At 36.1% G+C, this 49,720-nt stretch carries 43 protein-coding genes and 1 pseudogene; 25 read left to right on the top strand and 19 right to left on the bottom strand.

Going from position 1 to position 49,720, the window contains the following annotated elements:
- Positions 1-354: 354 nt before the first annotated feature.
- Positions 355-1,236 (bottom strand): 50S ribosomal protein L11 methyltransferase, encoded by an 882-nt coding sequence (gene prmA / locus KO502_RS08065; protein WP_216022072.1) that lies wholly within the window; start codon positions 1,234-1,236, stop codon positions 355-357.
- Positions 1,237-1,464: 228 nt separating this feature from the next.
- Here prmA and KO502_RS08060 point away from each other — a divergent pair, with 228 nt between their 5' ends.
- Positions 1,465-2,430, top strand: coding sequence for an NAD(P)-dependent oxidoreductase (locus tag KO502_RS08060; protein WP_216022069.1), 966 nt, complete (start codon positions 1,465-1,467; stop codon positions 2,428-2,430).
- 23 nt (positions 2,431-2,453) lie between these two features.
- Complete coding sequence (locus KO502_RS08055) at positions 2,454-4,238, top strand: RluA family pseudouridine synthase (protein ID WP_216022068.1); 1,785 nt, start codon at positions 2,454-2,456, stop codon at positions 4,236-4,238.
- A 349-nt stretch (positions 4,239-4,587) separates the two neighbouring features.
- Here KO502_RS08055 and KO502_RS08050 read toward each other — a convergent pair whose 3' ends face one another.
- A complete protein-coding gene (locus tag KO502_RS08050) occupies positions 4,588-5,088 on the bottom strand; it encodes a lactoylglutathione lyase family protein (RefSeq protein WP_216022067.1) in 501 nt (166 codons plus the stop codon).
- Between the two features lie 117 nt (positions 5,089-5,205).
- Here KO502_RS08050 and KO502_RS08045 point away from each other — a divergent pair, with 117 nt between their 5' ends.
- From KO502_RS08045 to KO502_RS08025, 5 genes are all read left to right on the top strand, one after another.
- Complete coding sequence (locus KO502_RS08045) at positions 5,206-6,087, top strand: LysR family transcriptional regulator (protein ID WP_216022066.1); 882 nt, start codon at positions 5,206-5,208, stop codon at positions 6,085-6,087.
- A gap of 253 nt (positions 6,088-6,340) precedes the next feature.
- Positions 6,341-7,234 (top strand): kinase, encoded by an 894-nt coding sequence (locus KO502_RS08040; protein ID WP_216022065.1) that lies wholly within the window; start codon positions 6,341-6,343, stop codon positions 7,232-7,234.
- Positions 7,231-8,097: an HAD-IIB family hydrolase gene (locus KO502_RS08035; protein WP_216022064.1), complete on the top strand. Its 867-nt coding sequence runs from the start codon at positions 7,231-7,233 to the stop codon at positions 8,095-8,097. The genes KO502_RS08040 and KO502_RS08035 overlap by 4 nt, the downstream gene beginning before the upstream one ends.
- A gap of 91 nt (positions 8,098-8,188) precedes the next feature.
- Complete coding sequence (locus tag KO502_RS08030; protein WP_216022063.1) at positions 8,189-9,415, top strand: glycosyl transferase; 1,227 nt, start codon at positions 8,189-8,191, stop codon at positions 9,413-9,415.
- A gap of 160 nt (positions 9,416-9,575) precedes the next feature.
- Positions 9,576-11,345 (top strand): sugar phosphorylase, encoded by a 1,770-nt coding sequence (locus tag KO502_RS08025; protein ID WP_216022062.1) that lies wholly within the window; start codon positions 9,576-9,578, stop codon positions 11,343-11,345.
- 76 nt (positions 11,346-11,421) lie between these two features.
- Here KO502_RS08025 and KO502_RS08020 read toward each other — a convergent pair whose 3' ends face one another.
- Positions 11,422-13,629, bottom strand: coding sequence for an ABC transporter substrate-binding protein (locus KO502_RS08020; RefSeq protein WP_289846782.1), 2,208 nt, complete (start codon positions 13,627-13,629; stop codon positions 11,422-11,424).
- A 463-nt stretch (positions 13,630-14,092) separates the two neighbouring features.
- Here KO502_RS08020 and KO502_RS08015 point away from each other — a divergent pair, with 463 nt between their 5' ends.
- The 3 genes from KO502_RS08015 to KO502_RS08005 all read left to right on the top strand — a co-directional run bounded on the left by KO502_RS08015 (position 14,093) and on the right by KO502_RS08005 (position 17,873).
- Entirely contained in the window at positions 14,093-14,341 is a 249-nt protein-coding gene (locus KO502_RS08015) for a DUF3297 family protein (RefSeq protein ID WP_216022060.1), read from the top strand.
- Positions 14,342-14,690: 349 nt separating this feature from the next.
- Positions 14,691-15,893 (top strand): Bcr/CflA family efflux MFS transporter, encoded by a 1,203-nt coding sequence (locus KO502_RS08010; RefSeq protein WP_216022059.1) that lies wholly within the window; start codon positions 14,691-14,693, stop codon positions 15,891-15,893.
- A gap of 60 nt (positions 15,894-15,953) precedes the next feature.
- Positions 15,954-17,873: an EAL domain-containing protein gene (locus KO502_RS08005; RefSeq protein ID WP_252730634.1), complete on the top strand. Its 1,920-nt coding sequence runs from the start codon at positions 15,954-15,956 to the stop codon at positions 17,871-17,873.
- An 88-nt stretch (positions 17,874-17,961) separates the two neighbouring features.
- Here KO502_RS08005 and KO502_RS08000 read toward each other — a convergent pair whose 3' ends face one another.
- Positions 17,962-18,882: a LysR family transcriptional regulator gene (locus tag KO502_RS08000; protein WP_216022058.1), complete on the bottom strand. Its 921-nt coding sequence runs from the start codon at positions 18,880-18,882 to the stop codon at positions 17,962-17,964.
- Between the two features lie 206 nt (positions 18,883-19,088).
- Between KO502_RS08000 and KO502_RS07995 the strand changes: the two genes are divergently transcribed.
- Both KO502_RS07995 and KO502_RS07990 read left to right on the top strand, forming a co-directional pair.
- Positions 19,089-20,240 carry an MFS transporter gene (locus KO502_RS07995; RefSeq protein WP_216022057.1) on the top strand — a complete coding sequence of 384 codons (1,152 nt, stop codon included), beginning with the start codon at positions 19,089-19,091 and terminating at the stop codon, positions 20,238-20,240.
- A gap of 29 nt (positions 20,241-20,269) precedes the next feature.
- Positions 20,270-20,929 (top strand): peroxiredoxin-like family protein, encoded by a 660-nt coding sequence (locus tag KO502_RS07990; protein ID WP_216022056.1) that lies wholly within the window; start codon positions 20,270-20,272, stop codon positions 20,927-20,929.
- Between the two features lie 31 nt (positions 20,930-20,960).
- Here KO502_RS07990 and KO502_RS07985 read toward each other — a convergent pair whose 3' ends face one another.
- Entirely contained in the window at positions 20,961-21,872 is a 912-nt protein-coding gene (locus KO502_RS07985) for a LysR substrate-binding domain-containing protein (RefSeq protein ID WP_216022055.1), read from the bottom strand.
- A gap of 232 nt (positions 21,873-22,104) precedes the next feature.
- On the opposite strand from KO502_RS07985, the gene KO502_RS07980 reads away from it, so the two are divergent.
- From KO502_RS07980 to KO502_RS07970, 3 genes are all read left to right on the top strand, one after another.
- The gene (locus tag KO502_RS07980; protein WP_216022054.1) at positions 22,105-22,554 is read left to right on the top strand and encodes a DoxX family protein; all 450 of its coding nucleotides are present in this window, start codon (positions 22,105-22,107) and stop codon (positions 22,552-22,554) included.
- Positions 22,555-22,606: 52 nt separating this feature from the next.
- Positions 22,607-23,590: a glutathione S-transferase family protein gene (locus KO502_RS07975; protein WP_216022053.1), complete on the top strand. Its 984-nt coding sequence runs from the start codon at positions 22,607-22,609 to the stop codon at positions 23,588-23,590.
- Between the two features lie 100 nt (positions 23,591-23,690).
- The gene (locus tag KO502_RS07970) at positions 23,691-24,407 is read left to right on the top strand and encodes a pirin-like bicupin family protein (RefSeq protein ID WP_216022052.1); all 717 of its coding nucleotides are present in this window, start codon (positions 23,691-23,693) and stop codon (positions 24,405-24,407) included.
- Here KO502_RS07970 and KO502_RS17090 read toward each other — a convergent pair.
- A pseudogene (locus tag KO502_RS17090) lies at positions 24,388-24,492 on the bottom strand (MmcQ/YjbR family DNA-binding protein); the annotation flags it as partial. The gene KO502_RS07970 and the pseudogene KO502_RS17090 overlap by 20 nt on opposite strands.
- Positions 24,493-24,631: 139 nt before the next feature.
- Between KO502_RS17090 and KO502_RS07965 the strand changes: the two are divergent.
- A complete protein-coding gene (locus KO502_RS07965; RefSeq protein WP_216022051.1) occupies positions 24,632-24,865 on the top strand; it encodes a type II toxin-antitoxin system ParD family antitoxin in 234 nt (77 codons plus the stop codon).
- A gap of 101 nt (positions 24,866-24,966) precedes the next feature.
- Entirely contained in the window at positions 24,967-25,149 is a 183-nt protein-coding gene (locus tag KO502_RS17320; protein WP_354668312.1) for a type II toxin-antitoxin system RelE/ParE family toxin, read from the top strand.
- Positions 25,150-25,157: 8 nt separating this feature from the next.
- Here KO502_RS17320 and KO502_RS07955 read toward each other — a convergent pair whose 3' ends face one another.
- A complete protein-coding gene (locus KO502_RS07955; RefSeq protein WP_216022049.1) occupies positions 25,158-25,562 on the bottom strand; it encodes an MmcQ/YjbR family DNA-binding protein in 405 nt (134 codons plus the stop codon).
- 36 nt (positions 25,563-25,598) lie between these two features.
- Positions 25,599-26,564 carry a penicillin-binding transpeptidase domain-containing protein gene (locus KO502_RS07950; RefSeq protein ID WP_216022048.1) on the bottom strand — a complete coding sequence of 322 codons (966 nt, stop codon included), beginning with the start codon at positions 26,562-26,564 and terminating at the stop codon, positions 25,599-25,601.
- A gap of 168 nt (positions 26,565-26,732) precedes the next feature.
- Between KO502_RS07950 and KO502_RS07945 the strand changes: the two genes are divergently transcribed.
- Positions 26,733-28,028 (top strand): serine protease, encoded by a 1,296-nt coding sequence (locus KO502_RS07945; RefSeq protein ID WP_216022047.1) that lies wholly within the window; start codon positions 26,733-26,735, stop codon positions 28,026-28,028.
- The gene (locus KO502_RS07940; protein WP_216022046.1) at positions 28,019-29,116 is read left to right on the top strand and encodes an FHA domain-containing protein; all 1,098 of its coding nucleotides are present in this window, start codon (positions 28,019-28,021) and stop codon (positions 29,114-29,116) included. Before KO502_RS07945 ends, KO502_RS07940 begins: the two co-directional genes overlap by 10 nt.
- 159 nt (positions 29,117-29,275) lie before the next feature.
- Here KO502_RS07940 and trpS read toward each other — a convergent pair whose 3' ends face one another.
- Both trpS and rpe read right to left on the bottom strand, forming a co-directional pair.
- Complete coding sequence (gene trpS, locus KO502_RS07935; protein WP_216022045.1) at positions 29,276-30,283, bottom strand: tryptophan--tRNA ligase; 1,008 nt, start codon at positions 30,281-30,283, stop codon at positions 29,276-29,278.
- Between the two features lie 109 nt (positions 30,284-30,392).
- Positions 30,393-31,061 (bottom strand): ribulose-phosphate 3-epimerase, encoded by a 669-nt coding sequence (rpe, locus tag KO502_RS07930; RefSeq protein ID WP_216022044.1) that lies wholly within the window; start codon positions 31,059-31,061, stop codon positions 30,393-30,395.
- Between the two features lie 324 nt (positions 31,062-31,385).
- On the opposite strand from rpe, the gene KO502_RS07925 reads away from it, so the two are divergent.
- On the top strand, positions 31,386-32,054 hold the full coding sequence (locus KO502_RS07925; RefSeq protein WP_216022043.1) for a TorF family putative porin: 669 nt from the start codon (positions 31,386-31,388) through the stop codon (positions 32,052-32,054).
- Positions 32,055-32,199: 145 nt separating this feature from the next.
- Complete coding sequence (locus KO502_RS07920) at positions 32,200-32,382, top strand: DUF2970 domain-containing protein (protein ID WP_216022042.1); 183 nt, start codon at positions 32,200-32,202, stop codon at positions 32,380-32,382.
- Between the two features lie 33 nt (positions 32,383-32,415).
- Here the strand turns inward: KO502_RS07920 and KO502_RS07915 are convergent, their stop codons facing one another.
- The 9 genes from KO502_RS07915 to KO502_RS07875 all read right to left on the bottom strand — a co-directional run bounded on the left by KO502_RS07915 (position 32,416) and on the right by KO502_RS07875 (position 41,574).
- Entirely contained in the window at positions 32,416-33,234 is an 819-nt protein-coding gene (locus KO502_RS07915; RefSeq protein WP_216022041.1) for a Dam family site-specific DNA-(adenine-N6)-methyltransferase, read from the bottom strand.
- A gap of 57 nt (positions 33,235-33,291) precedes the next feature.
- Entirely contained in the window at positions 33,292-34,707 is a 1,416-nt protein-coding gene (locus KO502_RS07910; protein WP_216022040.1) for an SPOR domain-containing protein, read from the bottom strand.
- Between the two features lie 60 nt (positions 34,708-34,767).
- The gene (gene aroB, locus KO502_RS07905; RefSeq protein WP_216022039.1) at positions 34,768-35,832 is read right to left on the bottom strand and encodes a 3-dehydroquinate synthase; all 1,065 of its coding nucleotides are present in this window, start codon (positions 35,830-35,832) and stop codon (positions 34,768-34,770) included.
- An 88-nt stretch (positions 35,833-35,920) separates the two neighbouring features.
- Entirely contained in the window at positions 35,921-36,439 is a 519-nt protein-coding gene (gene aroK, locus KO502_RS07900) for a shikimate kinase AroK (RefSeq protein WP_216022038.1), read from the bottom strand.
- Between the two features lie 240 nt (positions 36,440-36,679).
- Complete coding sequence (locus KO502_RS07895; RefSeq protein ID WP_216022037.1) at positions 36,680-38,779, bottom strand: type IV pilus secretin PilQ family protein; 2,100 nt, start codon at positions 38,777-38,779, stop codon at positions 36,680-36,682.
- Positions 38,780-38,790: 11 nt separating this feature from the next.
- Positions 38,791-39,348: a pilus assembly protein PilP gene (locus KO502_RS07890; RefSeq protein ID WP_252730632.1), complete on the bottom strand. Its 558-nt coding sequence runs from the start codon at positions 39,346-39,348 to the stop codon at positions 38,791-38,793.
- The gene (locus tag KO502_RS07885) at positions 39,345-39,941 is read right to left on the bottom strand and encodes a type 4a pilus biogenesis protein PilO (protein WP_216022036.1); all 597 of its coding nucleotides are present in this window, start codon (positions 39,939-39,941) and stop codon (positions 39,345-39,347) included. The genes KO502_RS07890 and KO502_RS07885 overlap by 4 nt, the downstream gene beginning before the upstream one ends.
- Entirely contained in the window at positions 39,941-40,507 is a 567-nt protein-coding gene (locus KO502_RS07880; RefSeq protein WP_216022035.1) for a PilN domain-containing protein, read from the bottom strand. Before KO502_RS07880 ends, KO502_RS07885 begins: the two co-directional genes overlap by 1 nt.
- Positions 40,495-41,574: a pilus assembly protein PilM gene (locus KO502_RS07875; RefSeq protein WP_216022034.1), complete on the bottom strand. Its 1,080-nt coding sequence runs from the start codon at positions 41,572-41,574 to the stop codon at positions 40,495-40,497. Before KO502_RS07875 ends, KO502_RS07880 begins: the two co-directional genes overlap by 13 nt.
- Positions 41,575-41,784: 210 nt before the next feature.
- Between KO502_RS07875 and KO502_RS07870 the strand changes: the two genes are divergently transcribed.
- From KO502_RS07870 to KO502_RS07855, 4 genes are all read left to right on the top strand, one after another.
- A complete protein-coding gene (locus KO502_RS07870) occupies positions 41,785-44,283 on the top strand; it encodes a penicillin-binding protein 1A (protein WP_252730630.1) in 2,499 nt (832 codons plus the stop codon).
- Positions 44,284-44,618: 335 nt separating this feature from the next.
- Complete coding sequence (locus tag KO502_RS07865) at positions 44,619-45,770, top strand: S8 family serine peptidase (protein WP_216022032.1); 1,152 nt, start codon at positions 44,619-44,621, stop codon at positions 45,768-45,770.
- Positions 45,760-46,926: a TIGR03032 family protein gene (locus tag KO502_RS07860; RefSeq protein ID WP_216022031.1), complete on the top strand. Its 1,167-nt coding sequence runs from the start codon at positions 45,760-45,762 to the stop codon at positions 46,924-46,926. Before KO502_RS07865 ends, KO502_RS07860 begins: the two co-directional genes overlap by 11 nt.
- Positions 46,923-49,720: VCBS domain-containing protein (locus tag KO502_RS07855; RefSeq protein ID WP_216022030.1), on the top strand; the 2,798-nt coding region annotated here is incomplete at its 3' end. The genes KO502_RS07860 and KO502_RS07855, both read left to right, overlap by 4 nt.

Here is a 49,720-nt window from a genome sequence, read left to right as displayed (position 1 = left end):
GCATTGATTGAAGAAAATGGTTATTCAGGAGAATAAGCTCCTGCATTCTCTTAGTAAGCTACATCCATGTAGCGTCCTTGTCAAAATCAATAACGCAGCATGTAAACCTTTTAAATTCGCCCTTTGGGAGCTTGCTCGATGCACACTAACATCGTTAAATTTATTTGATTTAGAATGACTAGACCTAAACAAATTCGCCTTGTTATTGCACATCGAACATAGCTCTGAGTTGGGAAGAAATTTAATCAAATTGGTATAAGTAAAGTGATGAGAAATGGATCCCCGACAAGAAACTTCGGGGATGACATCTATCTTTGATTGAGGAAGTTGACTAATAAGTGAGTAATTAAAAAGTTACTTACGTTGTCCGTTTAATCGTACCCACTCTTCTTGTACGCTTACTGGCTCCATATCACACCACTGGCCATAAATTTCTTGTAACGTTTCTGCTTGTTCTTCTAATACTCCAGACAATGCTAATAGCCCTTTGTCACCAACATACTCTATGATCACAGGCGCTAATTCACGTAATGGACCCGCTAAAATATTAGCAACAACAACATCGGCTTTAAATTCTGGTTGGTCTTTTGGTAAAAACAGCTCAAGTCTGTCAGCTACATTGTTTCGCTCGGCGTTAGCTAAACTTGCTTGTAATGCTTGTGGGTCAATATCAATACCAATCACTTTTTTAGCGCCAAGTTTAAGTGCGGCTAATGATAAAATGCCTGAGCCACAGCCAAAATCGACCACGGTTTTGTCTTGTAAATCTAAACCGTCTAACCAGGTTAAACACAAGGCTGTTGTTGGGTGAGTACCAGTACCAAAAGCAAGCCCAGGGTCTAGCATAACATTAACCGCATCTGGCTCTGGTACATCACGCCAGCTTGGACAAACCCAAAGACGTTCGCCAAACTTCATCGGGTGGAAGTTATCCATCCATTCACGTTCCCAATCTTTATCTTCTAATTGCTCTAGCTTGTATTGCATTTCATCTTTATCTGGATGAATACTTTTTAAGTAGCTAATCACTTTATCCATATCGTGACTGGCTTCAAATAACCCCATAACAACGGTATTTGACCAATAAATAACTTCATCACCTGGTAAAGGCTCATAAATAGGAGTGTCTTTTGCGTCAATAAAAGTCACCGCCTGTGAGCCACAAGCGACAAGCCAATCACTATATTTTTCGGCGTTATCTTCATTAGCACTTAATCTAAGTTGTATCCAAGGCATCTGCTGTTCTCTCTGCTCTTTGTTTCTTTTCATTTCTACCATTAGAAATAAAGGGGTTGTTTTTACTACGTGCCGCTAGTTTATCATTCATTATGCCTAGGTAGGAAAAATAACTGCTCTGAGTTACGCTTTCACTAAAGTTTTTTAGTTGTTGCTATGGTAATCTGAGCTCATACACAGGCGCACATTCCCCCTAGCGCTCGATACATTAATTAAGCAGATTGAATAATGAAATATTTTCCCGTTTTTCTTGATGGCAGTAAAATTAATGCCATGGTTATTGGTGGTGGCGATGTTGCTGCCCGTAAAATTGAATTGTTATTGAAAACCACAACCAATATTACAATTATGGCGGCAAGCGTTACCGAAGGTGTTGAACGCTTAATTAACGAGAATAACTTAACTTGGTTAGTGCATAATTATAAAGCAGGTTTATTAACTAATATTACCTTAGTAATAGCTGCCACTGACGATACAGCCGTTAATGAGTCGGTTTACCACGAAGCCGTGCCACTGAATATTTTAGCTAATGTTGTTGACCAACCAGCCCTTTGTACTTATATCACGCCAGCGATTATTGACAGAGCGCCAATGATTATTGCCCTTTCAAGCTCTGGCAGTGCACCTATTTTAATTCGTATGTTGCGTGAACAAATTGAAAAAATATTACCGCAAGGCTACGGTCGTTTAGCAGATTTCTCCTTAAAATTTCGTGATCATGTTAAAGCGCGTATTAAAGGGATTCGTAATCGTCGTACTTTTTGGGAAAACACCTTACGCGGTTCAATTGGCCAGGCATTACTTGATGGTAAGCAACAAGAAGCTGAACAACAGTTAATCGCCAGTTTAAAAGAAGAAGTAGCGCCGCCACAAGGTGAAATTATTTTTATTCAAACCCTTGAGGGTAACCCTGATAATTTAACTTTAAGCGCTCACCGCGCTTTACAGTTTGCCGATGCGGTTTTTTATGATGATGCGGTTAATATTGAGCTAATTGAATATGTTCGCCGTGACGCTGAGAAGTATCCGCAAAGTATTAGCTCAACCATTATGCTTAATTATCAACATGCGCTAGAGCTTGCCCAAGAGGGACAACAGGTAATTTACTTGTTGGCAGGTAATGAAGAGTTACCAACAAATGCGGCGCTAAATGCTAGTGGTATCAGCACTAAAATAATTATCAGTGGAAGTTAGGCTTACGCCAGCAATTATTAATTATGCCGACAACTACTCAACCTCTTTATTGGACTGACTTTATTGCTGACGTTAGTCACTTAACATTGCCTGATAAATTCACGTATCCTTTTTATTACCAAGCGCACCCTCTGGCAGTGATCGCCAGTGAAGAATTACAGCAAAAATTAACAGACTTTCACCCTCATACTTTTGATGTAGCCACTGATAATGATTCAGCTATTATTTCGGTTACTGATACCGAAAATAAAGTCGAACAGCAAGGCCGTATGTATGGCGTATTAATTGTTAAAGATGTTGATGGCAAGTTAGGTTATTTATCCGCACTTTCTGGCAATGCTAGTGAATCGGTAAATAATACCAGCATTAATTTTGTCCCTACTATTTACCAAGCCTACAGCGAAAGTGAATACGAACAAAACATGCAAGTTGTCATCAATGATATTAATGCGCAAATAACTGAATTGTCTTCAGCGGAAGAATTGAAGCAATTAACACAGTCATTAACTATTGAAGAAGCAAGTTTTGCTCAAGCTTTACAGCATCAACAAGCGCTAATGCGAGAAAACAAAAAAGCCCGTAAAGAAAAGCGCGCTTGGTTAGATTTACAGCTTGGCTCACAAAAAAATGACTCAGCCTTGTCAGAAGCTGAATACAAAGAGATTAGTATTGGTCTTTCTCGCGCCAGCGTTACCGATAAAAAAGCGTTGCAGGCATTAAAACTACAGCATCAAGATTGTATTAATGCAATCACAGCTAAGCTAACGGTGCTTACCGATGAAATAGCGTTTTTAAAAAAACGTCGCAAGCAACTATCAGCAAAATTACAAAAGCACTTTTTCAAGCAGTATCAAATGCTCAACATTAAAGGTGAACGTAAAGATTTAGTCGAGTTATTTGCTGAAACCATTGTAAAAAAACCACCTTCGGGATCCGGTGATTGTGCTGCGCCTAAATTACTACAATATGCGTTTGAGCATAACTTAACGCCAGTTTGCATGGCTGAGTTTTGGTGGGGCGCACAACCAAAATCAGAAATTCGTAAACACAAACACTTTTACCCTGCTTGCCAAAGTAAGTGCCTGCCAATATTAACGCACATGTTAAATGGTATGACTGTTGATGAAAATCCGTTATTAACGAACCCTGCAGAAAACATTGATTTAGAAATAGTATTTCAAGACGATGATATTGTAGTGGTAAACAAACCAGCAGGTTTATTGTCTGTGCCCGGTAAGTCGATAAAAGATTCTGTTTACACTCGCATTCAAGAAAAGTTTCCACACGCAACAGGTGGTTTAATTGTTCATCGCTTAGATATGGCAACGTCAGGTTTATTAATGTTAGCGTTAAATGAGCGTGCGCATAAGCATTTGCAGCAACAGTTTATTAATAAGGAAGTAAATAAGCGCTATGTCGCGACAATTGGTACAGCTTTAACTAAAAGAGCAACTGAGAATATAATCGAAACAACAAAGTCTGGTGATATTTGCTTACCACTGCGCGTTAATTTAGATGACAGACCTAAACAAATGGTTTGTTATGAACACGGTAAGTATGCAAAAACCCATTGGCAAGTAATAAGTAAAACAGTTAATACGACTAAGTTGTTTTTATACCCTATCACAGGTAGAACACACCAGCTGCGTATGCATTGCGCACATCCTGATGGACTTAACTCACCAATTATTGGTGATACTTTATATGGTACACCGGCGAACAGACTACATTTACATGCACAGCGGTTGAGTTTTACTCATCCTATTACCAAAGAGAAACTTACCTTTGAAGTGGATGAAGATTTTTAATCGAAATATCCCAAAAAGTATTGTATTACAAGATAAACACTGCATCCTCAAAAAACACCCAGTCTGCTTGGCTCAAGTGCCGGAGTGAAAGACAATATTCACTTATTTCCATCATGGATGATGGAAAAAGTAATGTTGCACATGGATGTGCCTTCATTACTGTTAAGTCGAAAATATTGACTTGAATGTAGGATAACACTTGAGCAGCAGCTCCGAGGGAGTCAAGAGGGATGCCGGAGGCAGCATCCCTCTTGGTGTCGTCGCCACCGCGACAAAATAGAAATTAATAATGCAAGTAAAGATATAAGTCACCAAAAATTTCAAAATTTGTATCCAATCTAGAAGTTAATTAATAAGCACCTGCTGCATAAGTTAATTCATAACTATGGCTGTATATTTCTAAGATATTACCAAACGGGTCTTCCATGTAAATCATACGGTAAGGTTTTTCACCTGGATAATAATAACGTGGCTCTGCCATACGTTTTTTACCGCCTGCGGCAACAATTTTCTCAACTAGTTCTTCTAAGTTTGGATCTTGCACACAAAAATGAAACACGCCTGTTTTCCAATATTCAAAGTTATCTTCTGGGTTTTCTTGATTAGCAAATTCAAAAATCTCCACACCTATTCTATCGCCCGTAGACATGTGAGCAATTTTAAATTTACCCCAGTTAGCACCAAATACGTCAGTACACATTTCACCAATAGGGCTGTCATCTTCTTCGATAATGGTTGGTTTCATAATTTCATACCAACCTAACACTTCGGTATAAAATTTTAAGGCGGCGTCTACATCTGGTACTGAAATACCAATGTGTGAAAATGCTCTTGGATATGCTTTGCTCATAATTACTTCCTCTTTATCATTTAATGATTATCGATAATCCTCTTAGTAAGGAAAGTTTACGCCTGCCTATTAATTACGTACAATTATTATAAATCATAATTATAAGTACATTTTGTAATGATAAATCTTGTTTGGTTAAAAACCTTTTGTAGCCTTGTTGATATTAATCACTTTACTAAAACCGCTGATAAGCTATTTATGACGCAATCAGGGGTGAGTCAGCAGATCAAAAAATTAGAACAATCGTTAGATACACAGTTATTAATCCGTGAAGGTAAGTCATTTTCCTTAACGGATGCTGGTATGAAGCTTTATCAACAAGGACAAAGCTTACTTAAAAGCTCTGAGGAGATAACAACATTAATTAAACAAGATGATCCACTAATAGGCACAGTAAAAATAATGACCCCAGGTAGTGTCGGCTTAAAACTCTATCCACAGTTATTAGATATTCAAATGCAACATCCCAAGTTAATCATTGATTACCGCTTTGCACCTAATGCAAGTATTGAACAGGATTTACTCGACAGAAAAGTAGATATAGCACTGGTAACAGAGCAACCTAAAAATGCCTCATTAACTAGCATTGGTGTAGGTATAGAGCCTTTAGTATTAATCACTTCGCACCAAATTAAAGCAATAAACTGGCAAACATTAATAGACCTTGGCTTTGTTAACCACCCTGATGGTGAATATCATACACAGCAGTTACTTAATAAAAACTTCCCTGAATTTGAACATATTAATCAATTTAAACAGGCTGGATTTTCTAATCAAATCAGCTTAATACTTGAACCGATAAGTAGAGGTCTAGGTTTTACCGTACTGCCGCTACACGCAGCTAACGCCTTTAATAAACAAAACCAAATTAATATTCATTATTTATCTAAAGAAGTAAATGAAACGCTTTATCTTTGTCAAAACCGCCTTTCTTTAGAAACAAGTCGCACAAGCTTTATTAAATCACGCATACTTAATCTAATTAGATTATCTAGATAATTTCACATTAAGGTTATATAGCTATAACTATGAGGTTCTAATAAATAGCATTTAATTGCACCATTATTAAGCAATCTAATCAAATTACTGCACTACACTGTATAGTTAAAATACTTTCACACGACTAAAAAATTAAAAAAACTTTAAATAAGCATTAATTAACAACAAGTTAACCTAAAAACTTATTTCAAAGAAAAAATGGCATAAGAGTTGATACAGTTAATAGTACTTAGTAATTATCCATGGTGAAAAAATGCTTTCAGATTTTATTAAACAACACAAGTTGCCTGAAAATTTTCGGTTAACGGTAAAGGATTATTACAAACCTCTTGCCGATCGAATATTTAATCAATCCAAGCAAGCTGACAATGCTTATTTTGTTGGTATAAATGGTTGCCAAGGCAGTGGTAAGTCAACACTTACTGACTTTATAGCAAGCTACTTAATTGCTGAGTATCAGTTAAATGTAGTTGTTATGTCTTTAGATGATTTTTACCTAACCAGTCAAAAACGACAGCAATTAGCGACTGATATACACCCACTACTTGCCACTAGAGGTGTACCAGGCACTCATGACATCACTGCGCTTAAAGAGACTTTATCGAAATTAGCAGCACACGAAACCGGCTTCTCTATCCCTCGTTTTAATAAAGCGACTGATGAGCCGTTTCCTGAAAGCGAATGGACTTTAATTGACAAGCCTGTAGATATTATTTTATTAGAAGGTTGGTGTTGGGGTGTACAGCCACAAACTGACGAACAGTTAAAATCGCCTATTAATGAACTTGAATTACAACACGACCTTACCGGTGAATGGCGTAATTATGTTAACCAACAGCTTAAAGACTTTTATGAGCCTTTGTACCATAAAATGGACTTTTGGTTAGCACTACAAGCCCCGTCTTTTGATTGTGTATATCAATGGCGTTTAGAGCAAGAAGAAAAGTTAAAAGCACGAAATATTGGTCTATGTGACTCTAAAATTATGTCTCCGGCGCAAATACTAAACTTTACTCAGTATTTTCAACGCTTAAGTGTGCAAGGCTGTAACACTATTTCAAATTCTGCCGACGCTATTTTTCATTTAGGCTATGATCGTAAAATAACTGATATTCCGTTAACCGACGTTACAACAGGAAGCCTATGAGTCAAATAAAGCGAATTATATTCAGTGATTTAGACGGTACGCTGCTTGACCATTATACTTATCAATCGATTGCGGCAAGTGAAACGTTAGCACAACTAAAGAGTGCTGACATTCCCGTTATTTTAAATACCAGTAAAACATACGCTGAATTAGAAACAATTATTCAGGATTTACAGTTAGATACACCTTTTATTATCGAAAATGGTGCTGCTGTTTATATTCCAATAGGTACTTTTGCTTCGCAACCCGATGATACAAAAGTTGTAGGTAAGTACTGGGTTAAGTCTTTTTGTTTACCTGTTGCGCATTGGTTATCCTTGCTGTCTACAGAAGGCAAAAAATTCAGCGGAAACTTCCAAGGATTTTCTGCCATGTCTGAATCTGAATTAGCTTTATTAACAGGTTTAAGCATTGAAGATGCCGAACGCGCTAAACAACGTCAATATGGCGAGCCGATTCAATGGTTAGGTGATGAAGAAACTAAAGACGTCTTTATAAATCATATGATTGATTTGGGTGCTAATGTTGTACAAGGGGGGCGTTTTCTTCATCTTGGAGGTTATTGCGATAAAGGCCAAGCAATGTTGTGGCTAGCCGAGCAATATTTAGAGCATTACATAGCGTGTAGCTCTGCGGCTAACCAATCGCACGTGGTTACACCTTCATTATGTACTATTGCCCTTGGTGATGGAGAAAATGACACGGCAATGTTAGAAGCTGCAGATATTGCCGTACAAATAAAATCCCCTGTGCATGACTTTCCTTCACTGCATCGTCAAAAAATGACTACGCAAACAAGTTTATATGGTCCAGAAGGTTGGGCTGAAGCAATTCAAAGCTTGTTAGTTGAGCAATTAACTTAATAATCACTCACTGAATAATAAACACGTAACTCAAACAATACACTAAGAAATATAACTATATAAATAAATACAATAACTTAAGAGGTAAATCATGGCTGATTTCTATCAAAACGGTACCGTAACAACTCTACATAATTTAGCACAGCGAGATCCTAAGGATATGGCCGCTGAACTATTATCGTTTTCTAAAACACGTCCTTTAGGTCTCATTCTACCATCTTTATTTTCCGAGTTAGAAGGTAAAGCTTTACCTGACATTATTAGTAAACTTAAAGGTGTTGAATATTTATCTGAAATTGTCATTGGTTTAGATCGCGCCGATTTAGCACAATATAAACATGCCTTGTCATTTTTTGGTGAACTGCCACAACATCACCGCGTTTTATGGAATGACGGTCCTCGCTTACAAGCAATTGATGCAAAATTACAAGCTTTAGGGTTAGCACCAAAAGAGCTAGGAAAAGGCCGTAATGTTTGGTATTGCATGGGCTACATTTTAGCGTCGGGCAAGGCTGAGTCAGTTGCCTTACATGATTGTGACATACTCACTTACGAGCGTGATTTATTAGACCGTTTACTTTACCCTGTTGCAAACCCACTGTTTAATTATGAATTTTCAAAAGGTTATTATGCCCGTGTTGCCAACGGCAAAATTAATGGTCGAGTATCACGTTTATTGGTAACACCATTAATTAAAGCCTTGAAAAAAACCGTAGGTCATTGTGATTACCTTGAATATATGGACAGCTTTTTATACCCATTAGCTGGTGAGTTTTCATTTCGCAGAGATGTACTGAGCGATATTCGTATTCCTAGCGATTGGGGATTAGAAATTGGCGTGTTATCAGAGATGTATCGTAATTATTCATCGAACAGAATATGCCAAGTAGATATTGCCCCAACCTATGATCATAAACATCAAGATATGTCGTTAGGCAATGATCAAGGTGGTTTATCAAAAATGTCTGTCGACATCAGTAAATCATTTATTCGTAAATTAGCCACTCAAGGTGAAACCTTTACTGCTGAAAAGTTTAGAACACTGAAAGCCACTTATTATCGTATTGCTTTAGATTACGTCGAAACTTACCGTAATGACGCCATGATGAATGGTTTAACTCTGGATATTCATAGCGAAGAAGAAGCGGTAGAAATGTTTGCACAAAACATCATTACCGCTGGTAGCACCTTTTTAGAGCAACCAATGGATACACCATTTATTCCATCGTGGAACCGAGTGATCAGCGCTATTCCTGATATTTTAACGCAATTAAAAGAAGCGGTTGAGTTAGATAACGAAGAGTTTAATCAAGCGTAAAAATAACTAAATTAACTATATGTGAGCGCATGCATGTGCTCACGGTTAAATAACACCAAGCCATTAAATTTATATTTTATGGCTTTTATCGTTTTATACAAATCATCAAATAAACAAGCAACAACCCTTTTAAACCACTCTTAAACAATGAGGTGAAATAATGACTACACCGACCAATCCACTAGAGCATGCATTAAGAGACAAGCTAACCCAACAGCTTGCCACTATTTATCAAGGGATTGAACTTGAGCAATCGCATGAAGACATCGCTCAGTCACTGTTAGACATTATGGAGCTGTCTAACACTAGCGAGATCCAAAAGCCTTATAAAAATCATTGGTCTGAAAAAGATATTATTTTGATCACCTATGGCGACAGTGTTATTAAAGAGGCAGAAGCACCGTTACACACACTAAAAACCTTTTTAGATGCAACCATTAAAGACACGATTAACAGTGTACATATTTTACCTTTTTTTCCGTATAGCTCTGACGATGGCTTTGCCGTTATCGACTATTCATCGGTAAATGAATCACTGGGAACTTGGAACGACATTGAAGATATTAGCCAAAATTATCACCTAATGTCAGATTTAGTTATCAATCATTGTTCAAGTCGTAGCGCTTGGTTCGACAACTTTGTAAAAGGCGAAGGACAAGGGAGCGACTATTTCTTTACCGCCCTACCCGACGATGACTTGTCAGAAGTTGTTCGCCCACGTACTTCACCGCTATTAAAAGAAGTAGAAACAGGCAACGGCAAAAAATTTGTCTGGTGTACCTTTAGTCACGACCAAGTTGATTTTGACTTTAGAAACCCCGAAGTTTTAAAAGCCTTTACCACTATTATCAAACAATACCTTGATGCCGGCGTTAAAATATTCCGCCTTGATGCGATTGCCTTTTTATGGAAAATACCCGGCACCACCAGCATTAACTTAGCGCAAACCCATGAAGCGGTACGCTTATTAAGAACCCTCATTGAATCGGTAGAAGAACACGCCATTATCATTACCGAAACGAATATCCCCAATACGCAAAACTTAACCTATTTCGGTAATGCTAACGAAGCACACGGTATTTATAATTTTTCATTACCACCATTATTACTAAACACCCTACTAACAGGAAGTTGTTTGTATTTAAAGCGCTGGTTAATGTGTATGCCGCCATCACAAGACGGCACTATGTATTTTAACTTTTTAGCTTCCCACGACGGTATTGGTTTACGCCCTGCTGAAGGGTTATTGCATGATGATGAAATAGAGAAGCTGGTACAAACAGTACAAGATTTTGGCGGCAAAATATCTTGGCGTACTTCAGACGCTGGCGAACAAAAAGCCTATGAAATGAATATTTCACTTTATGATGCTATGCAAGGCACTATTGACGGTAAAGATGAATGGAATTTTGAACGTTTTATTTGTGCTCATGCCATCATGTTTGCTCTTGAAGGTATACCAGGGGTTTATATTCATAGTTTGTTAGGCACCCAAAATGATTATCAAAAATTAGCGAATACCCATCATAACCGTTCTATTAATAGGCATCGTTGGGATGAAGATGAATTAGCTGCTGCACTTGCTGATAATTCACTACATCATGCCAAAGTACTTAGTACATTAAAATCTTTATTAAATATTAGAATAAACCAGCCTGCTTTTCACCCTAATGCAACGCAATTTACATTACATTTAGGCTTACAACTGTTTGGCTTTTGGCGACAAAGTAGAGATAGAAAACAAAGTATTTTTTGTGTAAGTAATATAACTAATCAACCATTGCAATTGCCTTTAGCTGAGTTAAACCTAATTATTACGGAATCTTGGCTTGAGTTGATAAGCAACACTGTTATTACCGAATTAACAGAAGAAATAACCTTAGCGCCATATCAAACGGTATGGATAGCAAACAACCCGATAACAAGCTAAAAGCTGCAGTAACAGCACGTTTATGTTATTAACGTGCTGTTACTTCAAAATTGTTCAGCTTCAAAATTGCTCAGCTTCAAAGTTGCTCAGCTAGCACTTTATATAGACTCTCTAATTCGACTGGTTTACCTATATGACCATCAAAACCAGACTCTAGGTAATGTGAAATATCTTTAGTCATAACATTCGCCGTAAGCGCAATAATAGGAGGGCAACTAGGTGTCGACTTAAGTGCTTTACACGCGGTAATTCCGTCCATTACCGGCATTTGTATGTCCATTAAAATCAAATCAATAGATAATTTTTTATCTATTTCATTTTCTTCACTTAAACTTTTAAAAGTCTCTACGGCCAGCAAACCATTTTCAACAACTATCAATTTTGCATTCGTATTGCTCAGCATTTTTTTGATAATTACTTGATTAATTTTATTATCTTCGGCAATCAAGATTGTTTTACCTGTTAAATCGAGGTTTGTGTGGCGTGATTTATTTCCATTATTTTGCTTAACATCTTCAATATTTGCTCGACTTAATGGAAGAGTGATAATAAAGCGACTGCCTTTGCCTTCCTTACTTTCAACGTTAATAGTTCCTTTCATAAGGTCGATAAGTGATTTACTAATAGCTAGCCCTAATCCTGTACCTCCATATTTACGAGTAGTTGAAGCATCGGCTTGTTCAAAGCGCTGAAATAACTTATTTAACATTTCTTCATTCATGCCAATACCTGAATCAGAAATTTCAATAATAACTTTATTATCGCCTTGGCTATTTATGGTTACATTAACAGTACCTCTTTTCGTAAATTTAATTGAGTTACCTAAAATGTTTAGTAAAATTTGCCTTATACGAACAGGATCACCAAACCATGCTTGTGTTTTATGTTCTCCTTGTAATCGTATTTGAGTACCTTGCTCAACACTCGCTTGTGTTAAATCATAAATAACGGAGTTAGTGAGTTCAGTTAAATCAAAAGGAGATATTTCAACGGATAATTTCCCTTCTTCCATTTTGGAAATGTCCAGAATGTCATTAATAACGGTCAATAAACATCTTGAAGAAAAAAGTGCCTGCTCAATAAGCATTTTATCTTCACCTACATTCATTTTTTGACTCAGAACTTGTAAGCTACCGTATATGCCATTCATTGGTGTTCTTATTTCATGACTCATATTAGCCAGAAAAAATGATTTTACTTGGTTCGCATTGTCAGCTTCTAATTTCGCAATCTCTAACTGGCTATTTTTTTGATTAATTTCTTCTATATTGTTAGCCAATTCGGTATTACTTAACGATAATGCATTCGTTTTTTCTAAAACTAGCCTGTTTAATTTGGCGTTAAAAATAATAACGATGACCAAGACCAGAATTAATAAAGCAACCACTGTAAATATTATAATAAGTGTTTGCGTACTAAGCTGATTAGTTTGCTTTTCATAACTAGTTAAAGTCAGTCCCTCTAGAGTACTAGATTTATCAACTAGACCTAAATCTTTATAAATACTAGCAATACGATTAAAACGTTGTTCATGCATAGTACCTAAAGGCACATAATTTAACTTAATACTATTTTTAGTACCTGCGGCTTCGAGTAGCAACTGTTTTCTATCCGATTGCGGATTATATTTTTTAAGAATTAAATCTACCGTTTCTTCTGGATGATCTAATGCATACTGCCAGCCTTTTAAGCTTGCTCTTACAAAGGCTTTTACTCGTTCAGGCTGTTTTTTTACATTAGTTTCCGTAGTAAAAATTAAATCACCATAAAAATCAATACCGTAACTACTTGGATCGAGTACATTAAGAGCTATATTTAATTCTTTATATTTGAGCACTTGATTGGTTTTATAAGCTGAAACCACGTCCACATTTTGTTGCTCGACTGCTCTATCGTCAAAACTATGCGGAATCAGGGTGTATTGAGTTTCATCTATTCCTGCGAGCATTATCATTGCTATTAAAGCTGCGTCATCAGAACTGCGTTGAAACATAATTCGCTTACTTGCTAAATCATAAACACTAGTAATATTTTTCTCTTTTAACGATATGAAAACCAATGGGCTTTCTTGAAATACCGTAGAAGCAATGACAATGGGGCTTCCTTTTAACCGTTCTAAAACAACACTCGAGTCGGCAATACCATAATCCGCATTACCAGAGTTTACATCATCAAAGGGCAATGTTTTGGGGTTGCGTTCTCTAATCTCAACATCAAACCCTTCATCCGTATAAAAACCTTTCTCTTTTGCCATGTAATATCCGGAAAATTGAAATTGATGCATCCATTTTAATTGTAACGAGACTTTTTCAAGCGCTATTGAAGGAAGAGAAATTAATAATAAGAATGTCACACAAATATATTTAAGTGGCAGACTACAATGAAATGACAAAATAAAAACCTTACACGTGATTTCAAATTATTGGGAGTTTATAGATTACCTTTAATAAATAGATAAATATACCCGTTACCATTCAAGATGCATGTTTCAGAGTGCTTGAGCGATTTACATCTCAAGTTGCAATGAGGAGGCGCGGTGATGAAAGAATAGTTATTAATTAACTCTACGTTCACATTTTATACGTTAGTTAAAAGCCTCGCCTTACTACCAAGAGTTATTAGTTAAATACCTACTCAATTTTTAATTGTCAGCTTAAATAAGCGATTAATTTTATCCGTATAACTATTGAGCGGTATCATTATATTGCCTACAATAGCGCACTTTCTATTTATAATAGGTCACTAACATGAATGACACTAAAACTCGTCCTGAATTGCCAGATCGCCTTTCAGGTAATTCTCGTAGCCCACACCATGTGGCAGAAATTTTTGAACATGAAATTGGTATTATATTCAATGGCAAAGAACGCTTTGACGTGGAAGAGTATTGCATCAGTGAAGGTTGGATTATGGTTCCAGCAGGTAAAGCATTAGACCGTCGTGGCCAACCACTTCTTATGAAAAGAAAAGGCACTGTTGAAGCTTTTTACCGTTAAGCCTTCTTGATAACCTTTTATAACAGATCTTATTTTATTGTGTTTTGTTATGTTTAGGCTTTCTTTAGCCCCAGAATATTAATGAGTGTTAACGCTATATTCTTTTATTCTGGGCGCTTCGATTAGAAATCATATTTAAAACCTCTTTAACGTCTTCCTATATTTTGATTGTCTGATAAAGACTTTATCGCAGCCGATCTATTAAAAATAAAGCTATAGATTAAACGTACGGCTATCTACTATTCTGCTAATATAGCGCCCTAAACACCACTTTACTTACACACAAGTACAAAAAACAACGTTATCTTCAAAGTCAATCGCTAATACAACATTAGTTCGGAGTTTTAACTTGAAAGTTGAACAACCTATTCTCGGTAAAATGGGCACATTAATATTTTTAGTGGTGATCAGCGCCTTTCCTCCTTTAACCACTGATATTTACCTAGCGGCCTTACCGACCATGGTTAATATACTTAACACCAATGAAACTATGGTTAATTTAACCCTGAGTTTATATTTTATTGTGTATGCCATTACACTACTTTTTTGGGGGCCATTAAGTGAAAAGTTTGGTCGCAAGCCTATTTTATTAACCGGCTTAGGTATTTATGTAACCGCCAGTACCTTATGTGCCCTTGCTAATAACGTTGAAATGCTTATAGCAGCCCGTGCAATACAAGCTTTCGGCGGTAGTGCCGTAACCGTAGTAGCCACAGCCATAGTTAAAGACTTGTATGATGGCAGGCAGCGAGAAAAAATAATGGCTACTATCATGTCACTCGTCATTATTGCCCCTATGATCGCTCCTATACTGGGAGCATTTTTACTGAAAATAAGCTCTTGGCACATGATGTTTATCGCATTAGCCAGTTTTGGTGGGATTGCCATAATATTTTCGTGCTTTTATAAAGAAACTTTAGAAAATAAGTATAGCGGCTCGGTTTTACATTCATGGGGTCGTTTAGGCGTTGTTATTAAAAATCGTGAATTTCTATCTTTGTTAGCCATTTTTACTATTCCGCCGATGGCATTAATGTCATTTTTAGCTGCAGGATCATTTATTTATATTGATGGTTTTGGTTTATCTGAGCAAATGTTTAGTTATGCATTTTCTTTTAATGCTTTTTTTGCTTCTTTTGGCCCTAGTATTTATATACGGCTTTCAAAATATATTGCGGTCGATAAAATAATAACCATGTGTTTTACCTTATTAATGTTATGCGGCATATTAACTTATAATCTAGGTAGTTTATCACCTATTATTTTTGCCTGTATCATCGCTCCTGCAACAGTTATGATAATTATGGTGCGTGTACCCGGTATAAATTTAATGTTAAACCAGCAAGAAAATGACACCGGCTCTGCAGTCGCTATTATTCAATTTTTTTCTATGATGGCTGGGTCATTAGGTATGGTACTTGTGATGCTTAACCCAGAAACATTAATAGAAAACTTAGGTCTCATTCAATTAATTATTGGTATAATAGCCTGCTTATTATGGTTAGCGGTCAGAAAAAAAACCTATGTTTCTGATAATATGACTAAACTTTAATAGCATAATGTTCACTCCGTAAAAATAGAGTCATGATAAATTCAAATAAAGAGGTGTTTTTTGGCTAGCATTACCCGAGAATTAAATGAGCATATGCAGCGTGATACAGCAGTTTTGCTGTATAGTAATGCTATTTCAGGCATTACTATTAGTGCTATTGCTTCCACTTTATTAGTATTTTCTTTTGATGATCCGGTTACAAACTTTTTTCAAGTAAGCTGGTGGTGTGTAATGATCACGCTACTAGGCCTAAGAATGTTTGATGCTATCTGGTGGAAAAAAAAGTTACAACATACACAGTTTGACGGTAAAAAGGCCATTAAGCATTTTGTTCTAGGTGTTAATCCTACAGGAGTCATGTGGGCTATTTATCTAGTCTATATGTCAAATAATAATATCGGCATAGAGCTAACCACAACAGTAATTGCCGTTGCTTCCTTAGCCGGAGGCGCCACTTCAATTTTAGCTGCTCATAAACCAACGGCTATTTTTTATTCCTTTATATTACTTGCTCCTGGCTCTATATCATTACTTATGTCAGGTGCTTTTGAGTTTGAATTACTCGGTGTTCTCGGCCTTTCATTCTGTATTGTTATGATATTGATTTCGAGTAAAGCAGCTAACTTTACCCGTCAAACTTTATTTTTAAAGAATGAAAATGTAACCCTAGTGCAGCAAATGGAAGAAAAGGTTAAACAGCGTACGCAAAAAATCTATGAATTATCAAACTTGGATCCTCTCACTGGTTTATATAATCGTGCAGCCTTTTTGAGCCACCTAAAATCAACAATAGAAACCTCGAATGAAAAATTTGCTTTGTTGTTTATTGATTTAGATGAATTTAAAAAAATCAATGATACCATTGGCCATAAAGCAGGCGATCAAATATTAAAAGAGTCTGCAGGTCGTCTTAATCAAAACGATAAAGACTCCCAATTAGTATGTCGTTGGGGTGGAGATGAATTTTTAATTGCGCTTAGAAATGCAGATGAGAAAACGGCTGTTGAAAAGTCCTTACAATTAATTGAGCAACTATCAACACCACATAATTTTGAAAATAGTCTATTAACAGTTGGGGCTACAATAGGTATAGCTTTATACCCAGAGCATGCTGAAACAGAAGAAAGCCTTATTCAAGCTGCAGATATGGCAATGTATTTTCAAAAGAAACAAGCTCGATCTACAGTAGGTGTATTTTCAGAGACAATGGAAAAGCTCTACTCACATGAACTACATTTAAAAAATGGCTTAACCAAAGCCAGTGAAAATCAACAACTACGCATAGTATTTCAACCGCTTGTTTCAGCTGACAGCTATAAACCGGTAGCATTTGAAGCCTTATTACGCTGGAAAATAAATGGAGAAGAAATAACTCCTGATGAATTTATTAGCATTGCGGAACAATACGGGTTAATTCATGAAATTGGATCTTGGGTGCTTAAAAATGCTTGTCTTGAAGCCAGTACATGGGGCAGAAAAATACAATTACCTGTTTGTGTAAATGTTTCCGTGATCCAATTTATCGAAGATGACTTTATCAATATTATCGAGGATGCACTTTCTACTAGTAATTTACCTGCAAGTTTATTGCATATTGAAATAACAGAGTCTGTGTTTTCTGCCGATACAGCAACGATATTAAAACAAGTTAAATGTCTGCAAACTAGAGGGGTTAAAGTATCTATCGATGATTTTGGTACTGGTTATTCTTCATTATCTGCAATGCAAGACTTAGGCGTTAATATGGTAAAAATAGACCGCTCATTTGTACAAAATATACATGGTAATGGTCGGGCAATTATTTCTGCGGTGATGGATATCGCTTCATCGTTAGACTTTTTAGTTGTTGCTGAAGGAGTCGAAAATGAACATCAAGCCAAAGAACTTGCTAAATTAGGGGTAGATTTTCTGCAAGGTTATTACTTCTCTAAGCCGCTTGAAGTAGAAGATATTGCACATTTTATAAAACAGCATCAATAAAACTAACTCAATTGTCTAATTGTTTTAGTTTTAGTTTTAGTTTTAGTTTTAGTTTTATCACTAATTTGATTACCTTTTTGGCGAATTATCAGTTTTTATCGTGCAGCATACTCTGTTGAATACTAGTTTTCGCGGCTAAAACAATATTTACAAAATTATTTACAATAGAGTTATTATTGGATTTTTTATACTGTACCTCTAAAGGTATCTGCGTATCGACATTTTCTAATCTTATAAAATGACAATCTTCACTATATTGTTTTCGTACACAATATGGCGCTATTGCTACACCTAATCCTGCTGCAACTTCGGTGAGTAATGTTTGCATATGCAAAGGTTGACTTACAATATTAGGTGAAAAACAGGCGCGTTTACACATCATAATAACTTCATCAAAAAGCTCTACCGCTTCTTCTCTATTAAAAAGAATAAACGACTCTGCTTTTAACTCAGTCAGGTTGATTACTTCTTTGCTTGCTAGATAATGATTGGAATGAACTATGGCTACTAACTTATCAAAATAAACATTGTGATGAATAAACTCATCTTCAATTGAGTTAGGTAGCGGTCTTGTAAACGCAATATCTATACGGTCACTTTTCAATGCTTCAATTTGCTCTGTCACCGTCATTTCAAATAAAGTGACATGTACCTGTGGAAACTCCAATTTATAAGTACGAACAAGCTTTGCCATAAAACTTAAACACGCTGAACTTAAGTATGCAATATTGAGCGCACCTACTTGCCCATTGTGAGCTCGCTTAACTTGTGTTTTAGCTTGTTTGGTAAGTGCTAAAATAGTGTTAGCATCTTTTAATAATTGCTCTCCGGCTAAAGTAATGACTACATCACGAGAGCTTCTATGAAACAAATTAACACCAAGCTCTGCTTCTAATGTTGAAATATGTCGACTAATAGCTGGCTGTACTGTATGTAACTCCCGCGCAGCTTCAGAAAAACTTTTATACTTTGCAACGGCTATAAAGCTTTTTAATATTTTTAATTCCACTCTTCACCTTACAGTTAAGCTCAGTCAGGTCTTTACATGCTATGTATATAGTGATTACTGCATATTAACCATACACCAGCTATACAGATTTCGTATTGATTCTATAATATCATGTTATTTTTGTTATATACAATTAACCCGTATCATACAGCTATCTTAATAAATTAATAAATAAACTATTTTCCTAGTAGTTGGTTGGGCTGAATATGAATAACTTAAAAGCAACCGGTCGTTATACTTTACTCTGTATTGCCTGCTTAATTATTATGGTTGGTGCATTGGTAGCTCCAGGGTTAGTGACTATTTCATCTGCACTTGGGGTCGCTGATAATGCTATTTTGTTAGTCACATTACCTGCTTTTGGTGCTGTTATTTTTGCTCCTATTGCAGGTAAGCTAATCGATAAATACGGAGCATATAAATCACTGCTCGTCGGTTTATTTTTATACGGTTTTCTAGGATCGAGTGTTTATTGGTTATACGGCCCTACACTCGTTTTTGCTAACCGCATTTTACTCGGTGGGGTTACCTCTATAATAATGGCAAGTAGCACGCTTTTAATTTCGCAATGGTATTTTGGGGAAGATCGTTTAAAGATGATTGCACAACAAGGTATGGCTATAGAGCTTGGTGGAGTGATTTTTTTATTTTTCGGTGGCTTTTTTGCTGTGCAACATTGGGCGTTGCCTTTATCACTTTATTTAATTGCTTGGCTGTTTTTACTTATGTTACTTCTTTTTGTTCCCCGTAATTCACCTATAAAACAGCAAGAAAGCATAAGTAATGAAACTAACGGAGTAGATAATGGTTTTACGCTTAAAAGTGTATATATGATTGCTGTGCTTTCCATGACAGCCTTTTTTAGTACTTTTGTTTTGTTACCAACAACAATGCATAAGCAAGCTTATAGCGAAGATAATATAGGGTTATTGTTAGCTTTCATATCATTAATAGCAGTAGTTGCGGCGAATTTTATGCCGAAGGTCATTAAGCTATTTGGCGAACAAAAGGTACTCGCTATCGCATTTACTAGTTACGCTATTTCGTCTGTTTTTTTCTTACAAGCAGGAACATCTTTTTTAGTTATAGGTGCTATTTTTTGCGGGGTTGGTTTTGGTTTTAGTATTCCACTGTTAAACCATATGACTGTTGAAAGAAGTAACGAAAAAGTACGCGGCCGTAATTTATCGTATTTTACGATGGCTGTTTTTTCTGGACAATTTTTAACATCATTTATTGAACATATACCTGGTGATGAAGAGAACGTATTTATACTTTGTATCGCTTGTTGTTTACTCATTACGATGGCCTTACTTATCAAACACCTTAACTCACACAAAACACTCACGCAAAAATAATTCACGCAAAATCAAAATAGAGAATATAAATGAAAAGCTTAAAAGAACAAACAAATGCAAAAATTGAGGCAGGTCGAAAAGCTAACCCTGGCTTTATGAAAAACGTTGACGAAATCATTGCTCAAGCCAAAGAGTTTAAGCAAGGTGATGCAGCAATTAAAGTCACAGAAAAAGCGCCGTCATTTATATTACCAAACCAACAAGATATTCTGGTTTCGCTGGCGGAATTATTAAAAAATGGCCCTGTCGTATTAACGTTTTATCGAGGTAGTTGGTGTCCATATTGCAATTTACAGCTTCGTGCTTTACAAGGGAAATTAACTGAAATACAAGCCCTTGGCGCTCAATTAGTAGCTATAAGTCCACAAGTGCCCGATGATTCATTGACTACAAATGAAATAAGCGAAATAGACTTTATTGTATTATCAGATCAAGATGCCAAGGTGGCAGCACAGTTTGGTGTAGCATGGGAAGTACCAGAATACCTTCTTGAACATATGCGTGTAGATAGAGAATTAGATCTGGAAGCAATAAATAATGGCAATGGTAGTATTCTCCCTATTCCTGCAACTTTTATTATAGACACTAATGGTGAAGTTACTTGGCGCTATATCGATGTAGACTATCGAACACGCTCAGAGCCAGATGATATTATAAAGGCATTACAAAGCTTATTGAATAATACTTAATTATTCATAAATAAGCCTCGAAATATAGTGTTTATGTTTGTAATAAAATATCTTTTAACTTACTTAACCCTTTACCTTTATTAGTTATTTTCCAGGCCATAAAGAGCTCTTGGGTTACTTTATTCTCTGTTAATGGTATTTCAGTTAACTGTCCTGAAGCTATATATTTTTGAGCGATAAATACGGGTAAATAACCAATGCCAATACCGGCAATTATCGCTTCTATTTTCTGACTAACAGTACTGACATAAAAATGTTGGCTTCCATCAATAACATTGACCGACCATGGAATTTCATTTTTTGCAGAATCGTGCACCACAACACTTCGATATTTAGACAGTTTATTGGGGTCAATCAAAACTTTATCTTTTGGTAGTTTTTTAGCTAATTGCTTTGATAATTGATGAGCTTTACTGACCACTAAAACGCTGTCGAATACGGCCATCTTTATTGCTCTAATACCTTTATTTAATGGCACTGGCGCTGGCGCTCCGATGACTAAATCAACCTTATCTTCAATTAGAGCTTCCCATGTGCCATTCATTACCTCTTCTTGTAGATCAATTTCAATATTTTCATGTTCACTTAAAAAGCGCTGAATACAAGTTAATACTGGCTTAATATCAATAATTGAATCGCAAGCAATACGAATTTTTGGTTCCCAGCCGTTAGCAATCGTTTTTGTCTGCTCGGACAGCACATTAAGTGCAGCTAAGACTTTACGTCCCTCAATCAATAAATGCTTACCTGCAGGCGTAAGTACTGAACGCCGTCCTTGTCTGACAAATATCGTTACTTTTAACTGCTCCTCTAGTTTTTGCACAATATAAGAAAGCGCTGAAGGAACTTTATTTAATTGCTCTGCTGCTGCCGCAAAACTGCCACGATGTTCAATAGCGTCTAATACTAATAAGGCTTCAATACTCAGAGGATGTGTATTCATAGTGTTATCTCATTGTTACTTAACTTGAACTCAAATTACTTGGATTTTAAGCCAGTAAAATCATTCAAATATTTTGAACATATCAAACAAATACTATGGGTTATTCATTCAAAACTCAAGTTATACAATAGCTACAGATTTGAAAACAGACTCATTTAAAACATAACTTAAATATTATTTTAATTAAAAATTTAAATTACTTGTTAAATTACAGCATAACAAAGGCGAAACAATGAACATTAAAAAGATTACAAAAACCATCACTAAAACTGAAAAATCATTATCCGCACTACCATTACGACTTATTGCAGGACTTATTTTTACAGCACATGGTGCACAAAAACTTTTCGCTTGGTTTGGTGGTTACGGTTTAACGGGTACAGGTCAATGGATGGAGTCTATCGGACTTGCTCCAGGGTATTTAATGGCATTAATGGCTGGCAGTGCAGAGTTTTTCGGCGGTTTACTTTTAATAATTGGTTTTCTAACAAGACCAACAAGTTTTGTTTTAGCGGTAACTATGATTATTGCCATATTTAGTGTTCATATTAGCAACGGTTTATTCATGAGTAATAATGGCTATGAATTCGCCCTTACGTTGTTTGCGATGTCAATTTCATTAATGTTTAGCGGCGCAGGTAAACTGTCGGTAGATAATTTAATCGCAAAGCGTTTAAGCTAGTAAATAATAAACCAACAACCAATTAATCTATTTAAACAATAAGGTAACAACCATGGCAACTGTCAAAAATAGTTGGAACAGCAGCATTAAAAACGGTGAATATCAGCGTAAAGAATCACAGTTTAGAAACTGGATCACCGCTGATGGTAGCGCCGGCATAAGTGGGCATGATGGTTTTAAAGCAGAAGCGGGACGTTATCATTTATATGTATCACTAGCTTGCCCTTGGGCACACCGCACTTTAGTTTTTCGTCAATTAAAAGGTTTAGAAGATCTCATTACCGTCAGTGTTGTGCATCCAGATATGCATGACAAAGGTTGGAGTTTTAACCATGATAAAGAGTCGGCCAAGCTTTATGGTACAACGGGTGATGATTTATATGGTGGTGGTTATATTAGTGAAAAATATCTCGTTCAAGATCCGAATTATAGTGGCGTAAATAGTGTGCCTATTTTATGGGACAAAAAGAATAAAGTAATCGTGAATAACGAGTCGTCAGAGATTATTCGCATATTTAATAGTGCTTTTAATCATATTACCGGTAATACACGCGACTTTTACCCTGAAACATTACGAGAAAAGATTGATCTCGAAAATGAATTTATTTATCACAACATTAACAATGGTGTTTATAAAACAGGTTTTGCAACCTCACAAGAAGTCTATGACAAACATGTTGTTAAGTTATTTTCAGCACTCGATCAAGTTGAGCATAAGTTATCTAAGCAACGTTACTTAACAGGGGATGAATTAACAGAAGCTGATTGGCGATTATGGGTTACATTAGTACGTTTCGATTCTGTTTATCACACACACTTTAAGTGTAATTTAAAACTCATTGAGCAATACCCTAATATTTATCACTTTATGTTAGAGCTATACCAAATGCCAAATATCGCTAAAACGGTCAACGAAGCGCATATAAAACGGCATTATTACGCAAGCCATTTAGCGTTAAACCCATACGGCATTGTACCCATTAGTCACCAGCAAGACTGGACTAAACCGCATAATAGAGAGCGACAGTTTAACTAAAAAATTAGCTATGAACTTACTCTTTATATGGTATTAAATTACACAACTAATTATACACTGAAGTAAAAATAGGCTGAAATTATCAGCCTAAGGAAGTTTTATGATCAAACATTATCCTTATAAAAATTTAGGTTATGCTAACCATGGTTGGCTTAAAGCTAAACATCATTTTAGTTTTGCTAATTATTATAACCCTACGCGTATGAGCTTCGGTAAGTTACGAGTGATCAACGATGATTGGATAGCGCCAGGTAAAGGTTTTCCTGCACACCCTCATCAAAATATGGAGATCATCAGCTTTATTCGCTCAGGCTCTGTTACTCATCAAGACAATGTTGGTAATAAAGGGGTAACTAAAGCAGGTGAAGTACAGGTAATGAGCGCAGGTACAGGTATTGTACACGCAGAATATAATCTTTCTGCTGAGCCGTTAACGCTTTATCAAATATGGATTGAAACCAATAAAAAAAATGTACAACCACGCTGGGAAACTAAAACATTTCGCAAGCAAGCAGAAAATAAACTGACTCTTTTAGCTTCGGGCTATATAGAAGATAAAAACCAAGCTCTTTTTATTAACCAAGAAGCACGTATATTTGGTGGTAAGTTAGCTAAAGGTACTATCGTAGAACATAACATTACGCACCAAGCCTATATATTGGCATCTAATGGAATGTTTAAAATTGAAGAATGCACAGGTAGTAGCAAAAGTGTAACTATGAATAAAGGAGATGGGTTGGAAGTAACGCTGTCTAACTCAATCGTAATAAGCGCCGCAACTGATTGTGAAGTTATTATTATTGATACCGTAGCTTAAATGAATTATCTATCATACGTTCAATTTCACCTAGTGGAATTAAGTCATCGAGGATTATTGTGTTCCATAGCTTTTTATTCATGTATGTCAATACCCGCAATCAAGAGGAAATAATATATAAATAGTTTAATTTTTTTCGTGATTATCAATCGCCCACTCAATAGCAAACATTGCCAATATATGCCACAATATTTTTAATTTAGTTAAAAAATATGGGAGTAATCATGGCAACACTTAATATATCTATTCCAAATGAAATGCGGCATTGGATTGATCAACAAGTGACTAGTGGTCATTTTGCCAATGCGAGTGATTATATTAGAGATCTCATTCGCCATAATCAAAGTGAAAAAGAAGCAATTCGGATGGCGTTAATTGAAGGTGAAATGAGCGGAGAAAGTACTTTAACTGTTGCAGATATTATTAGTCAGCAAAGAAAAAAGATAGAAAATGACTAAAGATATTCTCTCCAACAAAGCCTCTACAGATTTAGCAAATATTTTTCAATATACCTATAAAAACTTCAATGTTATCCAAGCTGAATCTTATTTATTAGTACTTGAAGAATGTTTTGTTATCAAACGAACCTGACTTGGCTCATAGAGTTGAGGATATAAGAAAAGGTTACTTTCGATATTTGTTTAGGAAGCACGCCGTTTATTTTCAAGTACGCCAGCGTGAAATTTTTATTATTCGAGTATTACACCAACAGATGAAATACGAGCTTCATTTAACAAGCTAAGCACTTGCTTATAAAGATATTAAAATTGACTGCTGATCTTTCTTGGTCATATTATTTACCACTAACATAAATGAATTATCCATCATTCGTTCAAGTTCCCCCTGTGGAATTGAACCATCTAAAATAATAGTGTTCCAAAGCTTTTTATTCATGTGATAACCGGCAATTACCGACGGAAAGATATCGCGCAGCATAATTGCCTCTTCAGGGTCGCACTTCAGATTCATCCAGTAATCTACGTCTCCTGTAGCAGAGCTATCGTCACCCTTGCCCATTTTCCCTAACGATAATGTAGCGTACATTTTATTTTTAACTTTAAATACTTTGGTCTCTTCACCAAAAGGAAAATCTAATTGGGCTTCAGGCTTACTTAACAAATAAGCTTCTGCTTGTTCAGGGGTTAGGCTAGTCATTAGTTTACCTTTAATTATGATTGCTTGAACTTAGTATTAAATAACGCCTGCTTTTTTTAAGTGGTTTTTAACAATATTAATTCTTTCCGTATTCATATTTTCATAGCTATCTCGAGTAAAGTTAAACGCAAAATAATGTACTCCTTCTGCATTTTCGACAAAGCCAACATACCAACCTAGTTTTGCTGTACTTGTATGCTTAGTGTTTTCTGTATTATTAGCCTGTGTTATCTCACTAGCATCCTCAACAGGAATAGTATTAATAGTACCTGTTCCTGTTTTTGCATAGAATAAATAACTATCGGTGCTTTCGGTTAACATAATTTCTTTAAGCGTATTAATGCTTTGCTGGCTAACACCTATTTGAGCATGATTTAGCTTTTGTAAAAATTCGACTTGCTCAATCGCTGAAATTTGTAAACTACCATTTAGCCAAAAATCATCTATACCTGATGAAATATCAGTATTGCCATAAGCAAAATTAGTAATATAGCTTTGCATTGTTTCCTGACCAATCTCATTGGCGATTTGTCGGTAAATAGGAACAATAGAAAACTTAAATGCTGAGGCAAGATTATAGTCTGACAACAACCAGGTCGACGGCCACCATGATTCTGTGGGGTACTTTTCTTTGTCATAAAATAGTTTTTGTTTTGCATTAGCTATCAACTCACTATCGAGCGCTATCAAACTATTAGGAATTTTAAAGGTAGAGAATGGAGAGAAACGATAGCGAGCTCTTTTATCATTAACAATGAGTAGCACTTCATTTTTTTCGCTATACGATGAAGCTTGAGTGACTTTATTTCGAGTAGTGGAGCTATTTACTCCTTCCTCGATAACTTCATCAATAACCTCATTAACTCTTTCACTGACTTTTTCACTCAATAAAACGAAAGTACAGTCGCTTTGATTTGCCAAGCAGAGTTGAGCATTCGCCCACACAGAATGAGAAAAACAATTTAGAATAAGTATACTGGTAAGACTTATAAATTTTTTCACGTGGTTCTCTTTAACGTTAATTACTGATAGAAACCATTTTATATATAAAAGCTATAGATTCCATTACATAAACAATAGCACAATTGCTGTATTATTTATGTGATTGTTTAGGTGACAAATTAAATTTTACTGTCACAATGCAATGATAAGCTATCAATAGGAAGATGAATGAAAGTTTTTTTTACCTTAATTTTTATACTATTAAGTTATAACGCTTTTGCTGATGAGCAAGCCGAAGCAATATTTGCTCAACTTACCCCTTCTCTCTACCAAATCAAATTAATTGATAAAGCCAGCGGTGAAAAGTCGTCTATCGGCTCAGGCTTTCAAATAAGTGAAGACGGTATTATTGCTACCAATTATCATGTTATTTCAAGTTATGCCCGCCACCCTGAAAAATATCGAATTGAATATTTAGATCACCAAGGTAATACCGATGAGATGGACTTGGTTAGTGTTGATGTTATTAATGATCTAGCATTAGTCAAACGTACTGTGACTAACGCTATGCCTTACTTTCAAATTTCTGATGAAAAACCGATTAAAGGAGAGCAGTTATTTGCCTTAGGTAACCCTCATGATTTAGGTATGATTGTTGTACCCGGCACTTATAACGGCTTAAAAAAGGAATCTTTTAACGAGCGTATCCATTTTACAGGTTCAATAAACTCAGGCATGAGCGGCGGTCCTGTGGTTAATAACAAAGAAAAAGTGGTAGGTATTAATGTTGCAACGTCAGGTAATCAAATTGGTTTTTTAGTTCCGCACGATAAATTAGTAACCTTGTTTAATATTTATAAAAAGCAATCTGAAAACGTCTCTACGCTTGTTACTCATGATCTTATAAAACAACAAATATCATCGCAGCTAATCGCTAATCAAAATAAATTAATGGACGCTTTACTCAATAATACTTGGCAAAGTAAAGAGCTTGCGGGAAAAGCCATTATTCCTATTATTGATGTGCCTTTTATTCGTTGTTGGGGTGATTCTAATGCTGATAAAAGTGATGCTATTATTGAAGCCGTTGTAGCAAATTGTACGTTAGATGAAAATACTTTTATTGCTGCACACTTTTTTACCGGCAATATCGAAATCGAATTCAGTTATATGCGAGCAAAAGATTTAAGCGATAATAAATTTTACCATTTATATCAAAAACAAATATCTCACGCTGGTGCTGGTAATGTTGCCAGTAAAGACGATGTAACTGAATACCAATGCCGCCATGATTTAATTACTCCTGAAAGTAGTGCAAATACCACGAAGGCGATGAACAATAAAAGTATACTTTGCACAAGAGCCTATAAAGACTACGTTGGTTTATTTGATGTTTTATATTTAAGCGCAAGCATTGATAAAAATCAGCAAGGCTTAGTTAGCCACTTTACTTTGGCGGGAGTTAATCAAAAAAATGCTTTAGCGTTTACTAGCAAGTTTATGGAGGCGATTTCATGGAAGTAATAAATAAGAGCCAAGCCTTCGACACTAGCTCAGAAACGTCGATTGACAGTTTAATAGAAGACAATACCACTTCACTTGCTGACAATAATACGCCTACTATACCCGGTGAAATAATTATTGAAGAGATCAGCCGTAATCATAAATTATTGCATCGTCATTGTTTACAACAAAACAATATCAACATTGGCCGAGACTATCATAATGATATCATTCTAACGGATCCGTATATCTGTCCTAAACATTTGTCATTTACTTTTGCAGACGGTGTTTGGCATGTTAAGGATAATGACTCTGTAAATGGCTCTTTAATAGAACATATTAAGAGCAAAAAAGTTAAGCATGAGCTGCAAGCCAAACCACAAGTCATTAATAATGGTGATGTGATCAGTCTAGGTAAAAGCCAATTACGCATTTTATTCAAAAATCATCAAGTTGCCGATACTATTCCATACAGTCCTTTTGAATATTTAATTGATTTAATACGCAACCCTGTTGCTGTAGTGATGAGTATTGCGCTATTTATGTTAATTGCCGCTTATAATACTTATTTGAATCAATCGACCGAAATAAATATTAGCCAGTTATTAGTCAATGCTTTTACTAAAGGGTTGTTATATTCAATATGGCCTGCAAGTGTGGCACTTATTTCTCACTTAACTAAGAATGATCCCCGGACATTAGCACAAATAGGCATTAGTTTTACTTTCTTCATTGTTATGTGGATGGCTGAGTTAGTCACTGAAATAGCTGAATTCAATTCAGCAAGTAATAATCTGGTGCCTATAATAGGAACAATACTTTCCATTATTTTAGCCTTTAGTTTGTTTTGGCTTAATAATTATATTGGTTTTCAAACAACGGCTAAGCGTAGAATTATTATTGCGTTGGGTTTTACGGCATTACTATTTGGTGGTGATTACTTAATACAATACAGTAATCAACCTGAGTTTGATCCGCGTCCTCATTATAATTCGACTATTATGGCGCCTAGTTACCTTATTGCCCCAAGTAATAATGTTGAGCGTTTCATTAATGAAAGTAATACTCTATTCGAACAAGCTAACCAAGCAGCACAAGATAGTGATTAACTGATAGGGATTAGGTTTTAGGTTTTAGGTTTTAGGTTTTAGGTTTTAGGTTTTAGGTTTTAGGTTTTAGGTTTTAGGTTTTAGGTAAAATAAAGGCTTGTTTTCAGTAGAATACAAGCCTTTTTAAGTGAGTGTGATCTTAAAAATCCTCTTAAAAACCTATGGACGAGGAATAAAGCCCACAGCATCATAAACTGAGGTAAGTACCGTACTAGCTCGCGCTGAAGCTTTTTCTGCACCATTTCGCATAACTTGATTTAAGAAGTCTTGATCTGCTCTATACTCATGAAACTTAGTTTGAATAGGCTCTAATAAAGCCACCACAGCATCAGCAACATCACCTTTTAAATGACCATACATTTTATCTTCATAAGCAGGCACTAAATCAGCAACAGAAGTGCCTGTCGCACAAGACAACAATGATAATAAGTTTGATACCCCTGGTTTTTCTTCAAGGTTATAATAAATACGCGCTTGTTCATCTGAATCCGTAACCGCACGTTTTATTTTCTTGGCGACTTTTTTAGGATCTTCTAACAAGCCGATAAAGTTACCTGGATTAACATCTGATTTAGACATTTTCTTAGTTGGTTCAAGTAAGCTCATAACACGAGCACCATGTTCAGGAATAAACGGATCTGGTACTTTAAATATATCACCATGTAGATTGTTAAAACGCGTAGCAATATCTCGTGCTAATTCTAAATGTTGCTTTTGATCATCGCCAACAGGTACGCGATCAGCACCATAAAGTAGTATATCTGCTGCCATTAATACTGGGTAAGTAAATAAACCTGAATTCATGTTAGCTTCAGATTTTTGTGACTTATCTTTATATTGGGTCATGCGATTTAGCTCACCCATTTGCGTATAACAATTAAGTACCCAACTTAATTGTGCATGTTCTGGAACATGTGACTGAATAAAAATAGTGCTTTGCTCAGGATCAACGCCACACGCTAAGTACAAGGCCAAACCATCTAACGTTGCTTTACGTAAGTCTTCAGGTTTAGGACGAACCGTAATGGCGTGTTGGTTAACGAGCATATAGTAACATTCGTGGGTTGGTTGCATATTTACCCATTGCTTTAATGCGCCTAAATAATTACCAATAGTTAACTCGCCTGACGGCTGACAGCCACTTAATACAATAGGTTTACTTGTCATTTTTTACCCTTAAACTTCTAAATACTTTACTTATGTTAGCTGTGTTGTTCACAGCTTGCTTATATAACTTTTCTAAATACCATGTTTATGCTTGGTAATAGTGCTTAGGTTAAACCTTAGCTAACTCTACGCGCATTTCATCAATCGCTACTTTATAATCTGCTTGTGAAAAAATTGCCGAGCCTGCCACAAACATATCTGCGCCCGCTTCAGCAATCTCTGCAATATTATTCGCTTTAACTCCACCATCAACCTGTAAACGAATATCAAAACCGCTAGCTTTAATCTTCTCTTTTACTAGGCGTAATTTATCTAAGGTTGTAGGAATGAAAGATTGACCACCAAATCCTGGGTTTACTGACATTAATAAAATAACGTCCAGTTTGTCCATAACAAAATCTAAACAATGTAATGGCGTCGCTGGATTTAATACTAAGCCCGCTTTACAGCCACTATCTTTAATCAGCTGTAAGCTTCTATCAATATGATCACTCGCTTCTGGATGAAAAGTAATAATGTCTGCTCCCGCTTCAGCAAATTTTGGAATCAAAGTATCTACATTTTTAACCATTAAATGCACATCGATAGGCGCGGTAATGCCATAGTCACGTAAAGATTGGCATATCATTGGTCCAAACGTTAAGTTTGGCACAAAGTGATTATCCATTACATCAAAATGAACAACATCAGCACCTGCGGCTAATACGTTAGCAACATCATCGCCTAACCGAGCAAAGTCGGCCGACAATATAGAAGGGGCAATTAAATAATCTGACATAAGCATAACCAATCGATAAATTTTGCGTCATTTTACCTAATACAGTGCAATTAATGAAGGTATAAAGCTCATTCTAATCAATTAAGGGTAATGCCCAAATTAACGCACCAAAACAGAATCAATGCACCACAACAAAGCAAATCAACGCGACATAAATATTTAATAAAAGTTCAATAAAAAAAACTAATAAAATAAAGTACTGTTTAATAAGGATATAATTTATTTTTGTGACTTTTTTTTTAATAGGCACTCTACTTGCTATATCTACGTTAGAAACACTATTTTAATAAAACTTAACTTAACTTCAAAAATATGGGATTAACTATGAAAAAATTAACTACAGCTTTTACGCTTTTATCATTAGCAACAAGTGCTGCTTTCGTTTCAACTTCAGCGTCTGCTGAAGTAAGTGCTAATGTAGCAGCTACAAGTAACTACTTATGGCGTGGTATGGAGCAAACAGGTGGTGCTGCGGCAATATCTGGTGGTATTGATTATTCTGCTGAATCTGGTTTTTATGTAGGTACTTGGGCATCAAATGCTTCTTGGGGTGACATGAAAACTGAGTTAGACCTTTACGGTGGTTTTGGTGCTGATATTAATGAAAACATGTCATACGATGTTGGTTTCATCTACTACGCTTACCCTGACTCAATCAGTGGCGATGCTGATTTTTCTGAAGTTTACGGTAGCTTTACTTTTAGCGGTTTAACATTAGGAGTTGCTGTATTAACATCAGGTGAAGATGCTGATGCAGGTGATACAATTTACGCAAGTGCTGATTACGCTTTAGCACTTAGCAATGAAGCTGAAGTAAACTTCCATATTGGTTCATATAGCGGTGATTGGTTAGCAGAAGACTCTATCGATTTCGGCGTTAGCTTAAGCAAAGACAACTTCACTTTTGGCGTTTCAAAAATAGATTTAGATGATGGTGCCGGTAGTGATGAGATGAAATTCTACGTTTCTTACGCTGTAGACATTACTTTATAATTTAAATAGACCTAAAATCTAAGCTAAATTATAAAAAACAAAAACCTGAAGTGGTAACACTTCAGGTTTTTTTACGTTTGTTTTATGACATTTACACGAAAAGCAACTATGGTTAAAAGATCGTTTACTGAAGGTAAAGTAGTCAATGAACTTTATTTCAACATTGAAAAGTGTCGCCGCTGCTTTTTTTGGCGTACAAAGTAATGACAATCGGAAACGTGATTTGCAAGAAGGCAAGCTCACTCACTTCATTTTTATTGGGATATTAGCTGTAGCGGTATTTATAGCCGCATTACTGCTTATTGTGAGTAAGGTAGTACCAACTTAACTAGCACTTGTGATTTATACGTTTAACCTTACTTTATTTATATAAAGCGAGTAATTCCGCTACCTTTTTACGCTTAGCTGCAGTTTGGCTAATAGTTCTAGCGACTTTAATAGATTTTATTTTACTTGCATGTTCGTAAATTTTACGTGTCCAGATCGTATCATGATTTGATATCACAACAGGTATATTACTACGTTCACTTACTTCTTCAGCCGCATTCGCTAAATCAGCTTGTTCATCTAAGCCAAAACCATTACCCGAATAACTAGTAAAACTAGCCGTTTTACTTAAAGGCACATAGGGTGGATCACAGTAAATTACATCGCCAGATTGAGCTCTATTAAAAGTATCTCGGTAACTTTCACAAACAAAGGTCGCTTTTTGTGATTTTTCAGAAAAATACTGAAGTTCTTTTTCTGGGAAGTATGGGCGTTTATATTTACCAAAAGGAACGTTATAACCGCCTTTTTTGTTATATCTACACAGACCATTATAGCCATGACGATTCATATACAAGAAAACTAACGATCTAAAGTAAGGGTCGTCACTCGCATTAAACTCAGCTCTTAACCGATAGTAAACATCCGCCTGATTATACTCAGAGGTAAAAAGCTTACGTGCATCTTCGATAAAAGTATCGGCGTTAACTTGGATGATTTTATACAAATTAATGAGATCTTGATTAATGTCATTAAGAATGTATTCATCATAATCTGTATTAAGAAAAACAGAGCCGGCGCCAACAAAAGGTTCAATAAGGCGACGTTCTTTCGGGAGAGTTTTCGCAATAACATCGCATAAGCTATATTTACCGCCAGCCCACTTTAAAAACGCTCGATGTTTATTATTCATACTGCCGACTAACCTGTAATTTCACTTAATAAAATTAAAGGCGGATTGTAGCTTGAATTAGTCTTTAAAGGTATTAATTTCAGTAATTACTGCTGAAATATCCTTTAACCAAGGTTTACGTTCATTAAGCTTTTTTGGAAGTAAGCTGAGTGCTTCTTTCGCTTCAGCTTTATTAGGGAACACTTTTGAGGTAACCACAATGAAGCTTTTACCGTTTAATAATCGCTCATAGCTATAAAGGTTATTAACACGGTTCTCCTTAATAAAACGCTGCCATAATTGCTTATCAGCAAAACCAGCGATTTGAATTACATAGCCTTTATCATGAACTACCACTTGGTTTTCATAATAGTGACTATCTATTCGGTTAACTTTATTTATTGTTTTCTTTACTGGCTGGCTTTTATTTATAAGTGCTGTATTTTCTGTAAAAGCTTGCTTTGTCGCTTTTTCACTCTGCACGTCATTATGCTCAAAACTCGTTAAAGCATTTATTACATCTGCAGCCTCTGCTTGAACAAACTCTTCTTCCGTTGCATCAGTCGCAGCGAGTATTGCTAAGCTAATCTCAGAGCTTGATGCCTGTACTTTAGCCTCTACGTCTGAAGTGTTATTTTCGCTTGTTATTTTTTCTTTTTTGAGCATTGTACGATTGTTAGTATCAGATGAGCCTAACATAGTGTCACCTACAGTAACTATTGACGGTTGACTCACTGTATTGTTTTCATCAATAGCGCTGGCTATTAATTGATAACCCCATAGCAGTAACATAAGTAAAATTAACATAACAGCAGCGAGTGTTGATTTTTGTAATAAGGTTAATGAGACTTTATTTTTCTGAGGCTTTATTTTATTGTCATCTAAACTCAAAACTTGTCCTGACTCTGCATCAATAACAGCAATTTTATTTTTAAATAAACTTTTGTTGATGGACACTTGATAAGCCGCTTCTGTTAACCCGAATATCACTACATTAACAGATAAGTTGTGCTTTTTAGCTTGGTCGACTAATTGACATAACTCATATTTTATTTGGAGTGATAATGCATGCGCATGCTCAATTACAATAGTAATAGCTTCACCATGCTGTTTAGCAAATTTTAAGACACTTACCGCTAAAGATTGCTCAGGATCAAATAGAGTATTCACAAAGAGCTGTTCGACTAATCGACAACGAATTTGTATATCGTTAAGTTTTGCTGAAGCGGAAACAAAGGCGACATTAATTTGGCTATTATTAGCGGTACTAGATAAGCTAACAAGATATTGACTGGCTATTTGAGAATATTGATTTGTTTCACTGGCAACAACCAAAACCGCTTGCTTGGCAAAACGTAAATTATAGTCGATTCGTGTAATGACATTGATATCTGAGATATCACCCGATGAAGTTTGCTTGCCTGTTGATAGTTTATCTTCGGTAAGGCTTTGCTCAATTTGATTTGATGATAAAATATTTGCAAATGCAGACATGTTCAACCCTTCTATATATACCGCTAACTATGGAGTATATCTCTAGTTAGCGGTTAATAATTATAGAATTTGTTGAAGCGTCTCTGGCGTGACATCATCACGGATTTCAGATTGACCAATCGCAGTAGGAATTATAAACCTTAGCTTACCTGCGATATTCTTTTTATCACGACGCATATGCGGCATAAACTGATCAAAACCCATATTTTCAGGTGCATTAATAGGTAAATCAAATGCTGCAATAAGCTTTTCTATACGTCGTAAGTCTGACACTTCAAGCAAATTCATTGCTACTGCTAACTTAGCAGCAAGTACCATGCCAGTAGCAACCGCTTCACCGTGTAGCCAGTTACCGTAACCTTGCTCTGATTCAATAGCATGGCCGAAAGTATGGCCTAAGTTAAGTAGTGCTCTATTACCTGCTTCTTTTTCATCATTGGCAACAATATCAGCTTTACATTGACAACAGATTTCAATCATCTTTGCTAAAACGGTTTTATCACCTGACTTTATTGCTGCGATATTATTTTCTAACCAAACGAAAAAGTCTTTATCACCTAAAATACCGTATTTTATTACTTCTGCCATGCCAGCGTTAAATTCACGCACGGGTAATGTAGATAAACTATTTAGATCAATAAATACAGCTTTAGGCTGATAGAAAGCTCCTACCATATTTTTACCTAATGGATGATTAATTGCTGTTTTTCCACCAACAGAAGAGTCAACTTGCGAAAGTAGTGTAGTTGGCACTTGAATAAAGTTTATGCCTCGTTGATAACATGCAGCAGCAAAGCCTGTAATGTCACCAATCACACCTCCACCTAATGCTATGAGTGTAGTATCTCGACCATGTTCATTAGCTAATAAGTGAGACATAATCACATCAAAATTAGCTAAGCTTTTTTCAGCCTCACCATCAGGTAATATCAAGTCATCAACAATAAAGTTAGATAATTTTTCTTTTAATGCGTCAAGATATAACGGAGCAACTATATCATTGGAAACAATACAGACTCGTTTAGCATGGATATGTGATGACAACAGGTCTGTATTATTTAACAAACCTGAATCAATATAAATGGGGTAACTACGTGTGCCTAAATTAAGATTAAGAGTTGTCATAACAAGCTGCTATTGTTCCAACGGTAGGTAAATTCGGACTAATAAAGAATAACACTATTGCTTAACAATAGTGTTTACTATATCAAAACTAAAAGTCTAATTTTTCTATAATTTTATGAGCGACTACTTTAGCGCTTTGGTCATCGGTTTGTACAATGACATCGGCGATTTCTTCATAAAGTGGGTTACGTGCAACCGCTAGGTTTTCCAAAACAGTTCTTGGCTCTTCTTCTGTTTGTAAAAGCGGGCGGCGACGGTCTCGTTGAGTACGAGCAACTTGCTTATCAATCGTTGTTTCAAGGTAAACAACAATACCGCGAGCAGATAGATGATTGCGAGTATTAGTGCTGATAACTGAACCGCCACCAGTCGCTAAAACAATTCCTTGTTTCTCACTTAAGTCTTCAATAACGCCTTCTTCACGTTTACGAAAACCTTCTTCACCTTCAAGATCAAAAACCCAAGCAATATCAGCACCAGTGCGACGCTCTATCTCTTGATCAGAATCAAAAAACTCAAGATGTAATCTGTCGGCTATTTCTCTACCGATAGTGCTTTTACCGGCACCCATTGGGCCTATAAGGAATATGTTACGTTTTTCTGCCATTAGATTTACTTAATACTCAATTTGTTATCGGAATAGTCAAAAGCGCTAAGGTAGATATAACCAGCTTTTAACTCAAGAGAGGTCTCCCTCGGAAATTTCAAGGGCGTAATTATCGCAATTGTTAGCTATAAAATGCAAGTAACAAAAGCACTAACTTAATTAAAAAACGCGCTTAAAACTAAAAAATCCACCAAATGCCGCGATAAAGCGTCATTTGGTGGATTTTAGGAAATATATTATTTAGAACTGTTCAGTAACGATTCTAGGTGTTACAAAAATTAGCAACTCTTTTTTCTCGTTTAGCTGACTAGTATTTCTAAACAACCAGCCAAAGTATGGAATGTCACCTAACACTGGAATCTTAGAAATAGTACTAATAATTGATTGTTGATATATACCACCAAGTACAACAGTCTCACCATTATTTACTAATACTTGTGTACCAATACGCTGAGTATCAATAGCAGGAGCAAAACCACTACTTACCTCAGATACAGTATCTTGAGTTACGACCAAATCTAAAATAATTTTATCATCTGGAGTAATATGCGGTGTTACCGTTAAGCTTAATACCGCTTTTTTAAACTGTGTTGCTGTTGCGCCACTTGATGAAGCTTCTTGATAAGGAAGTTCTACACCTTGCTCGATATAAGCTTCTTTTTGGTTTGCTGTAGTAATACGTGGACTCGCAATGACTTCACCTTTACTTTCTTTTTCAAGAGCTGATAGTTCAAGATCTAATATAGTACCATTTGCTAATCGAGCTACTTGAAAGGCAATAGTACCAGCGGCACCTGTTACAGGTAAGTTTACATTCAAGCCATCATTACCTGAAGGAGCCCCTCCGACACCACCATTACCAATACCATTTGCAGCATTGTTACCCGCAATAGAGCCTGATGTAGATATTTCCCCATCGGTATTAGTAACGCCCCAACGAATTCCTAACTCATCGTTTATGTTATCTTTTACGGTAACCATTCGAGCTTCAATAACCACTTGGCGCACTGCAACATCAAGAATTGTTACCATACGTTTAATGTCTTCAATACTAGCTGCAGTATCTCGAATTAATAACGTATTAGTACGTTCATCAACTGAAACACTACCACGAGCAGATAAAATACTTGTATCATCATTCTTAATTAACTCTGCAAATTCAGCAGCTTTAGCGTAATTAATTTGTACATACTCAGAATATAAAGGCGCTAATTCTTCTACTTGTTGTTTAGCTTGTAATGTTTGTGCTTCTCGAGCAGCTAATTCATCACTTGGCGCAACCATTAGAATGTTGCCTTGCATACGTTTATCTAGACCTTTTACTTTCAGAATAATACTTAATGCTTGGTCCCAAGGAACACCATCAAGACGTAAAGTAATGTTACCTGTTACTGTGTCACTAATGATCAAGTTAAACTCATTATAATCGGCGATGATTTGTAAAACGGTACGTACTGGAATATCTTGGAAGCTTAAAGAAATACTACGTCCATTAAAGTCATCAGTTTCACCTAAATAGGTTGGTGCTTTAACAGGTTTTTCTTTAACCGTTAAAATAAATAGATTGTCTTCTTGTTCTTGTGTAAAAATAAAGTCACTGTCTGCGTCAATCACTAAACGAGCATTACGACCTTCTCTGAAAGTTTCAATTTTAGTGACTAAGGTTCCGAAATCTGTAACGTCTAACTTATAAAGTAAGTCATCCATAATTTCAGTATTGTGAAATTCTACATTTAATTTACCTAAATTATTGTTAACGTCTGCAGCTAACATATTCTCTTTTAAATAAACTAAAACTTGACCTTCATTAGCTTCATTTAATCTAAAATCAATTGATTCTACATGATTGATAAAAGCTTCACCGGCAGGACTTAATGTTTCAACCATTTCAGCCGCTTCACCGTAATTAAAAGTGATTGCAAATTCTGTGTCATTATTTAATGACACATCAAAAACACCAAGCTTTTCTAAGCTAATTAAAGCAACAACTTGGCCTGAAGTTGCGTCTAAATTAACTTCAGTAACACCGGCATGATTTACTAAGGTATTTTTGATGTCTTTATTAAAAGCATTAGCAGCAAATGTCACCTCAACAAAAGCAGGATTCATTGACGTTTTAATTTCAGGCAGTGTTTCAATTTTTTCTGCAAAGCTGAAAGCAAGAACTATTTGATCACTTTGAATCGTATTATATGAAAGACCTACTACTTCATTGTTATTTACGTCTGCTGCATTTACTGACAATGGCAACATTACTGTAGATACTATGAATAGGGTCGTTAGCCAAAGTTCTTTAATAGCAGTAAAGCCTTTATAATTTTTCGTTTTATTAATTAGCATTATTAATTCCTTTACTTATTTGACTCTTCAGATTGAACAATATTTAAGGTAGCTTCTCGTTCTACCCAACACCCTGCACCATCTGGAGCTAATTCAATTATTTTCACTGTTTTTGCACTCACCTGCGTTATTCGGCCATTATAGAGACCTAGATAATTTCCGACAGCAACACGATGTAAAGTTAAGTCAGAGGCTTCTAATAAAGCCCAAAGCATACTTGCATCACCTAAAGTACCACGCATTGTTAAGTCACTTAACGCATATTTTTCTAATGGCTGTTTACGGCGATTATTATCAGGGCTTAAACACCCTGCCATTTGTTGCATTTTTTGTTGAATTGCTTCTGGTTTAGGTAATACAAATGGGCTACGCAAATCATCAGCAGAATAAGCAATGTGAATAAAAGGATTAACTTCAGGCATTGGCTCAATGTAACTCGTTGTTGTTGCTTGAACCTGAGCCATATGAGCTTTGATCTCAGTAGTGTCATCAAAACAGCCTGAGAGCATAGTTAATCCTACGATACCAAAAGCCATTGTCGTTTTAGAAGTAGATCTTTGCTTGATCATTGATCAGCCTCCTCTTGGTAACGGTATGTCTTAGCTTGTAACTTCAAGTTTAAGGTATCGATATCATCTTGTTCTATCTTAATTTTAAAGTCATGTAAGGTTACGATTCTTGGTAAACCGGCTATCTTACTTACAAACTGACCAAATGAGTGATAAGGGCCTATAACCTCTATATCAATCGGTAATTCAATATAGATTTCTTTACTAATCTCGGGTTGCCATTCTAACTTAACAAAATCAAGTCCACTGGTTGTGCCTACAAAAGTAATATCATCTAATAAGCCTGGGATTTCATGGCTATTAGGTAAGCTTCTTAGCTGGTTTGCAAAAGTGTCTTCTGCTTCAACCATTTGTGCTTTAAATAAATCTAAATTTGCCGCAATGTGATATTTCGTTTGATAAGATTGTTTGAGTGTCTGCTCTTCTGCATAACTACGGTCAAGGCTAGTCATTTGGTCACTAATAAGCCCCATATAACCTAGAAAAGCAATCACTACAGCTAAAAATATAGCTAACATCAGCTTCGCTGCTGCAGGCCATTGTCCTATATTGTCTAACTCGAGGTTGTCAAACTGGGATGCATCAAAATTCATTATTTGCTCCCCTTATCTTCATCAACTAAGCCTTTTATTTTAACTTTCATTTTAAAGCTACTCAGTAATTTAGGAGAACCGTCATCAGCAGTAATCGACTCAGGTGTAGCATCAACAAATAAGTCAGATAATTCAACAGCTCGAATCATATTAGCTAGGTGGTTATTAGACTCACTTTTACCTGTAAGCTGTAACGTATTACCTTGCTTTTCTAATTCAATAATATAAATACCATTAGGAATTATTTTTGCTATTTCGTCTAGTACTTGCGTACCTACGTTTCGACTACGTTGTAATTGTTCTACTACATTGATACGTTTTTGTAATGCCGCTTTTTTATCATTTAAAAGCTTTATTTCGGCAATTTGAATATCTAATTGGGCTATTTCGTTTTTCAAATATTGATTTTTACTCGCTTGGCCATCAATACGAGCCTGGTAGTAAAAGTTAACTGAAAGAACCAGTGCTAACGAAATAACAGCAACGACAGATAATATAGTAAAGTATTGTTTTTGTTGTGCCTTGAGTGCAGCTTCACGCCAAGGAAGTAGGTTTATATGTGCCATGGCGAAAAACTCCTTAAAGCCAATCCTGTTGCTACCATTAATTGTGGTGCAACTTTAGCCAGTTCATCTTTATCAACTGAATCACTAATAGTCATATCATGAAACGGATTAGCGATTACAGTATGTATACCAAGCTCATCAGTTAATAAATCGCCAATACCTTCTAAAGCAGCTGTTCCGCCTGAAATTAATAAGTAATCTACTTTTTCTTGTCCACTTGTCGTCAAAAACATTTGTATTGCACGACGAATTTGCTGCATTAATACAGTATGGAACGGGGCTAATACTTCAAAAGTATAGTTAGGAGGTAAGTCATTCGATGTTTTAGCTTCTTCAGCCTGCTCAAATGATTTGTTGTAATATGAAACAATAGAACGTGTATATTGCTCACCACCAAACATCTGATCTCGACTATAAATATGTTTGCCTGCATTAGTAGCAGAAAATAGTGTTACCGTTGAGCCAATATCAACAATAGCAACAACTTTATCTTTTGCATCTTCAGGAAGTTGAGTTAAACAAAGATCGTAAGAGCGACCAACAGCATAAGACTCAACGTCAATGACTTTGGCTTGAAAGTCCCCAGCATCTAGGGCGGCAACACGAGCTTCAATAGATTCAGTACGAGCAGCGCTTAATAAAACGTTTACTTTACTAGGATCAGACTCATTAACATCCAAAGTCTCAAAATCTAAGCTAACTTCATCCAAAGGGAATGGAATAAGACTATCAGCTTCAATTTCTATTTGGCTGGCAAGCTCGTCTTCAGTTAAGGCAACATCCATATAAATCACCTTCGTGATTACTGTTTGCCCTGATACTGCAGCGGCTGCGTCTGTAGCTTTGGCTGAGATATTCTTTCTCAGCTTAGCAATAACATTACCTACGGCTTCTATATCTTGAATTTCACGATCGACTACAGTTCCACGAGGCATAAGCTCAATCGCGAAGTCTTCGATCACAAAACCTTCGCTTCCCTGACTCAGTAAAACGGCTTTTGCCGAATGAGAACCGATATCGATCCCTACCATCATTGAGTTTTTATTTTTAAACAATTTGTCTAGCATAACGACCTACAATTTTATTTTTGTAATTATTTTAGACGCAAAATACGCATAAATACATTTATTACATGCTTTTACACTATATACTAGCATTATCTTAAAATTCTAACCACTTATTGGTATTTTGCTGTGTTTTCAATCAAAAATATATTAAAAATCCTTTTTATACTATTAATTTTGACATCTATTGCTATTTATGGTTTGTATCTTTCAATGCGTTCTGAATTACCGAGTGTTGAATCTTTAAAAGATTTACATTGGCAAACACCATTACAAATATATAGCAAAGATGGCTTATTAATTTCACAATTTGGAGAAAAAAAGCGAATTCCGTTAACCCTTGATGAAGTTCCTCAACAATTAATAGATGCGTTATTAGCAACGGAAGACGATAGGTTTTATATGCACTTCGGTGTAGACCCTATTGGTTTAGGACGAGCTATTCTTGCAAAACTAATGGGACAAGACAAAGGTGGTGCTAGTACTATAACCATGCAAGTAGCGCGTAACTTCTTTTTAACCCGCGAAGTAACCTATACCCGTAAGATTAGAGAAATATTTTTATCATTTCATATTGAGCACCTGCTCACCAAAGATGAAATTTTAATGCTGTATATCAATAAAATTCCATTAGGCCATAGATCATTCGGTTTTGGTGCCGCAGCCCAAGTTTATTATGGAAAATCATTAAATGAGCTTGAACTCGCGCAAATAGCCGTTTTAGCGGGTTTACCTAAAGCACCTTCTACTTTAAACCCTATTCGGTCACCTAAACGTGCCAAAGCGCGTCGTTCTGTAGTGTTAGGTAGAATGCTTGTCAGTGGCTATATCACTGAATCAGAGTATCAAACTGCTAAAAACGCTCCTATTACAGGTAAAAGACATGGCGCAGAAATAGAGTTAACCGCACCTTATATAGCTGAAATGGCTCATCAAGAAGTGCTTGAACGTTACGGTAAGGATAAAGTGTACACTGAAGGCTATAAAGTATTCACAACGATTACCTCGACATTACAAACAGCGGCAAAAGATGCCTTAGTAAATAATTTATTTAATTATGATCAACGTCATGGTTATCGTGGTCCAATTACCTCAATCAGGCCACACTCAAACTCGACCGACAACGATCAAGTTACTCCATTATCGTTAGATGAACTAAACAATGCACTAGCTAAGGTAGAACATTATCAAACATTAGAGCCTGCTGTTGTCGTCGCTGTTGACGAAAAATCTGTTAGCATTCACCTTAATAATGATGAAACAGCAACGATAAATTGGGATGGATTATCTTGGGCTCGTCCTTATATTAATGATCAAAAACAAGGTAGACCACCTCAAACAGCACAAGATATACTGGCATTTGGTGATGTTATATTGGTACGAAAAACTGAAGATGGTAATTATCGTTTAGGGCAATTACCAACAGTAAGTGCTGCTATTGTTTCATTGTCTCCTGATGATGGAGCTATTAAAGCTGCAGTTGGCGGTTTTAGCTTTGCACAAAGCCAATTTAATCGTGTCACGCAAGCTAAGCGTCAAGTGGGCTCTAATATTAAGCCTTTCCTCTATTCAGCTGCTTTAGATAATGGGTTTACCTTAGCATCACTTGTTAATGATGCACCAATAAATCAATGGGATAAAAGCTCAGGTGTGGTTTGGCGCCCTAAAAATTCACCTGAAACTTATGTTGGTCCTTTAAGGGTTAAATTAGCCTTAGCGCAATCTAAAAACGTTATTGCGGTACGACTATTAAAAAGTATTGGTGTTAATGAAACGGTGAGCCATTTAACCAAGTTTGGCTTTGAAGAAGATGATTTACCACGCAATGAATCTTTAGCACTTGGCTCCGCTTCTTTATCGCCTTTAGAAGTTGCCACAGGTTTTGCAGTATTTGCTAATGGTGGTTTTTTAATTAAGCCTTATTTAATTGAGCGTATTGAGAATAGTCTTGGGGAAGTTATCTATCAAGCAAACCCTGCGGTAGCTTGTGGCTCATGTATTGTCGATAAAAAATCGGAAGAAAACACTGAACAAGTATCTGCACCTATTAACGACAACGATTTATTCAACAGTTATAAACAAACAGACAGCGCATTATTAAATATAGAGGAAGATGAGTCGACTGAAGAAACAAATTTAGCGCCACGAGTTATCAGTGCACAAAATGCCTTTTTAATCACGCAAGCGCTAAATAGTGCTATTTGGGGCGCTGATTGGTCGGCGAAACATGGTTGGCAAGGTACTGGTTGGCGCGCAAGAACTCTCAAGAGACGAGATATTTCTGGTAAAACAGGAACAACCAACGAAGCAAAAGATGCATGGTTCTCAGGTTATAGCCGTCGTTTAGTTACTACCTCATGGATTGGTTTTGATGATCCAAGCCATACATTAGGGCAAACTGTTTACAATAATAATTTAGGTAAGAATCAAATAACAGGTAATGAATTTGGTGCTAAGTCCGCACAACCCGCATGGATTGATTTTATGAGAATAGCGTTGGAGGAAGTAGAATTTGAACCTTTCCAGCCACCGGTAGATATGGTGTCTATACGCATAGACAAAGAGACAGGAAAGTTAACCACCAAAACAGATAAAAGTACTGAATTTGAATATTTCCGTTATCGCAATGTGCCAACAGAGTTTGTGGTAGAAGATAATACTCGTGAAATACTATCTGGTGGGCAAGTGGATATAGAAGAAGAACTGTTTTAATAATAACTCAAAACACGGCCTTAAATTTTCATCCTAAGTAAGTTTAAGGCCGGCGTTCATTTTATGAGTTTTTCATTGATCACAAGCTAAATTTAATAGGGCATGTAAGGGTATTGTTAATTATGTAGTACTTAAATCATCAACACAGGCAATCATATAAACTATTTGCCTAATATTTTATTAGGCCTATACTAAAGGCAATAAATTATATCCCCCTTGTAAAGCCTAAAACTTTATAAAAAATAATTTCAAAGTCCTAAATAAGTCTTCGTAATTACCCAGTAGATTTGATTTGTTATTCAATAATTAAAAATAAAACGTTGGAAGATATTTGAATGGTAGGTAGCGTTACTTGTTTATGTCTATATATAAATATTTTTAGAGCATTCCCTTATATCGTATTATTTTATTCTTTTTGTTATTCAGCAGGAACATTAGCAGACAACTCTACTTCTGTTGACCGCCATTTTTTTAAAAACTTCGGTAACTCAGTAATTATTGATAGCCAAAAATTCACAATAGTTCCTGAAGTAATAATAAAAACAAAACTTGGTAAGCAATCCTTGATAGCAAAGTTAAATAAGCCTGCAGTTCAGTTAGCTTTTCTAGAAAATTCTAATCTTTTCTTAGTTAAATCAACAGATCCATTAACATATTCTCAAGAGCTGTCTACTAAAAGCTATATTATTTATGCGCAACCGAATATTTTACAAAAACGTTTCTATAGTTTTACTGGTAGCAATGATATTTCAACGAAAGAACTAGTTAAACATTATAAACATAAAATGCTACAGCACGACAATTTTGGGGAAGGTGTCAATATAGCTATCATTGATGATGGTTTTAACCTAAATCATGAAGACTTAATTTCGACCCAAGTTATATTTTCTTATGACGCTAACCTGAAAAGGTTAACATCAAAACCTCAAGATAAACTTGATACTCATGGCACTAAAGTCGCCGGAATTATCTTCGCAAAACATAATAACATAGGTATCAATGGAATAGCGCCACACGCGAATCTAATAGCAATTAGACAAACAATAAATTTAACTTCTGATACTATTTTAGCATTAACTGTGGCAGCTAAAGCTGGAGCAGATATTATCAATTGCAGTTGGAATTCTCCGCTTCTTTTAGAGCCTATATATGATGTTATAAAACACCTTTCTAGCAATGTAGCCATTGTTTATGCTGCTGGAAATCAGCATCAAGAGATAAAGCCTTATTCTATAGAAGCCTCCATTGAAGAAGTCATAACAGTTGGTGCAACACAATCCTATAGTAATTATGGTGATTTAGTCGATTTCTTCATCTCTGGTAATTTAGAAACGACCCTTAAAAATGGTGGTTATGGAAATTTTAATGGCACCTCCGCGGCGGCCCCCGTTATCAGTGGATTGTTAGCATTACAGCTATCGAACAATAAACATAAATCAATAAGTTCAATTGTAGAAAACATGAAAAGAGATTTGAATGAACGATAATAAAAGTGAAGAGTTAAACGATGTCGAGTTTGATTTTTCAAGTATATCAACAGACAACTTCCCAAAAATTTTAAAAGCATTAAATGTTTCATTGGCCGTCACAAGCTATCAAAGCGCTCGACTAATTTTAATTCAGAGCGATGGTCAAACCATCACGACACGATTTAAAGCTTTTCCTCGACCAATGGGGATATATGCTGATGAAGATCGTATTACTTTAGGCACCTTAAATCAGGTATTAGAATTTAAAAAAAGTAATATTCTACTACATAAAATAAAAAACCAAGAACTAGATGACACAACTCGCATGAGTAAAAAAGTCCTTGAAAAAGATCAGGAGCAACAACAAGCTCTGCAAAAAGAAAGAGAAATTGCGCTCAACGATGTTAAAATTTCTGATTCCCTCTACTTACAGCGAGCTTCATTAACAACTGGCATGATCAATATTCATGATATAGCCTGGGGAGACGAAGGATTATGGGTTGTTAACTCCACCTTTTCCTGTTTATCAACGCTTACCGCAGAGCATTCTTTTGTAGCGCGTTGGAAACCTAAATTCATTTCTGAACTTGTGCCTGAAGATAGATGCCATCTAAATGGTATGGCAATGCAAGATGGAAAACCTAAGTATGTAACCACCTTTAATATGGAAGACTCCCGTGACTCATGGTCAGAAGGACGTATCGATTATGGAACACTTATTGATATAGACACGGATGAAATCCTTATTGAAGGAATGATCATGCCGCACTCACCTAAAGTTCATAATGGTTTTGTGTATGTTTGTGAATCAGGACTTGGTAATGTGTGGAAATACAACATCAAGACCAAAGAAAAAACAGAATTTTTCAAAGTACCTGGGTTTACTCGAGGCATTAATTTTCATGATGGTTTAATGTTTTTATGCACCTCGAAAATTCGCTCTAGTGAGCTTAAAAACCCAACACCATTATCTGAAATGTATGAAGAAACCTTTGCAGGTATTTGGATTATTAACCCCGATACAGGGGAAGAAATAGCACATATTAAATTTGAAGGCGATATTACCCAACTTTACGATATTGCCATTATCCCTAACAGTACTAGCCCTGAACTTCTACAAACTAGCAGTTCATTGACACGACACTTATTCGACTTTACGGAGCACGCATTATGAAAAAACAAACAATTGCTAAAGCATTACTTCCTATGTTGTTGCTTGGCGCACCAGCGCAAGCTAGTACACGTAACTTGAGTCGAAGTAACAAAAATAAATTCAAAGCCATCAGTGTAAAAAGCACAGTTGCTGACTCGCTAAAAAATAGTGAAGCCACTGATACTAGAAACTCAAATGCTGATGTTAACCCTTTTAATGTATTTGGCACTAATACAAACCATGTTAATAGAAAAATTAAAGTACAAGAAGATGTATTATCTTATCTCGAAGAAGAAGGCCTACTTCTCCCTACTAATATAAATCCCAACGTGCTTTCTGGAGAGCTCGGAGCTAAGCAATATAGAAAAGAATTTGCACATGACGCAGGCTACAATCATTGTCATATAACTTGGGGAACATATTTTACAAATACTAGCACCTACTTTAATGCAACTAATTGTGCAAGCTATCCGGGTACATGGCACGCTGCTGTTAGTTATGCAACGGTTTCAAATGTAAGGGTTAGCAATAAAACCACAACAACTGTGACTGTTGATGTTTCATCTAATCAAGAGGGTACCGTTCATGTTGTACTTTTAGAGTCAACAAAAACAGCACCAAGTACTGCTCAAGTTCAGGCTGGTACGGATGGTAGTGGGGCTGCAGCTACAGATTATCAAACAGCTAGTACAATTAGCCAAGCCGCAACATTGAATTTTACGGGGATGACAGCAGGAAAAAGTTATATTGCCTATATCGTTGTTATTAATGCAAGTAATGAGCAACCCGCAGAACCAACATCTTATAGTGTTATGTTTAATGCGGGTTTGGTGGTAGATTCTACTAGTTGGACAAATGCAACAGCTAAAGTTGGTTTAGATGGTGAGCGTTATTTTCATTATAAAGATGCCACTAGCCCTTATGCATTCCATATTAAAAAGTTTAATGGCACTTCTTTCGTGCCTGTTAGCTCTTTTTCTATAACCGATATTAAAGCAGTAAATTCAGCTGCTGGCTCTATCGCAACTAATGATGGAGATTCAGACTTATTAATTGATGCAAATGGGGATGTCCACTTCGTTTTTCCAGTGCGTTTTTCTGACGCATCACCAGGGCCAAGCCCTAGCATTAATGGTCATCATCAAAACCTATGGTATGGAAAATATTCTTCTGGATCGTGGGCATTTCAAGAGGTTTATACCGAGGCTGACTCTGGAATTAGTAATAGACAAATCTCCATCGGTGAGGTGAGTATAGCTTTAGATAGCGATGGTAAAGTACATGCTTCATTTTCTGTCGATCAAAGTGAATGGGATGGTAATGGCTCTAATGATGTAGTGGAAGCTCGTTATGTTACCGATGCTAGCGGTTCTTGGGTGAATACATTGGTGTATTCTAATGCGAGAAATGCAAGTAAAGACTTTGGGAATACTTTTGTACTTACAAGTAGCAATGGCACTGAAAAAGTAGTGTTTCAAAATGATTTTGGTACTGCCCCTAAATTAAATTCTCCAGAATATTATGTCATGGACTCTTCATCACCTACTGCTAAGGTGTTGTTTCTTGCGGCAATTAATGATCCCGGAAATTATATGTCTGGAATGTTACTCGACAGTAATGGTTACATGCATTATGTATATAATAGTGATAATAAAGCATATTATGGTACTAATAAGTCTGGCAGTCATGTCAGTACTGAAATTACTCGTAGTGGTCATACGAACCTAACCTCTTATGGTATTCAAACTGATGGAACTTATTTCTATATAGCCATAAAAACTAGTACTGACACATTTATTCAGGCTTATGATGGCACCACTTGGTTTGACGGGAATATACTCTCTCTTAATGGGAATTTAAAAAACTTTGAGTTGGATACGACTAATAACACCATCATATTAGCATCTGAAGATAGCGGTAGCTATGACGCGTATTATCATACGGGAAACTTATCTGATTATGTTGAAACAGTTGCTGCAAATGTTGCTCCTGTTATAACTAACTTAGGCGGCGATAGTTTCACCTATACCGAAGATAGTGGCGCTGTCATTATCGATCAAGGTACGGCTTTAACGTTAACTGATGCAGATAGTGCAGACTTTGATACTGGTAATCTCACTGTAACTATAACCTCAGGAGAAGATGCAGCAGAAGATTTAATAGCTTTAAATACAGCAGGTAGTGTTTCACTTTCCGGTACTACTGCCGGATCAAATGTTAGTGTTGGCGGCACAGTAATAGGAACGCTAGCAAATAATATTACGGTTGGTAATGACTTTGTCGTTGACTTTAACGCAAGTGCGACACCTGCAAACATACAGGAACTTTTAAAGGCAATAACATATACCAATACAGATTCCGCCGCACCTACTACTGGCGCAAGAAATGTTCGAGTCACGGTCTCCGACGGTGACGGCAGTACTTCTGCTAATCAAAATATCACCATTACTGTAGCCGGAGCAAATGATCCTGCAACTATTGGAGGCGATATAACAGGTGGGACAATAGAAGATAACGGAACTAATGCAACGGGTACATTAACTGTTACGGATGTTGATATTAATGAATCTTCATTTACAGCACAAACTTCGCTAGCCAAAACTTATGGAACGTTCAGTATTAATGCCGCAGGAGCTTGGAGCTATGCATTAAATAATGCCAACGCAAATGTACAAGCATTAGTAAATAACGGCACTATGACTGATATTATTAGCGTAACATCAGCTGATGGTACACAACAAAATATCACTATTACTATTACCGGTGTTAATGGCGTCGCAGCTATTACCGGTACGGCAACAGGTGCCGCAACAGA

Origin of the sequence: Colwellia sp. E2M01, assembly GCF_018860585.1 — a bacterium.
Classification (GTDB): domain Bacteria; phylum Pseudomonadota; class Gammaproteobacteria; order Enterobacterales; family Alteromonadaceae; genus Colwellia.
This window is presented reverse-complemented; position numbering and strand designations above follow the sequence as displayed.

What these genes read in the sequence shown, in the direction of transcription:
- prmA (WP_216022072.1), bottom strand. Translation starts at nt 1,236, where the DNA reads ATGCCTTGGATACAACTTAGATTAAGTGCTAATGAAGATAACGCCGAA.
- KO502_RS08060 (WP_216022069.1), top strand. Translation starts at nt 1,465, where the DNA reads ATGAAATATTTTCCCGTTTTTCTTGATGGCAGTAAAATTAATGCCATG.
- KO502_RS08055 (WP_216022068.1), top strand. Translation starts at nt 2,454, where the DNA reads ATGCCGACAACTACTCAACCTCTTTATTGGACTGACTTTATTGCTGAC.
- KO502_RS08050 (WP_216022067.1), bottom strand. Translation starts at nt 5,088, where the DNA reads ATGAGCAAAGCATATCCAAGAGCATTTTCACACATTGGTATTTCAGTA.
- KO502_RS08045 (WP_216022066.1), top strand. Translation starts at nt 5,206, where the DNA reads ATGATAAATCTTGTTTGGTTAAAAACCTTTTGTAGCCTTGTTGATATT.
- KO502_RS08040 (WP_216022065.1), top strand. Translation starts at nt 6,341, where the DNA reads ATGCTTTCAGATTTTATTAAACAACACAAGTTGCCTGAAAATTTTCGG.
- KO502_RS08035 (WP_216022064.1), top strand. Translation starts at nt 7,231, where the DNA reads ATGAGTCAAATAAAGCGAATTATATTCAGTGATTTAGACGGTACGCTG.
- KO502_RS08030 (WP_216022063.1), top strand. Translation starts at nt 8,189, where the DNA reads ATGGCTGATTTCTATCAAAACGGTACCGTAACAACTCTACATAATTTA.
- KO502_RS08025 (WP_216022062.1), top strand. Translation starts at nt 9,576, where the DNA reads ATGACTACACCGACCAATCCACTAGAGCATGCATTAAGAGACAAGCTA.
- KO502_RS08020 (WP_289846782.1), bottom strand. Translation starts at nt 13,629, where the DNA reads ATGCATCAATTTCAATTTTCCGGATATTACATGGCAAAAGAGAAAGGT.
- KO502_RS08015 (WP_216022060.1), top strand. Translation starts at nt 14,093, where the DNA reads ATGAATGACACTAAAACTCGTCCTGAATTGCCAGATCGCCTTTCAGGT.
- KO502_RS07995 (WP_216022057.1), top strand. Translation starts at nt 19,089, where the DNA reads ATGAATAACTTAAAAGCAACCGGTCGTTATACTTTACTCTGTATTGCC.
- KO502_RS07990 (WP_216022056.1), top strand. Translation starts at nt 20,270, where the DNA reads ATGAAAAGCTTAAAAGAACAAACAAATGCAAAAATTGAGGCAGGTCGA.
- KO502_RS07985 (WP_216022055.1), bottom strand. Translation starts at nt 21,872, where the DNA reads ATGAATACACATCCTCTGAGTATTGAAGCCTTATTAGTATTAGACGCT.
- KO502_RS07980 (WP_216022054.1), top strand. Translation starts at nt 22,105, where the DNA reads ATGAACATTAAAAAGATTACAAAAACCATCACTAAAACTGAAAAATCA.
- KO502_RS07975 (WP_216022053.1), top strand. Translation starts at nt 22,607, where the DNA reads ATGGCAACTGTCAAAAATAGTTGGAACAGCAGCATTAAAAACGGTGAA.
- KO502_RS07970 (WP_216022052.1), top strand. Translation starts at nt 23,691, where the DNA reads ATGATCAAACATTATCCTTATAAAAATTTAGGTTATGCTAACCATGGT.
- KO502_RS07965 (WP_216022051.1), top strand. Translation starts at nt 24,632, where the DNA reads ATGGCAACACTTAATATATCTATTCCAAATGAAATGCGGCATTGGATT.
- KO502_RS07955 (WP_216022049.1), bottom strand. Translation starts at nt 25,562, where the DNA reads ATGACTAGCCTAACCCCTGAACAAGCAGAAGCTTATTTGTTAAGTAAG.
- KO502_RS07945 (WP_216022047.1), top strand. Translation starts at nt 26,733, where the DNA reads ATGAAAGTTTTTTTTACCTTAATTTTTATACTATTAAGTTATAACGCT.
- KO502_RS07940 (WP_216022046.1), top strand. Translation starts at nt 28,019, where the DNA reads ATGGAAGTAATAAATAAGAGCCAAGCCTTCGACACTAGCTCAGAAACG.
- trpS (WP_216022045.1), bottom strand. Translation starts at nt 30,283, where the DNA reads ATGACAAGTAAACCTATTGTATTAAGTGGCTGTCAGCCGTCAGGCGAG.
- rpe (WP_216022044.1), bottom strand. Translation starts at nt 31,061, where the DNA reads ATGTCAGATTATTTAATTGCCCCTTCTATATTGTCGGCCGACTTTGCT.
- KO502_RS07925 (WP_216022043.1), top strand. Translation starts at nt 31,386, where the DNA reads ATGAAAAAATTAACTACAGCTTTTACGCTTTTATCATTAGCAACAAGT.
- KO502_RS07920 (WP_216022042.1), top strand. Translation starts at nt 32,200, where the DNA reads ATGAACTTTATTTCAACATTGAAAAGTGTCGCCGCTGCTTTTTTTGGC.
- KO502_RS07915 (WP_216022041.1), bottom strand. Translation starts at nt 33,234, where the DNA reads ATGAATAATAAACATCGAGCGTTTTTAAAGTGGGCTGGCGGTAAATAT.
- KO502_RS07910 (WP_216022040.1), bottom strand. Translation starts at nt 34,707, where the DNA reads ATGTCTGCATTTGCAAATATTTTATCATCAAATCAAATTGAGCAAAGC.
- aroB (WP_216022039.1), bottom strand. Translation starts at nt 35,832, where the DNA reads ATGACAACTCTTAATCTTAATTTAGGCACACGTAGTTACCCCATTTAT.
- aroK (WP_216022038.1), bottom strand. Translation starts at nt 36,439, where the DNA reads ATGGCAGAAAAACGTAACATATTCCTTATAGGCCCAATGGGTGCCGGT.
- KO502_RS07895 (WP_216022037.1), bottom strand. Translation starts at nt 38,779, where the DNA reads ATGCTAATTAATAAAACGAAAAATTATAAAGGCTTTACTGCTATTAAA.
- KO502_RS07890 (WP_252730632.1), bottom strand. Translation starts at nt 39,348, where the DNA reads ATGATCAAGCAAAGATCTACTTCTAAAACGACAATGGCTTTTGGTATC.
- KO502_RS07885 (WP_216022036.1), bottom strand. Translation starts at nt 39,941, where the DNA reads ATGAATTTTGATGCATCCCAGTTTGACAACCTCGAGTTAGACAATATA.
- KO502_RS07880 (WP_216022035.1), bottom strand. Translation starts at nt 40,507, where the DNA reads ATGGCACATATAAACCTACTTCCTTGGCGTGAAGCTGCACTCAAGGCA.
- KO502_RS07875 (WP_216022034.1), bottom strand. Translation starts at nt 41,574, where the DNA reads ATGCTAGACAAATTGTTTAAAAATAAAAACTCAATGATGGTAGGGATC.
- KO502_RS07870 (WP_252730630.1), top strand. Translation starts at nt 41,785, where the DNA reads ATGCGTTCTGAATTACCGAGTGTTGAATCTTTAAAAGATTTACATTGG.
- KO502_RS07865 (WP_216022032.1), top strand. Translation starts at nt 44,619, where the DNA reads ATGGTAGGTAGCGTTACTTGTTTATGTCTATATATAAATATTTTTAGA.
- KO502_RS07860 (WP_216022031.1), top strand. Translation starts at nt 45,760, where the DNA reads ATGAACGATAATAAAAGTGAAGAGTTAAACGATGTCGAGTTTGATTTT.